The organism is Streptomyces ruber (genome assembly GCF_014648075.1).
Classification (GTDB): Bacteria; Actinomycetota; Actinomycetes; order Streptomycetales; family Streptomycetaceae; genus Streptomyces; species Streptomyces ruber.
On record NZ_BMQK01000027.1, the window covers coordinates 1 to 56,268 of the forward strand.

General features: G+C 72.7%; 52 protein-coding genes, 2 pseudogenes and 1 riboswitch (1 of these 55 only partly in view). Of the genes and pseudogenes, 25 read left to right on the forward strand and 29 right to left on the reverse strand.

Features of this window, described 5'->3' with window-relative positions; translation table 11 throughout:
* Positions 1-4,619: thioester reductase domain-containing protein (locus tag IEZ04_RS32530; protein WP_189220592.1), on the forward strand; the 4,619-nt coding region annotated here is incomplete at its 5' end.
* 75 nt (positions 4,620-4,694) lie between these two features.
* On the opposite strand, the gene IEZ04_RS32535 is transcribed toward IEZ04_RS32530, so the two are convergent.
* Positions 4,695-5,306, reverse strand: a complete 612-nt coding sequence (locus IEZ04_RS32535; protein WP_189220593.1) for a TetR/AcrR family transcriptional regulator — start codon at positions 5,304-5,306, stop codon at positions 4,695-4,697.
* Positions 5,307-5,482: 176 nt separating this feature from the next.
* Between IEZ04_RS32535 and IEZ04_RS32540 the strand changes: the two genes are divergently transcribed.
* Positions 5,483-6,355: an NAD(P)-dependent oxidoreductase gene (locus tag IEZ04_RS32540; RefSeq protein ID WP_189220594.1), complete on the forward strand. Its 873-nt coding sequence runs from the start codon at positions 5,483-5,485 to the stop codon at positions 6,353-6,355.
* A 117-nt stretch (positions 6,356-6,472) separates the two neighbouring features.
* Here the strand turns inward: IEZ04_RS32540 and IEZ04_RS32545 are convergent, their stop codons facing one another.
* Together IEZ04_RS32545 and IEZ04_RS32550 are read right to left on the reverse strand one after the other, a co-directional pair.
* Positions 6,473-7,900: a flavin monoamine oxidase family protein gene (locus IEZ04_RS32545; RefSeq protein WP_189220595.1), complete on the reverse strand. Its 1,428-nt coding sequence runs from the start codon at positions 7,898-7,900 to the stop codon at positions 6,473-6,475.
* Positions 7,901-8,624: 724 nt separating this feature from the next.
* Positions 8,625-9,770: an acyl-CoA dehydrogenase family protein gene (locus IEZ04_RS32550; RefSeq protein ID WP_308429849.1), complete on the reverse strand. Its 1,146-nt coding sequence runs from the start codon at positions 9,768-9,770 to the stop codon at positions 8,625-8,627.
* Between the two features lie 396 nt (positions 9,771-10,166).
* Between IEZ04_RS32550 and IEZ04_RS32555 the strand changes: the two genes are divergently transcribed.
* From IEZ04_RS32555 to IEZ04_RS32565, 3 genes are all read left to right on the forward strand, one after another.
* On the forward strand, positions 10,167-10,730 hold the full coding sequence (locus tag IEZ04_RS32555) for a snapalysin family zinc-dependent metalloprotease (protein ID WP_189220597.1): 564 nt from the start codon (positions 10,167-10,169) through the stop codon (positions 10,728-10,730).
* Between the two features lie 193 nt (positions 10,731-10,923).
* Positions 10,924-11,145: a hypothetical protein gene (locus tag IEZ04_RS32560; RefSeq protein ID WP_189220598.1), complete on the forward strand. Its 222-nt coding sequence runs from the start codon at positions 10,924-10,926 to the stop codon at positions 11,143-11,145.
* A 252-nt stretch (positions 11,146-11,397) separates the two neighbouring features.
* Entirely contained in the window at positions 11,398-12,231 is an 834-nt protein-coding gene (locus tag IEZ04_RS32565; RefSeq protein ID WP_189220599.1) for an ABC transporter ATP-binding protein, read from the forward strand.
* A 117-nt stretch (positions 12,232-12,348) separates the two neighbouring features.
* Here IEZ04_RS32565 and IEZ04_RS32570 read toward each other — a convergent pair whose 3' ends face one another.
* Positions 12,349-12,543, reverse strand: a complete 195-nt coding sequence (locus IEZ04_RS32570) for an antitoxin (protein ID WP_189220600.1) — start codon at positions 12,541-12,543, stop codon at positions 12,349-12,351.
* Positions 12,544-12,661: 118 nt separating this feature from the next.
* Positions 12,662-12,789: riboswitch (cobalamin riboswitch) on the forward strand.
* Positions 12,790-12,851: 62 nt separating this feature from the next.
* Between IEZ04_RS32570 and IEZ04_RS32575 the strand changes: the two genes are divergently transcribed.
* Entirely contained in the window at positions 12,852-13,259 is a 408-nt protein-coding gene (locus IEZ04_RS32575; RefSeq protein ID WP_229821428.1) for a (2Fe-2S) ferredoxin domain-containing protein, read from the forward strand.
* A 463-nt stretch (positions 13,260-13,722) separates the two neighbouring features.
* Here IEZ04_RS32575 and IEZ04_RS32580 read toward each other — a convergent pair whose 3' ends face one another.
* A complete protein-coding gene (locus IEZ04_RS32580; RefSeq protein WP_189220601.1) occupies positions 13,723-14,793 on the reverse strand; it encodes a glycoside hydrolase family 43 protein in 1,071 nt (356 codons plus the stop codon).
* A gap of 436 nt (positions 14,794-15,229) precedes the next feature.
* Here IEZ04_RS32580 and IEZ04_RS36120 point away from each other — a divergent pair.
* A pseudogene (locus tag IEZ04_RS36120) lies at positions 15,230-15,529 on the forward strand (CoA transferase); the annotation flags it as partial.
* Between the two features lie 60 nt (positions 15,530-15,589).
* Here IEZ04_RS36120 and IEZ04_RS32590 read toward each other — a convergent pair.
* A complete protein-coding gene (locus IEZ04_RS32590; protein ID WP_229821429.1) occupies positions 15,590-15,970 on the reverse strand; it encodes an AQJ64_40280 family protein in 381 nt (126 codons plus the stop codon).
* 113 nt (positions 15,971-16,083) lie between these two features.
* Between IEZ04_RS32590 and IEZ04_RS32595 the strand changes: the two genes are divergently transcribed.
* From IEZ04_RS32595 to IEZ04_RS32635, 9 genes are all read left to right on the forward strand, one after another.
* A complete protein-coding gene (locus IEZ04_RS32595) occupies positions 16,084-16,542 on the forward strand; it encodes a PPOX class F420-dependent oxidoreductase (RefSeq protein WP_189220602.1) in 459 nt (152 codons plus the stop codon).
* A 35-nt stretch (positions 16,543-16,577) separates the two neighbouring features.
* Positions 16,578-17,027, forward strand: a complete 450-nt coding sequence (locus IEZ04_RS32600) for a glutaredoxin domain-containing protein (protein WP_189220603.1) — start codon at positions 16,578-16,580, stop codon at positions 17,025-17,027.
* A gap of 128 nt (positions 17,028-17,155) precedes the next feature.
* Positions 17,156-17,962, forward strand: a complete 807-nt coding sequence (locus tag IEZ04_RS32605) for an alpha/beta fold hydrolase (protein WP_189220604.1) — start codon at positions 17,156-17,158, stop codon at positions 17,960-17,962.
* Entirely contained in the window at positions 17,962-19,332 is a 1,371-nt protein-coding gene (locus tag IEZ04_RS32610; protein ID WP_189220639.1) for a PP2C family protein-serine/threonine phosphatase, read from the forward strand. Before IEZ04_RS32605 ends, IEZ04_RS32610 begins: the two co-directional genes overlap by 1 nt.
* Positions 19,329-19,709 carry an STAS domain-containing protein gene (locus IEZ04_RS32615; RefSeq protein WP_308429850.1) on the forward strand — a complete coding sequence of 127 codons (381 nt, stop codon included), beginning with the start codon at positions 19,329-19,331 and terminating at the stop codon, positions 19,707-19,709. Before IEZ04_RS32610 ends, IEZ04_RS32615 begins: the two co-directional genes overlap by 4 nt.
* A 128-nt stretch (positions 19,710-19,837) precedes the next feature.
* On the forward strand, positions 19,838-20,266 hold the full coding sequence (locus IEZ04_RS32620) for a phage holin family protein (RefSeq protein ID WP_373296394.1): 429 nt from the start codon (positions 19,838-19,840) through the stop codon (positions 20,264-20,266).
* Entirely contained in the window at positions 20,263-20,745 is a 483-nt protein-coding gene (locus IEZ04_RS32625; RefSeq protein WP_189220605.1) for a DUF3618 domain-containing protein, read from the forward strand. Before IEZ04_RS32620 ends, IEZ04_RS32625 begins: the two co-directional genes overlap by 4 nt.
* Before the next feature lie 146 nt (positions 20,746-20,891).
* On the forward strand, positions 20,892-21,161 hold the full coding sequence (locus IEZ04_RS35430; RefSeq protein ID WP_229821430.1) for a hypothetical protein: 270 nt from the start codon (positions 20,892-20,894) through the stop codon (positions 21,159-21,161).
* Positions 21,162-21,911: 750 nt separating this feature from the next.
* Positions 21,912-23,081, forward strand: coding sequence for a serine hydrolase domain-containing protein (locus tag IEZ04_RS32635; protein ID WP_189220607.1), 1,170 nt, complete (start codon positions 21,912-21,914; stop codon positions 23,079-23,081).
* A 748-nt stretch (positions 23,082-23,829) separates the two neighbouring features.
* On the opposite strand, the gene mnhG is transcribed toward IEZ04_RS32635, so the two are convergent.
* From mnhG to IEZ04_RS32675, 8 genes are all read right to left on the reverse strand, one after another.
* On the reverse strand, positions 23,830-24,300 hold the full coding sequence (gene mnhG / locus IEZ04_RS32640) for a monovalent cation/H(+) antiporter subunit G (protein WP_189220608.1): 471 nt from the start codon (positions 24,298-24,300) through the stop codon (positions 23,830-23,832).
* Positions 24,297-24,563: an MrpF/PhaF family protein gene (locus tag IEZ04_RS32645; protein WP_189220609.1), complete on the reverse strand. Its 267-nt coding sequence runs from the start codon at positions 24,561-24,563 to the stop codon at positions 24,297-24,299. Before IEZ04_RS32645 ends, mnhG begins: the two co-directional genes overlap by 4 nt.
* Complete coding sequence (locus IEZ04_RS32650) at positions 24,560-25,159, reverse strand: Na+/H+ antiporter subunit E (RefSeq protein ID WP_229821431.1); 600 nt, start codon at positions 25,157-25,159, stop codon at positions 24,560-24,562. The genes IEZ04_RS32645 and IEZ04_RS32650 overlap by 4 nt, the downstream gene beginning before the upstream one ends.
* The gene (locus IEZ04_RS32655; protein WP_189220610.1) at positions 25,156-26,742 is read right to left on the reverse strand and encodes a Na+/H+ antiporter subunit D; all 1,587 of its coding nucleotides are present in this window, start codon (positions 26,740-26,742) and stop codon (positions 25,156-25,158) included. Before IEZ04_RS32655 ends, IEZ04_RS32650 begins: the two co-directional genes overlap by 4 nt.
* On the reverse strand, positions 26,739-27,176 hold the full coding sequence (locus IEZ04_RS32660) for a Na(+)/H(+) antiporter subunit C (protein ID WP_229821432.1): 438 nt from the start codon (positions 27,174-27,176) through the stop codon (positions 26,739-26,741). Before IEZ04_RS32660 ends, IEZ04_RS32655 begins: the two co-directional genes overlap by 4 nt.
* The gene (locus IEZ04_RS32665; RefSeq protein ID WP_189220611.1) at positions 27,173-30,115 is read right to left on the reverse strand and encodes a Na+/H+ antiporter subunit A; all 2,943 of its coding nucleotides are present in this window, start codon (positions 30,113-30,115) and stop codon (positions 27,173-27,175) included. The genes IEZ04_RS32660 and IEZ04_RS32665 overlap by 4 nt, the downstream gene beginning before the upstream one ends.
* A gap of 188 nt (positions 30,116-30,303) precedes the next feature.
* A complete protein-coding gene (locus IEZ04_RS32670; protein WP_189220612.1) occupies positions 30,304-32,130 on the reverse strand; it encodes a CASTOR/POLLUX-related putative ion channel in 1,827 nt (608 codons plus the stop codon).
* Between the two features lie 381 nt (positions 32,131-32,511).
* Positions 32,512-32,685, reverse strand: coding sequence for a hypothetical protein (locus tag IEZ04_RS32675; protein ID WP_189220613.1), 174 nt, complete (start codon positions 32,683-32,685; stop codon positions 32,512-32,514).
* Here IEZ04_RS32675 and IEZ04_RS32680 point away from each other — a divergent pair.
* Positions 32,684-33,154: a DUF308 domain-containing protein gene (locus IEZ04_RS32680; RefSeq protein WP_229821433.1), complete on the forward strand. Its 471-nt coding sequence runs from the start codon at positions 32,684-32,686 to the stop codon at positions 33,152-33,154. The two genes, IEZ04_RS32675 and IEZ04_RS32680, sit on opposite strands and share 2 nt — an antisense overlap.
* A 528-nt stretch (positions 33,155-33,682) precedes the next feature.
* On the opposite strand, the gene IEZ04_RS32685 is transcribed toward IEZ04_RS32680, so the two are convergent.
* Positions 33,683-34,624, reverse strand: a complete 942-nt coding sequence (locus tag IEZ04_RS32685; protein WP_189220614.1) for an SDR family oxidoreductase — start codon at positions 34,622-34,624, stop codon at positions 33,683-33,685.
* A gap of 173 nt (positions 34,625-34,797) precedes the next feature.
* Here IEZ04_RS32685 and IEZ04_RS32690 point away from each other — a divergent pair, with 173 nt between their 5' ends.
* Entirely contained in the window at positions 34,798-35,640 is an 843-nt protein-coding gene (locus IEZ04_RS32690; protein ID WP_189220615.1) for a helix-turn-helix transcriptional regulator, read from the forward strand.
* Between the two features lie 5 nt (positions 35,641-35,645).
* On the opposite strand, the gene IEZ04_RS32695 is transcribed toward IEZ04_RS32690, so the two are convergent.
* Entirely contained in the window at positions 35,646-36,521 is an 876-nt protein-coding gene (locus tag IEZ04_RS32695; protein WP_189220616.1) for an esterase/lipase family protein, read from the reverse strand.
* 429 nt (positions 36,522-36,950) lie between these two features.
* Positions 36,951-37,889: a GlxA family transcriptional regulator gene (locus tag IEZ04_RS32700; RefSeq protein WP_229821434.1), complete on the reverse strand. Its 939-nt coding sequence runs from the start codon at positions 37,887-37,889 to the stop codon at positions 36,951-36,953.
* A 160-nt stretch (positions 37,890-38,049) separates the two neighbouring features.
* Here IEZ04_RS32700 and IEZ04_RS32705 point away from each other — a divergent pair, with 160 nt between their 5' ends.
* On the forward strand, positions 38,050-38,448 hold the full coding sequence (locus tag IEZ04_RS32705; protein WP_189220618.1) for a cupin domain-containing protein: 399 nt from the start codon (positions 38,050-38,052) through the stop codon (positions 38,446-38,448).
* A 157-nt stretch (positions 38,449-38,605) separates the two neighbouring features.
* Here the strand turns inward: IEZ04_RS32705 and rox are convergent, their stop codons facing one another.
* From rox to IEZ04_RS32730, 5 genes are all read right to left on the reverse strand, one after another.
* Positions 38,606-40,030 carry a rifampin monooxygenase gene (gene rox, locus IEZ04_RS32710; protein ID WP_189220619.1) on the reverse strand — a complete coding sequence of 475 codons (1,425 nt, stop codon included), beginning with the start codon at positions 40,028-40,030 and terminating at the stop codon, positions 38,606-38,608.
* Between the two features lie 193 nt (positions 40,031-40,223).
* Positions 40,224-41,057, reverse strand: coding sequence for a carbohydrate ABC transporter permease (locus IEZ04_RS32715; protein ID WP_189220620.1), 834 nt, complete (start codon positions 41,055-41,057; stop codon positions 40,224-40,226).
* A gap of 79 nt (positions 41,058-41,136) precedes the next feature.
* Positions 41,137-42,069, reverse strand: coding sequence for a carbohydrate ABC transporter permease (locus IEZ04_RS32720; protein ID WP_189220621.1), 933 nt, complete (start codon positions 42,067-42,069; stop codon positions 41,137-41,139).
* The gene (locus IEZ04_RS32725) at positions 42,066-43,331 is read right to left on the reverse strand and encodes an ABC transporter substrate-binding protein (RefSeq protein ID WP_189220622.1); all 1,266 of its coding nucleotides are present in this window, start codon (positions 43,329-43,331) and stop codon (positions 42,066-42,068) included. Before IEZ04_RS32725 ends, IEZ04_RS32720 begins: the two co-directional genes overlap by 4 nt.
* Positions 43,332-43,426: 95 nt before the next feature.
* Positions 43,427-44,314, reverse strand: coding sequence for an alpha/beta fold hydrolase (locus IEZ04_RS32730; protein ID WP_189220623.1), 888 nt, complete (start codon positions 44,312-44,314; stop codon positions 43,427-43,429).
* A gap of 201 nt (positions 44,315-44,515) precedes the next feature.
* Here IEZ04_RS32730 and IEZ04_RS32735 point away from each other — a divergent pair.
* Positions 44,516-44,602, forward strand: a pseudogene (locus IEZ04_RS32735) (helix-turn-helix domain-containing protein); the annotation flags it as partial.
* A 48-nt stretch (positions 44,603-44,650) separates the two neighbouring features.
* Here IEZ04_RS32735 and IEZ04_RS32740 read toward each other — a convergent pair.
* The 4 genes from IEZ04_RS32740 to IEZ04_RS32755 all read right to left on the reverse strand — a co-directional run bounded on the left by IEZ04_RS32740 (position 44,651) and on the right by IEZ04_RS32755 (position 49,121).
* Complete coding sequence (locus IEZ04_RS32740) at positions 44,651-45,394, reverse strand: polysaccharide deacetylase family protein (RefSeq protein WP_189220624.1); 744 nt, start codon at positions 45,392-45,394, stop codon at positions 44,651-44,653.
* 220 nt (positions 45,395-45,614) lie between these two features.
* On the reverse strand, positions 45,615-46,751 hold the full coding sequence (locus IEZ04_RS32745) for a DUF418 domain-containing protein (protein WP_229821435.1): 1,137 nt from the start codon (positions 46,749-46,751) through the stop codon (positions 45,615-45,617).
* A 25-nt stretch (positions 46,752-46,776) separates the two neighbouring features.
* Complete coding sequence (locus IEZ04_RS32750; protein WP_189220625.1) at positions 46,777-48,012, reverse strand: 4-hydroxythreonine-4-phosphate dehydrogenase PdxA; 1,236 nt, start codon at positions 48,010-48,012, stop codon at positions 46,777-46,779.
* Positions 48,009-49,121, reverse strand: coding sequence for a tripartite tricarboxylate transporter permease (locus IEZ04_RS32755; RefSeq protein ID WP_229821437.1), 1,113 nt, complete (start codon positions 49,119-49,121; stop codon positions 48,009-48,011). The genes IEZ04_RS32750 and IEZ04_RS32755 overlap by 4 nt, the downstream gene beginning before the upstream one ends.
* Between IEZ04_RS32755 and IEZ04_RS35435 the strand changes: the two genes are divergently transcribed.
* Positions 49,041-49,340 (forward strand): hypothetical protein, encoded by a 300-nt coding sequence (locus tag IEZ04_RS35435; RefSeq protein WP_229821438.1) that lies wholly within the window; start codon positions 49,041-49,043, stop codon positions 49,338-49,340. The genes IEZ04_RS32755 and IEZ04_RS35435 overlap by 81 nt on opposite strands.
* A 150-nt stretch (positions 49,341-49,490) precedes the next feature.
* Here the strand turns inward: IEZ04_RS35435 and IEZ04_RS32760 are convergent, their stop codons facing one another.
* Entirely contained in the window at positions 49,491-50,456 is a 966-nt protein-coding gene (locus tag IEZ04_RS32760; RefSeq protein WP_189220626.1) for a dimethylarginine dimethylaminohydrolase family protein, read from the reverse strand.
* Between the two features lie 246 nt (positions 50,457-50,702).
* Here IEZ04_RS32760 and IEZ04_RS32765 point away from each other — a divergent pair, with 246 nt between their 5' ends.
* The 4 genes from IEZ04_RS32765 (at position 50,703) to IEZ04_RS32780 (ending at position 54,505) form a co-directional block, all read left to right on the forward strand.
* Positions 50,703-51,509: a bestrophin-like domain gene (locus tag IEZ04_RS32765; RefSeq protein WP_229821436.1), complete on the forward strand. Its 807-nt coding sequence runs from the start codon at positions 50,703-50,705 to the stop codon at positions 51,507-51,509.
* Between the two features lie 244 nt (positions 51,510-51,753).
* Positions 51,754-52,959 carry a cytochrome P450 gene (locus IEZ04_RS32770; RefSeq protein ID WP_189220627.1) on the forward strand — a complete coding sequence of 402 codons (1,206 nt, stop codon included), beginning with the start codon at positions 51,754-51,756 and terminating at the stop codon, positions 52,957-52,959.
* Between the two features lie 53 nt (positions 52,960-53,012).
* On the forward strand, positions 53,013-53,600 hold the full coding sequence (locus tag IEZ04_RS32775; protein WP_189220628.1) for a DUF6875 domain-containing protein: 588 nt from the start codon (positions 53,013-53,015) through the stop codon (positions 53,598-53,600).
* A complete protein-coding gene (locus tag IEZ04_RS32780; RefSeq protein WP_189220629.1) occupies positions 53,597-54,505 on the forward strand; it encodes a tryptophan 2,3-dioxygenase in 909 nt (302 codons plus the stop codon). The genes IEZ04_RS32775 and IEZ04_RS32780 overlap by 4 nt, the downstream gene beginning before the upstream one ends.
* On the opposite strand, the gene IEZ04_RS32785 is transcribed toward IEZ04_RS32780, so the two are convergent.
* Both IEZ04_RS32785 and IEZ04_RS32790 read right to left on the reverse strand, forming a co-directional pair.
* On the reverse strand, positions 54,485-55,591 hold the full coding sequence (locus tag IEZ04_RS32785; RefSeq protein WP_189220630.1) for an aminotransferase-like domain-containing protein: 1,107 nt from the start codon (positions 55,589-55,591) through the stop codon (positions 54,485-54,487). The two genes, IEZ04_RS32780 and IEZ04_RS32785, sit on opposite strands and share 21 nt — an antisense overlap.
* Positions 55,592-55,711: 120 nt before the next feature.
* Positions 55,712-56,268 carry the 3' portion of a helix-turn-helix transcriptional regulator gene (locus tag IEZ04_RS32790; RefSeq protein WP_189220631.1) on the reverse strand. It continues 349 nt past the right edge of the window, so only the last 557 of its 906 coding nucleotides appear in the window; its start codon lies off the right edge, out of view — the gene reads right to left on this strand; the stop codon is at positions 55,712-55,714.

Genomic DNA, 56,268 nt, shown 5'->3' on the forward strand with positions numbered 1-56,268 from the left:
CGCAGCCGGCTCTGTTCGCGTTCGAGGTGGCGTTGTTCCGGTTGCTGGAGTCGTTCGGGGTACGGCCCGACCTGCTGGCCGGGCACTCGATCGGCGAACTCGCCGCCGCCCACGTCGCCGGCGTCCTCGACCTCCCCGACGCCGCCTGGCTCGTCTCGCAGCGCGCCCGGCTGATGCAGGCGCTGCCCCGCGGCGGCGCGATGGTGGCCGTCCAGGCGACGGAGTCGGAGGTCGCCCCGCTGCTGGCCGGCCGGGAGCACGAAGCGGGCATCGCGGCCGTCAACGGCCCCTCCTCCGTGGTGCTGTCCGGCGACGAGGCGGCCGTCGAGGAGACCGCCGGGCACTTCCGGGCCCAGGGCCGCCGGACCAGCCGGCTGAGGGTGTCGCACGCGTTCCACTCGCCGCACATGGACGGGATGCTGGAGGAGTTCCGCACGGCGGCCAAGCGGATCACGTACCACGCCCCGGCCCTCCCGGTGGTCTCCACCCTGACCGGCCGGATCGCCACCGGGGACGAGCTGCGCTCCGCCGACTACTGGGCGGAACAGGTGCGGGGCGCCGTCCGGTTCGCCGACGCCGTCCGCACCCTCCACGAGGAGGGCGCCACGACCTTCGTCGAGACCGGGCCCGACGGGGTGCTCACCGCGCTCGTCCAGGGCGTCCTCACGGACCGGCCGGGCACCACCGCCATCGCCCTGCTCCGCCGTGACCGTCCCGAGCCCGGCACCCTGGCGGCCGGACTCGGACGGCTGCACGCGACCCCGGCGCGCCCCGACTGGTCCGCGTACTTCGCCGGGACCGGCGCCCGCCGGGTGCAGCTGCCCACCTACGCCTTCCAGCACCAGCGGTACTGGGTGGACACCCCCGAACCGCGCGCGGACGCCTCCGACCTCGGCCTCAGGCCCGCCGAGCACCCGCTGCTGGGCGCCGCCCTGCTGCTGGACGAGCGCGACGAGGCGGTCTTCACCAGCCGGCTGTCGCTGCGCACCCACCCCTGGCTGGCCGAGCACACCGTGGACGGCACGCCCGTGCTCCCGGCCGCCGCGCTCGTCGAGCTGGCGATCCAGGCGGGCGACGAGTTCGGCTGCACCACCCTGGACGACCTCACCGCCGAAGCGCCCCTGGCCCTCCCCGCCGACGCGGGCGTGCACCTGCGCGTCACGGTCGGGGCGTCCGACGCCTCCGGGCGGCGGCAGCTCGCCGTCCACTCCCGGCCCGACGACACCGGCGCCTCCTGGGTCCGCCACGCCCACGGCCTGCTGAGCGCCGCCCCGCTCGTCGCGCCCCCGGCGCCGGAGACCACGCCGTGGCCGCCGGCGGACGCGCGGGCGCTGCCCGTGGACGACGTCCGTACGCGCCTCGCGGCGGCCGGCACGGTCCACGGCCCGGCGTACGAGGGCCTCACCGGTCTGTGGGAGCGCGACGGCGAACTGTTCGCCGAGATCGCCCTGTCCGGCACGGCGGCGGAGCAGGCCGGCGCGTACGGGCTGCACCCCGCACTGCTGCACACGGCGCTCCAGCCGCTGCTGCCGGCCGACCGCGCGGCGACGGCCGCCCGGTGGCGCGGCGTACGCCTGCACGCCACGCACGCCACCGCCGTCCGCGCGCACCTCGCCCCGGCCGATGACGGGGGCACGTTCGCGGTCCGCCTCCTCGACGCGGCCGGCCGGCCCGTCGCCGAGGCCGACGCCGTGACCGTACGGCCGCTGTCCGCGGGCGAGGTGGCCACCGCGCGCCTCCGCCCCCACGACGCGCTGTTCGCGACGGACTGGACGCCGGCCGCCGTCCCGCCGGACGCCGGCCGGAACACCCGCTGGGCCGTGCTCGACGCCGCCGCCGGACCGGACACGCCCGCCTACGCGACCGTGGCGGAGGCCGCCGCCGCGATCGGCGCGGGAGCGCCCGTCGACGCGGTACGGGTCCGGCTGGCCTCCGCCCGCGCGGACACCGGCAGCCCGGCGTCGGTCCGGGACACCACCGGCCGGGCGCTGGAACTCGCCCGCGAGTGGCTCGCCGAGGACACCCTGTCCGACGTCCCCCTGGTGGTCCTGACCTCCGGCGCCACGACGGCGGCGGACGGCGACGACATCACCGACCTGGGCGCCGCGGCGGCCTGGGGACTGCTCCGCTCGGCACAGTCCGAGGCACCCGGCCGCATCGTCCTGGTCGACCTGCCGTCCGGCACCGGAGACGTCACGGACGCCGCCGCACCGGCACTGCTGTCCGGCCTGCTCGCCACCGGCGAGACCCAGGCGGCCCTGCGCCACGGCACGGCGCTGCTGCCCCGCCTCACCCGCGTCCGCCCCGAGGCCACCGGCCACGACCCGGTCTGGGACCCGGAGGGCACGGTACTGATCACCGGCGGCACCGGTTCGCTCGGCGCCCTGTTCGCACAGCACCTCGTGACCGCGTACGGCGTGCGGCACCTGCTCCTGGTCAGCCGCCGGGGCCGGCAGGCCCCCGGCGTCGACGAGCTGACGGCCGGGCTGACCGCCCTGGGCGCCACCGTCACGGTCGAGGCGTGCGACGTCTCCGACCGCGCGGACCTCGCGGCCGTACTGGCACGGGTACCGCGCGAGCACCCGCTGACCGGCGTCGTCCACACCGCGGGCGTCCTGGACGACGGGCTCGTCACCGCGCAGAACGCCGAGCGGCTGGACGCCGTCCTGCGGCCCAAGGCCGACGCCGCGTGGCACCTGCACGAGCTGACCCGCTTCGAGAACCTGACCGCCTTCGTCCTGTTCTCGTCCGTCGCCGGCGTGATCGGCGGCCCCGGCCAGTCCACCTACGCCGCCGCCAACAGCTTCCTCGACGGCCTCGCCCGGCACCGCGCCGCGCACGGACTGCCCGCGACCTCCCTCGCCTGGGGCCTGTGGGCGCAGACCACCGGCCTGACCGGCGACCTCACCGAGACCGACCTGCGGCGCATCGCCCGCAGCGGCTTCCGCCCCGTACCCACCGAACAGGGCCCCGCCCTGCTCGACCTCGCACTGCGCCTCGGCCAGCCCGCGCCCGTCGCCACCCCGCTGGACGAGGCGGCGCTGCGCGCGCAGCCGCAGGTACCCACGGTGCTGCGCTCCCTGATCCGCACCCCGCAGCGCGCCGTCGCCCGTACCGCGGCCGACGACGGCACCGGTCTCGCCGAACAGCTCACCGGCCTGGAGAAGCCGGAGCAGCGCAAGGTGGTGCTGACCGCGCTCCTGGACGCCATGGGCGACGTGCTCGGCCACGGCGGCGGCCGGGACCTCGACCCCGGACAGCCCTTCGCCCAGCTCGGTTTCGACTCGCTCACCTCGGTGGAGCTGCGCGGCCGCCTCGCCGCCCTGACCGGTCTGCGGCTGCCCGCCACCCTGGTCTTCGACCACCCCACCCCGGGCGACCTGGCCGACCGGCTGCTCACCGACCTCCTGGGCACGGACGGCGGCACCGGCGACGCCACGGCCCCGGCCGGCGTCGACTTCGCGGCGGACATCCGCCTCGCCGACGACATCCGGCCCGCCGCCGAGACCGTCGCCCCCACCGCCGATCCCCGGGAGGTCCTGCTGACGGGAGCGAGCGGCTTCCTCGGCGCGTTCCTGCTGCGCGACCTGATGCGCACCACCACGGCCCGCGTCCACTGCCTGGTGCGGGGAGCGGACGCGGCGGCCGCGTACGACCGGCTGCGCACGAGCCTCACGTGGTACCGCGTCTGGGACGACATCGACCCCGGCCGGCTCACCGTGCTGGCGGGCGACCTCGCCGAGGAGGGACTCGGCCTGGACCCGGACGTCTACGACGCGCTCGCCCGCACCGTCGACGTGGTCTACCACGCGGGCGCGACGGTCCACTGGCTGCACCCGTACACGGCGCTGCGCGCGGCCAACGTCCGCGGCACCGAGGAGATCCTGCGGCTGGCCGCCCGCCACCGCACGGTGCCCGTCCACTACGTGTCGACGGTCGGCGTCTTCAACGGGTCCCGGGAACCCGGCGTCCCGCTGAAGGTGACCGACCCCACCGGCCCGGCCGAGGCGCTGCCCAGCGGCTACCTGCAGAGCAAGTGGGTCGCCGAACAGCTCGTCGGCCTGGCCCGGGAGAGGGGCCTGCCCGTCTCCGTCTACCGGGTGGACGTCATCTCGGGCGACCGGGACAACGGCGCCTGCCAGACCCGCGACTTCGTGTGGCTCAGCCTGAAGGGGCTGCTCCAGGCGGGGGCCGTGCCGGCCGGCGTCGAGGGCCGCTTCCACCTGCTGCCCGTCGACTACGTCAGCGCGGCCATCATCGGGATCGCCGGCCGGCCGGAGGAGATCGGCGGCACGTACCACCTCTTCAACAGGGACTCGCTGAGCCTGGCCGACTGCGTCTCCCAGCTGCGCCGCATGGGCTACTCCCTGCGCGAGGTGGACCGGGAGGAGTGGAGCGACGCCGTACGGGCCGACCGCACCAACGCCCTCCTGCCCCTCCTGCACGCCTTCGAGCTGATGACCTCGGACACGGACGCGTTCTACCCGCCCCTGGACACCGGTGAGACGGAGGCGGCGCTGTCCGGCACGGGCATCGAGTGCCCACCGCTGACCGCGGAACTCTTCGCCCGCTACGTCGACTTCTTCGTCGAGGAGGGCCACTTCCCGCCGGCCGCCTGACGGACCGCGCGTACGGAGCGCATACGGAAGGGGGCGTCCCGCCGGGACGCCCCCTTCGCCGTGTCGTGCGCCGGTCTACGAGCGGGCCCTGATGAGCTGCGCCATGCTGCGTCCCGTGGTCAGCAGCGGCTCCTCGCTGCGGAAGACCTGCGAGCTCACCTCGGCGCCCTCCAGGGCGGACAGCACGGTGCAGGCCAGCTCCTCGGCGTCCTCGTCGCCGAAGCCGCTGTCACGGAACTTGACGGCCAGCACCTCCTGCCAGTTCCGCAGCGCCTCGGAGCAGGCCTGCTGGATGGGGGGAGTGCGGCCGAGGGTCTCCAGGGCCGTCGCCGTCACCGGGCAGCCGTCGGCCCAGTCCGACTCGCGCAGTGCGGTGGCGAGCACACGGGCACAGTTCTCCACCGCGTCGGCGGGGTCGTCGGAGCCGGCCAGCCCGGCGCTCAGCATGTCGGCGAACTCCCGGTCGCCGTACTGGATCGCGGCGACGGCCAGCTCTTCCTTCCCGCCGGGGAAGAAGTGGTAGACGGAGCCGAGGGTCGCCCCGGCCTCCTGGGCGATCAGCTTGATGCCCGTGCCCTCGTACCCCTGGCGCTGGAAGAGCCGCGACGCGGCCCGCACCACGCGCTCACGCGTGCCGATACCGGCCTCCGCGGGTGAGGTGCTCACGTCCTGCGTCTTCGTCTTCATGCGAACAATCTACTCGGTAGAGCGATCGTTCTAAAAGCCTGCTACATTGATTCCTGGATAGAGCGCTCGTTCTAGTGAGGCGAGCCGGTCGCCGTGTCGCTGCTCCTCTTCATTCCCCTGCCTGGAGCGGCGGCGGGGCGGTACCCCACGACGTGGACTACGCAAGGAGAGCTCCAATGAGCAAGAAGTCGTTGACGCTCATCGGTCTGGGCCCGATGGGCCAGGCGATGGTGAACACCTACCTGGACAACGGCTACGACGTGACCGTCTGGAACCGGACCGCCAGCAAGGCCGAGCCGCTGGTCGCCCGCGGTGCCGTACTTGCGCCCACCGTCGAGGAGGCCCTGGCGGCCAACGAGCTGATCGTGCTCAGCCTCACGGACTACGACGCGGTCTACGCGATCCTCGAGCCGGTCGCGGACCACCTGTCCGGCAAGGTCATCGCCAACCTCACCTCCGACACCCCCGAGAAGGCCCGCGAGGCCTTCAAGTGGGCGGCCAAGCACGGTGCGCAGCACATCACCGGTGGTGTGCAGGTCCCGCCGCCGCTGATCGGCAAGCCCGAGTCCTCCACCTACTACAGCGGCCCCAAGGACGCCTTCGACACCCACGAGGAGGCGCTGAAGGTCCTGACCAACGCCGACTACCGCGGTGAGGACGCCGGTCTGGCCGCGATGTACTACCAGGCCCAGATGACCATCTTCTGGACCTCGATGCTCAGCTTCTACCAGGCCCTCGCGCTGGCCCAGGCCAACGGTGTCGCGGCGAAGGACATGGTGCCCTACGCCGAGATGCAGTTCGCGATGATGCCGCACTTCCTGGGGCTGTACGCGCAGCACGTCGACTCCGCCTCCTACCCGGGTGACGTCGACCGCCTGGCGATGGGCGCGGCCAGCATCGACCACGTCACGCACACGCACGCGGACGCCGGTGTGAACACCACCCTGATGGAGGCCGTCTCCAAGATCTTCCACGCGGGCATGGACAAGGGCTTCGCCGAGAACAGCTTCTCGAGCCTCATCGAGATCCTCAAGAAGCAGGCGGGCTGAGACGGCCGGGTCCGGTCCCCGGGGGTGCGGCCCCGGGGACCGGACCCGGTACCCGTGTACGTCTCATCGGCACCGGCGGGTGCCGATGAGACGTGCGGCGTGCTGGCCGACGGAACGTCAGACCAGCTCGGCGGCCTGCCCGGCCGCCCGGAAGCCGGACTCGATCGCACCCTCGATGAAGGCGCCGTGCCAGCCCTTGGCGATGTCGCCGCCCGCGAACAGGATCCGCCCGTGCGGCTCCTCGATCGCGGGGAACAGCCCGAGGAGCTGGTCGGGCCGGCGCAGACCCCAGCCGCCGCCGGTGTACTGCTGCTTGGCCCATTCCATCGCCCGGTACTCCAGGACGGTGGACCCGGGCAGCAGCTGCTGGACCGCCGACTTGAAGGCGCTCGCGTTGCCGACGTTGAGCGACGGGCCGGTGAAGGCGACGTACAGACGGCCCTTCGAGGTCTTCACCTGCGGCACCATCATCAGGATGGGGGAGCCCTCGCCCGCCTGGGCGACCGACGGCGGGGTGTTGCCCTGGACGTGCACCCACACCTTGGTGGCGTGCGGGATGCCGATGCCCTCGGTGGTGGCCCGCTGGTGGGCGGTCGGCAGACCCGGGTTGAAGGTGATGTTCTTCCACACGTTGGTGGGGATGGCGACGACCACCGCGGGCGCCTTGAAGGTGGCTCCCGACGTGGTCTCGACGGTGACGACCCCGCCCGACTCGGTCACCTTCTTGACCGGGGAGTTCAGCCGGATGTCGGCCTTGGACTCGGCGAGCATCTTCTGCAGCACCGCGATCATGCCGCCCTCGGGGCGCAGGCTCATGGTGGTCGTGTAGTCGCCGTACGTACCGCCGGCGAGCTGGATCCACTGGGCCATGGCGGTGAGCGCGCCCAGGCTGCTCGGGCCGCCGGAGTACACCGACGTCTCGCTGTTCAGCCACTGCTTCTCGGTGGGCGACAGCGACAGCTGGCCGAGCCGGTCGGCCAGCGACAGCGGGTCCACCGACTTCAGGAGGTCCGCGCGGTACAGCGGGTCGTAGGGCCGCTCGAAGTAGTTCTCCGAGCCGGAGTAGAACTCACCCCAGAGCTGGTCGAGAGTGGTCACGGCGTCCGAGGGGTTCAGGGTCTGGAAACCCTGGTCGCCGGGGAGGATGAACTGCTCCGGGACGACGTCCTCGTAGAAGCTGATGCCGTAGCGCTGGAGCTCCTTGTGGATCAGGGGCTGCTGCGGTCCCAGCCAGCCGGCGCCGATCTCGACCTCGGCCCCGGCGTAGGTGGAGGTGAACACCCGCCCGCCGATCCGGTTCTGGGCCTCGAGGACGAGTGGCTTCAGGCCCTTGAGGGCGAGCTCTCTCGCCACGGTGCCGCCCGCGTACCCGGCGCCGATGATGATGACGTCCGCCGATTCGGTCGTCGCGGCCGCCCGGGCCGTGCCCGTGGTGGCCGACAGGAGCGTGGCGCCCACCGCCGTCGCGCCGGCGGCCTTGAGCAGGCTGCGGCGGCCGAGACGGCCTTCGGCCGGAAGGCTGGACTGAGTGCGACGGAAAGACATGTGAAGTACTCCACTCACTGTTGATTGTCGGGTCCTCGCCAGTAGGCTGAGGAATGCATGCCGAATTCAGCGGGCACACGGCATCGGCCGGTCACGGCCGGGTTGTGGTCCGCGCACCGGCATATGGCGCAGAAGCACACCGGGACGAACCCCGTCAGTTCGTCGCGTACGGTGCCGACGGCTTGTGTGCCGGCCTTCTGCGGGCAGGGCGGGTGCCAAGTGAGGTCCGCGCGGTCATTCCCCCGGGAAGCGGCGCGGAAGGCGATGGGAAACGGGCGTCACGTCATGTGCGGGAGGCCGCACTGCCTCCGGACGGGACCGCCGCGTGAGAAGCGATCGTCTGCTGTGTCGGGATGCCCCCGCATCATTCTGGTCATGTTCGTTCCCCCCGTGCAGACCTCGGCGTAAAACGTCCTTGTTCTCCTCCGCCGAGGTGTTGTCCAGAACTGTAGGGGGGCCGCGTCACCGGGTGGACTATTTCCGCCCATGGCTCGGTAATTCTCCGCACATTCAGGTTTCGCGCGAATACTCTGCGGGAAGTCGGCCGTACTCTCCGGGGTCGGTGACGGTGAAACCGGCGGCGGCGTGCCCCGAAACGTCCGGCGAAAGCACGAATGCCCCCGGCTGAAGAGCCGGGGGCGCTCATGGGCGTACCGGGGAACCGGGACACGGGCGGAACGCGCCCCGGTGGAACGGAAGAGGGCGGGGCGCGGTCCGCGGCCGGTCAGATGTAATCCGTACCGGGCTCCAGGCCGAGAAGGACCCGGCCGTGCGCCTCGAGCGAGCTGACCGGGGTCAGCAGGCCGTGCAGGGAGAGCGCGACGATGTCCCGGTAGGCGCGCTGGAACGCGTTGCTCCGGGCGATCGTCGAGGCGGAGCTGATGTTGTACAGCGTCTCGACGGCCTCCTTCGTGGTCTGCACGACGTAGCCGACCTGGCCGCGGACGGCCGCCTTGGCCTCGACGGTCATCTTCTCGCCCGCGTCCTCCGCGCCCTGCATGCTCTCCAGCCAGGTCCGCTGGAGCGCCTCGCACGCGGCGATCTTGTTGGCGGCCGTCGCCAGCTGCACCCAGGTGTGGGGGTGCCGGCTCTGGTCCGTCCACTCGGTGTAGGTGATCTTCTTGCCGGGGAGCCGCTCGACGAAGAGGTCGAGGGCGGCCTTCGCCAGCCCGATGTACACCGGCGCGCAGGTCGCCAGGATGTAGCTGGTGAGGTTGTAATTGCGGCCGTTGACGTTCTCGTTCCACCGGTCACCGGTGGATGCGTCGTACACCCTTCCGTCCACCACGCGGTGGGCCGGCACGAATACGTCCTTGACGGTCGACGTGACGCTTCCCGTGCCCGCCGCACCGAAAGTGTCCCAGTCGTCGGCGACGGAGACATCGGAGATCGGGACGATCGCGAAGAGCTCCTCGTGCCCACCGTCCGGCGTTTCCACCATGGCCGCGCATATGTTCCACTCGGCCCCGCGGACACCGGTGTTGAAACGCCAGGTGCCGTTCAGGACGTATCCGCCGTCGGTCGGCGTCAGTGTTCCGGTGGGCGTGAAACCACCGGAGACCCGTACGGACCCGTTGGCGAAGATCTCCTCCTGCGCCTTGTCCGGATACAGGCTCACGATCCAGGCGCTGGACATCCATACGGAGGCGACCCAGCCGGTCGAACCGCAGCTGCGGGCGATCTCGGTCAGCACCTCGGCCTGGTCGGCCGCGGAAAGGTCGAGCCCGCCGAAACGCTCGGGAACCGCGACACGGAAGACACCCGCGTCCTCGAGCAGTTCGATGCTTTCCTTCGGAATCCAGCGCTCGGACTCGGCGGTGGCGCTGTTCTGCCGCAGCTTGGGAGAGATCTTGCCGATGGCATCCAGCACTGCCGAGAGTTTCGACTGGGATTCTTCCAGGGACGCAGTCATACTGCCTTCTCCCATCCTCACCATGTGTCGTCACATGTGTCGTCGATCGAGGTCGGCGATTTCTCGGGAAACAGCCGCGGCCACCTTATCGGCGATACGTACGAGGCCCTTCCGCGTTCCGGTCACGCCACGGTCATCGGGCCTTCACGGGGTGCTGGGGAATTTCCCGTTACCGGATGATGGGTGCAATATGCCTGCGTTTCTCGTGTGCGCGGCGGTCCGTCGGTGTGGCCGGCCGGGCGCCGCCTCGGGACACCGGCCGCGCCGATTGACGGATTGGCGGCCGACGGCCATGGGCAGAGTGCCCCCCAGTACGTGACATGCGCACGCCACCTTCCCCACAGGAGGTCGACCATGTACGCACGCACCATCGCCCATGGCGTCACCGCCGCCCTCGCGGTGGCCTTCACCCTGGCCGGCAGCCAGGCCCACGCGGCCCCGGCAGGCTCCGGCGACCAGCCCCTCGCGGCCCGTGTCGTCACCTACGACGCCAGTGCCTCGGCGGAGTTCAGGTCCGCCGTCGACCGGGGCGCGGCGATCTGGAACGCCAGCGTGACCGGCGTCCAACTGCGTCCGGTCACCACCGGGCAACGCGCCAACATCCGCATCCTGGCCGACAACGGCTGGCCCCGGGCCCTGACCACCTCGCTAGGCAACGGAACCGTCTACATCGGACGGCAGGCGGTCGACCAGGGCTACGACACGGTCCGTATCTCGTCGCACGAACTCGGCCACATCCTGGGCCTGCCGGACCGCAAGCCCGGCCCCTGCACGAGCCTGATGTCGGGTTCCAGCGCGGGCGTGTCGTGCACGAACCCGTACCCGAACACGGCCGAGAAGGCCGAGGTCGAGGGCAACTTCGGCGCCGCGGCCGCCCGTCCGGCGGGCGCTCCGCGCACCGTGCTGACTGTGGACTGAGCCATGGCGGTGTGCGGGGTCGGCCCGGTCCCGCACACCGCCACCGCCCGCAGGGGCCGAAAGGAGCCGCCGGTCCCGTGCACGCCGTTCAGCCGGCGTCGCGCGTGGCGTCGACCCCCTCGCGGTCGGCGCCGGCGGTGCGCAGGCCCGCCGGCAGGGCGCGTCGGCCGGCTCCGACACGCTCGCGCATCACGTGGTCGGCGCTGTCGCCGTCCTCGTGCCCGAGCCGGTGCAGCGGCCCGCCCCGCCCCTGTGGGTCGCCGTCCACCACCCCGGCTCGCGCCACTTCGCGACGGCGGCCCAGGGGCGCAACCTCATGGTCACCCCGTTGACGAAGGGCGACGAGGAAGTGGTCGACCTCACGGGCGAGTCCGACACCGCGGTGGCCGTCCCGAGGCGCCCCGGCCGGAGCTGACGGTGCCGCGGCACACCCGCATCCACCCCCTCCGGGACCCGCCCGACGGCCGGCGTCCGGCCGGGGAGGCCATCGACCGCTTCCGCCGCGCCTTCGACGCCCGGTCGGCACCGGGACCACTCACGAGCCGCCGAGCGGCCGTGGACGCCGATGCCGCCGACGGGAGCCGTCCAGGGGGTGGACACCCGGGGAACAAGGTGCGTATTGCATCTACTCTGCCCGTGTGTCCCGCGTGCGGAAAGGGGTCCGGACATGACCGAGAAGCCGACCGAACCGACGCCGAGCGGCCAGGACGTGGTCGTGGCCCTCCACGACGTCGGTGTGCGCCGCCACACCGGCGACCGGGCCATCCTCTCCGATGTCGACTGGACGGTACGGGCGGGGGAGCACTGGGCCCTGCTCGGAGCCAACGGCGCCGGCAAGACCACCCTGCTCCGGCTGCTGGGCGCCCTGATGCATCCGACGTCCGGGAGCGTGGAGATACTGGGCTGCCGGCTCGGCCGGGTCGACGTACGCGACCTGCGCGCCCGCATCGGCCATGTCACCTCCGCCCAGCGCGTACCGCAGGACGCCGTCGCGCACACCGTCGTCCTGACCGGCCACAGCGGCACGGTGCAACCGCTGTGGCGGACGTACGACGACGAGGTGCGGCAGCGCGCCCACGCGCTCCTCGCGGAGCTGGAGATCAAGGAGTTGGCGGACCGGCCCTACGGGGTGTGCTCCGGCGGGCAGCGGGCGCGCATCCTGATCGCCAGGGCGCTGATGGCCGCACCGTCCCTGCTGCTCCTCGACGAGCCGTTCAACGCGCTGGACCTGCCCTCCCGCGAGGACCTGGTCGAGGCGCTGCAGCGGCTGGCCGGGAGCCGCCCGGAACTGGCCACCGTGACGGTGACACACCATCTGGAGGAACTGTCCCCGGCGGTCGGCCACGCGCTGCTCCTGCGCGAGGGGCGGGTCCTCGCCGGCGGACCGGTCGACGAGGTGCTCACCGGCCCGCGGCTGACGGAGTGTTTCGGCCGTCCTGTCACCGTGGTGCGCCACGAGGGCCGGTGGGCGGCCTACTCCGGCCGCCTCTCGGCCGGCTGAGCCCCCCCTCATGCACCCTTCACCCGGGGCGGGAACACCGCAGGGCCCCTTGGTGCGCGGCACCAAGGGGCCCTGGCTCGGGTATGTGCGAAATACGAGGGACGGGGACTCGGGAGGTCAGCGGTCCGTCGTGGAATTGCTGCCGTAGGAGCGACGTGCCGCGTCGGCGGCCTTGTCCGTCTGGGCGTCGTACTTGTCGCCCGTGCGCTCGTCGACCATCCGCTCCGCGCCCTCGACGCCCTTGTCGGCCTGCTCCGGGTGGCCCTTCGCCATCTCCTTGGCCTTGTTCGCCATGTCTCCGAGCTTGCCCATGGGTTACCTCCCGCACTAGCGCTTACGTTGTACTCCACCGCAGGTACCCCGCACGCCTCGCCCAATTCACCCCGACCTGCGCGGGCTAGGATGGGCGAGGACAAGGCGACGGCGGTCCGAGGAAGCCGGTGTGAATCCGGCGCGGTCCCGCCACTGTGATCGGCGAGCGAGCCCCGTACACGACCACTGCCCGGGCGACCGGGTGGGAAGGCCGGGGTGAGCGTCGACCCGAGAGCCAGGAGACTCACGCGGTCGCCTCCTCGACGAACCCCCGGGGCGGATCTCCCCGGAGAGAGGAACGGTGCGGCATGCCCGCGAGCGCGAGGCCGGCCGACGAGGCATCGGAGGACATCGCCGGCACGACACCCGATCCGGTGCCGTGCCGGGTCGTCGTGTGCCGGGACTGCTGCTGCGGCAGCCCGAAGGTGACCGGCGTCGACCACGCCGCGCAGACCGCCCGGCTGCGGGCCGAGGTGCCCGTACGCGTCTCGGCCTGCCTGGACGTGTGCGAACAGGCCAACGTCATCGTCGTCCAGCCGTCCGCCGCGGGCCGGGCCGCAGGTGCCCGGCCCGTCTGGCTGGGGCTGGTCAACGACCCGGACGCGACGGAGGACATCATCGCCTGGGCGCGCGCCGGCGGGCCCGGCGTCGTGCCCCGGCCGGAGATACTCGACCTGTACGCCATCACCCCACCGCGGCGGAACGCGGCTTCCTGACGACTCACCCTGGTGGATCAAGGACGGCGTGGTGGCGTCCCGGACGGCGGTCCGCGCCCCCGCGGCCCCGCGGACCGCCCGTGAGGGGCCGCCTCCGGCGGCGGTGACGACACGCCGCAGTGCAGCCCGTACCCGGGGCGGGCCCCGGCGCGCTCCGTGCCCGCGCCGGCGGCCGGGGCGTGCGCCGTCGTCCAGGCGACGGCGGCCCCGCCACCAGCAGCCCCGCACAGACCGGCACGGCCGGGCGCAAGGCGGCGGCGAACTCCCCCGGCATGCGGCAGGACTCGGCCCCGTACCGGTCAGCGACGGCAGCGCCGCCACGGCGACGAGGCCCGCCGCGCGGGCGGCCGCGTTGCTGGTGCCGCCGGCCGGTCCGGCCCTGCCGGTCCCCACCGAGGCCGGCACGGTCGAGGTCAGCGGCGCGACCGGGGTGACCATGCCGAGGCCCATGACGACCGTGGGGCTACTCGAAGAACTTGAGGCTCCAGCCGGTGTCCTTGGTGGCGCCCGGGACGTTGGCGCGGCTGTAGGTGGTGTTGCCCCACCAGGTGAACGTGCCGGTGTACCAGTGCCGGTTCTCCCACGTGTACGGCGTGCCCTTCGGAACCGCGTGGAACATCGAGGGGAACCTCGGGCCGGCGGGCGGGCTCGTGCCGATGTCGCCGTCGAGCAGGACGAAGGTGTGGTGGCCGGGGCCGTTGACGTGCAGGGTCGGGTCCCAGCCGGACATCATCGTGTCGCGGTTCGAGCCGAACAGGCAGCCGTTCGACTTGTACCAGTCCCACACGTACGTCGGGTCGCCGCCGGCCCGCAGCCTCAGGTCGGCCAGGCAGTACTGGTCGCTCCAGCTGCCGTTGGCGGAGTACACGATGTGCAGCTGCCCGTTCGGGTCCTTGATGGCCTCGGGGGCCTCGTTGATGTACGGGTTGCCGACCACCCGCTCCCAGCCCTCGCGCGGCTGCGAGATGACGTACCGTGCGCCGGTCGGGGTGGTCGGGCTGCTCATCCGGGCGATGTAGAGGTTCTGCTCCACGTTGGTGTCCCCGGCCCAGCCCGACCAGACGAACCAGCGCTGCCCGTTAAAGGTGAACAGGGTGCCGTCGATGGCCCACTTGTCGTCCGGCAGGGCCAGCTTGGTCTCGGTGGTGTAGCCGCTGTCCGGGCTGGCGGAGCTGATGACGTACATGCGGTGGGCCGCTCCGACGCCGGCCGCGAAGTAGATGTAGTAACGGCCGCCGTCCCGCACGATCTCCGGCGCCCAGACCTCACCGAGCTTCCGGGCGTCCCGCCAGACCTGCCGGGCGGGCGCCGAGGCGAGGGCGGCCGTCGACGGAGCCTGCCGCACGGCGATCCCGTCACCGGTCGACTGCACCGAGATGTAGGTACCGCCGACCCGGAGCACACTCGGGTCCGCGGCCCGCATACCGGTCTGCTCGGCCTGGGCGGGCCCGGCGGACACCAGGGACATCACCGCGGCGAGGACGCCGGACAGCAGGAAGGCGGCGGCGCCGGACAGACAACGAGGTGGCTTCATGTTCCCGTTCCATGGTCGGCCTCCGTTTCGACGCCGGGCCGACGGCGCACCGCCGGTGTGGGAACGGCGTCCGGTCGGGACCGCGTCGGAGGAGGCGGTGGGGCGGTCCCGGCCGTCCAGCATCCCGGCCTTCGACTCCGGCCGAGCGTTACATCGATGGAAACGACGCCCCCAGCATTGCGATGCGTCCTGCACATGTCAACGAGTTCGCCGACGTCGCCGTCACGCCGTCCCCGCAGGTGGACCCAGGTGGACCCAGGTGGACAAGCGGGGGCAGGAGCACTGTCCGCGCCGTGGCCGCCGGTTGACGCCTTCCGATGACGGCGCGGCGCCGTCGGCCGGCTGTTCCGCCTCACGCACCGCAACAAGCGCCCGGTGACCCCGGACCTGCGCACGGACGAAGGCCGCCGGCTCCGCCCCGAACCGGCCCGCACCTGTGACGCGGTGCCGGAGAGCATCCGTCCCGGCGCCCGAACGCCGGGGCCCCGGACCGCGGGAGTCGCGGCGGGCCGATCCGCGGACCCTCCTCGTGCGCGTCTCCGGCCACGGTCGGACGGGGCCGTACCGCGACCGGCCCGGCTTCGGCGGCGTGGCCGAGGCGGTGGGCGGGCTGCGCCGGCTGCCCGGTCACCCGGACCGCCCGCCGACGCGCGTCGGCATCGGCGTCGCCGGCTCGATCGCCGGACCGTACGCCGTGATCGGCGCCCTCACGGCCTCGCGCGGACGGGATGTCACCGGCCGCGGCGACAGCGTGGACGTCGCCCCGTACCGGGCGGCGGTCCGGCGCGCGCCGACCTCAGCGGGCCGCCCCACCGGAACCGTGTGTCTCGTAGGCCAGCCGGAGGGCCGTGCGGGCCTCCGCGCCTCCCACATGGTGGACCGGCATACGGGGGAGGGGCGGCAGGGCGGCCCAGTGGGTGACGTGCTCCTCGCTCGGCCCGCCCGGTGGGTGGCGCACCACACCGTCGGAGTCCACGAAGCAGTCGTGGTGGTGGCTCTCGTCCTCGGCGATGTGATGGGTCATGAAGACCATGGGCATGACCAGCCAGTAGTCCTCACCCGCGACGGGCCGGTCGTGGAAGTCCGGCGGGTAGGTGCCGTAGACCGCGGCGGCCACGGGCGCCCCGCTCTCCGGCAGCCTCTCACGTGCGTCGACCCACTCCACGTTCACCTGCACGGTCGCCCCTTTCGGTGGCCGCTCGTACGGACTGGCCGGGTCCGATCCTCGCATGCCGGACGGACGCCGACGCACGCTGAAATGATTGGGCCGTCGGGAGTGTTGGGCAGGTCATGACTCAGGAACCGGCGCCCCGTCCACTGTCCGACGAAGCTCTCTCCGACCTGCTCGGCGGGCAGCTGTTCGGCACTCTCGCCACCGTCAGGCGCAGTGGCCACCCCCACCTGACCACCATGCTGTACAGCTGGGACCCCGAAGCCCGCGTCGTACGGTTCGCGACGACGGCCGGCCGGGTCAAGGTCGCGCACCTGCGGCGCGACCCGCGTGCGGCGCTGCATGTGCACGGCGGGGACGTGTGGTCGTTCGCCGTCGCCGAGGGCGAGGCCGAGGTGTCCGAGGCCACGACGGTCCCCGGCGACGCGGTCGGACGGGAACTGCTCGGAGTGCTCCGCAGGGCCGCGGAGCCCGAGGACGAGGCCGCCTTCCTCAAGCGGCTGGTCGCCGAGCGCCGGGTGGTCGTCCGGCTGAAGGTGGACCGGCTGTACGGGACAGTCCTCGACGCCGGGGAGTGACACGGCCCGCTCCGGGATCGATAGCCTGCGTCCTCATGACGCGCTCCTGGGTTCTGCCGGTCTCGTTCCTGCTCTGTGGCTCGGTCGTCGCGGCCGCGCTGTTCCACGGGGAGGCGACCGGCGCGGCCGCGGTGGTCCTGTTGCTGTTCGTGGTGCTCGCGGGCGTGCACTCGCCGCTCGCCTTCCCGAAGCCGGTCGGCGCGCTGGAGGCGCGGCGTCGGAGCGCCCTCGACGGCCGGCCGGTCGTCTTCTGGCGGGCGGGCTGCAAGTACTGCCTCCGGCTGCGCTTCCGGCTGGGCCGCGACGCCCGCCGGCTGTACTGGGTCGACATCTGGCGTGACGCTGCCGGAGCGGCGGCGGTGAGGGCGGCCAACGACGGCAACGAGACCGTGCCGACAGTCGTCGTGGCGGGCCGGCCGCACAGCAACCCCGACCCCGCGTGGGTGCGCGGACAGCTTCCCGATCCGAACGATCGGAACGAATGAGGAACCGCGTCGGCGCTTCTCGCCGAGCGGCCCCCGGGAACGGACGTGTCGGCGCCCTGGGGAAGGAGCGTGAAGGTGGCCGTGCACCGCTTCCCGGGGACGTCGGCGCAGATGAGAGGATGGCGGACATGGTCATCCGCCGTAGGAACAACGTGACGGTCACCGGCCCGGCCACCGGGCCGACGGTGGTGCTGGCGCACGGGTTCGGCTGTGACCAGAACATGTGGCGCCTGATCGTGCCGGCGCTCGCGGAGCGGTACCGGGTGGTGTTGTTCGACTACGTCGGCTCCGGCCGCTCGGACCTGTCGGCCTGGAGCCAGGAGCGGTACTCGTCCCTGCAGGGGTACGCCACGGACGTCGTCGAGGTCTGCGAGGAGCTGGACCTCGAGCGGGCGACGTTCGTGGGCCACTCGGTCAGCGCCATGGCGGGTGTGCTGGCGGCGCAGGCGGTGCCGGAGCGGATCGGGGCGCTGGTGATGGTGACGCCCTCGCCCCGCTACATCGACGACGACACCGGCTACCGCGGCGGCTTCACCGCGGAGGACATCGACGAACTCCTGGCGTCGCTGGACTCGAACTACCTCGGCTGGTCCTCCACGATGGCGCCGGTGATCATGGGCAATCCGGAGCGGCCGGAGCTGGGACAGGAACTGACCAACAGTTTCTGCGCCACCGACCCGGACATCGCGCGGGTCTTCGCCCGCACCACGTTCCTGTCCGACAGCCGTGACGACCTGAAGAGCGTGAGCGTGCCGACGCTGGTGCTGGAGTGCGCCCAGGACGCCATCGCGCCGCGCGGGGTCGGCGCCTACGTGCACGCCGCGATCCCCTCCTCGCGCCTGGTCACCCTGGCCGCCACCGGGCACTGTCCGCAGCTCAGCGCCCCGGAGGCCACGGCCGGAGCCATCCTCGACTTCCTGGCGGACCTGCCGTGATGTGCCGCGCCGGCGGTGCTCCGGAGCCGGCCGACCCCGGCGACGAGACGGACGGAGCCCGCATGGACGCAGCCTTCACCTCACTGCTGGAGGACAGCGCCGAGGACCTGTACGACTCGGCGCCCTGCGGCTACCTGTCCACGATGATGGACGGCACCATCGCCAAGGTGAACGCCACGCTGCTGGACTGGCTGGGCCTGGAGCGGGACGCGGTCGTCGGCCGGAAACGGTTCGCCGATCTGCTCACCGTGGGCGGCAGGTTGTACCACGAGACGCACTTCGCGCCGCTGCTGCGCATGCAGGGCGACCTGCGCGGCATCGCCCTGGAGATGAGGACCGCCGGCGGTGGCCGACTGCCCGTCCTGGTCTCCTCCGTCGTCAAGTACGGCAGCGAACGCGAGCCGCTGCTGATCCGCACCACCGTCTTCGACGCCGCGGACCGCCGCGCCTACGAAGAGGAACTGCTGCGCCGCCGCCGGGACGCCGAGCAGGCCCGCACCGAGGCGGAGCGGGCCCGCGCGGAGGCGGAGCGGGCCCGCGCGGAGGCCGAGGAGGCCCGGCGGCAGGCCGAGGCCGACCGGGAGCGGCTCGCCGACGCGCTCGCCGTGCTGCAGCGGTCCCTCCTGCCCGACACCCTGCCCGAGCTGCCCGGGATGGAGGCGGCCGTCTACTACCACACCGCCTCTCCCGACCAGCTCGGCGGCGACTTCTACGACCTGTTCCCCGTCGACGAGCACCGGTGGGCGTTCTTCCTCGGCGACGTGTGCGGCAAGGGCCCCCAGGCCGCCTCCCTCACCTCGCTGACCCGCTACACCCTGCGTGCCGCCGCCCACCACGACCCCGAGCCCGCCGCCGCGCTCACCACGCTGAACACCGTCCTGCACGAGCGGTACGGCCGCAGCGAGGACCCCCGTTACTGCACGGTCGTCTTCGGCATCCTCGAACCCGGCGGGGACGGCGGACCCACGAAGATCCGCATCGCCTCCGGCGGCCATCCGCCCGCGCTCGTCCTGCGCGCCGACGGCCGTGCCGAGTTCCTGCCCACCCCGGGCGGACTGCTCATCGGCGTCCTGCCCTCCGCACTGATCAGCACGGCGGAGGCGGTCCTCGCCCCGGGCGACACGCTCCTGCTCTACACCGACGGCCTGACCGAGGCCCGTACCGGACCGACCCGCGAGAGCCTGTACGGCGAGGACGCACTGCACGCCTTCGCCACCGCCCTGGCCCCCGCCGCACCACAGGAGACGATCACCGCACTGAACCGGCTGCTGGACGGCTTCGGTGACGGCCTCGACGACGACACCGCCCTGCTCGCCCTCGGTGTTCCCGCCACCCGTTCCCATTCTTGCCCGGCGACGGATTCCCCATGATGAACCCGCTGAAGATCACTCGTCGTGACACCGCCACCGGCCCGGTCCTGCACGTGGTCGGCGAGCTCGACTACGACCAGGCCGACGACCTGCGTGCGGAGCTCGACCGGCTGTCCCTCGACGCGGGGCAGTGCCTGGTCGTCGAGCTGGCCGGCCTCGAGTACTGCGACTCCACCGGCATCACGGTTCTGCTCGCCGCCCGCCAGCAGACCCGGGCCGCCCGCGCCGACCTCGTCCTGGCCGCCGCCCCGCCCCACCTGCTGCGCATCCTCGGCCTCCTCGGCCTGGACCAGGTGTTCACCCTCCGCCCCGACGCGACGGCGGCCACTGGTTCCGCCGATGCCACCGGTACCGGTGGATCCACCGGTACCGTCTGACGTCCTCCCTCCGACTCGGTCAGGACAGTTGTCCTGAAACCGTGGTAGCGGGGTACTCCGCGTCTGCAGGAGTGGGTGCCGCGACGCCCACGGCCGGATGAGGCAACGTGTGACGGGAGGTGATCGCCGTGTCGAGTACGCAGCCGCACCAGGCGCCGGATCAGCGGACGCAGAGCGCTGAGCCGGTGGGCGAGCTGGTGCAGCGCGCGTCGCAGCAGCTGACCGAGCTGGTGCGTGGCGAACTGCGGTTGGCGCAGGCGGAGATGAAGGAGAAGGGCAAGCGGTACGGCAAGGGCGGCGGGCTGTTCGGCGGCGCCGGTGTCGTGGGCTACCTGATGCTGCAGGCGCTGGTCGCCACGGTCATAGCGGCCCTGGCCGTGCCGCTGCCGGTGTGGGCGGCGGCGCTGATCGTCACCGTCGTGCTCGGTGTGATCGCCGCGGTGCTGGCCCTCACCGGGAAGAAGCAGGTCGGCCGGGCCGCACCGCCCGCGCCGGAGCAGACGATCGAGAACGTGAAGGCCGACGTGGCCGAGATCAGGGAGAGTGCCCACCGATGACCCAGCCGCCGCACGACAAGCCCACCGCCTCGAGCCCCGAGGAGCTGCGCGAGCAGGTCGAGCAGACCCGTGCCGCCCTCGGCGAGACGGTCGGGGAACTCGCGGCCAGGACCGACCTCAAGGCGCGCGCCCAGGAGAAGGCCGCCGAGGTCCGGGAACAGGCCACCGCCAAGGCGAGCGAGCTGAAGGAGCAGACGGCGAGCACGGCGGAGGAGCTCAGGAGCAAGGCCGCCGGCGTCGCCCAACAGGTCCAGGAGAAGCTGCCCGACCCGCTCAAGGACAAGGCCGCCCAGGCCGCCGGGCAGGCCCGCGTCAGGGCGGCGCAGGCCGGTCGGCTGTGGGAGGACAAGGCTCCCGAACCGGTCCGCAACACGACCACGCAAGGCGCGCGGCTGGCGAAGGACCACCGCCCCCTGCTGCTGGCCGCCGCGGGCGCGGCCACGGTGGTGTGGCTGGCCTGTCGCCGCCGGAAGGGCTAGCCCGGTACCGGCACGGCACGGACGCGAGGACGCGCCGTGCCGCCGACGGCGGGAGGGCCGGCACGCCATGGACACCGGCCCTCCCGCCGCCACCCCGCTCGACCCGGCGCCACCCGCCCCGTACACGCACGAAGGACTTCACCGCAGTGTCCGATCAGCACGCGGCTGTCGCTCTGACAGCGGCCGCAGTCATCACCAGCGTCCTGGTCGCCGGCGCGGCGATCCTCGACCAGGGCAGCCGGCGGCACGGCACAGGCGGTGCCCGCCCGCCCCTCCGTCGCACCACCGCGGACCCGAGCGCACCGCCCGCGGCCGCGCCGCCGCAGGACGCCGCCGTCCGCGCCGTACGAGAAGCCGAACAACACGTCCACCACTGCTGGCGACGACTCCGGACGCCCACCGAACCCCCTGAGTGACCCGGCCCCGGCGTCGAGGGGCTTCCGCGCGCCGAGGGCGGCGACGGTCGGCCCGAGGGGCCGGCAGACGCAGGCTCGGCAGACCGGCGTCGTATGCGTCGGGGGAAGGCCGATGCCGATCGGGACCGACAGCGTCGCCGCCAGCACCTGCTGGACCGGAAGGGCCCGCTCGCTCCACGGGCCGGTACGGGTGCCGAAGGACTCCGTGCCGAAGTCGGTGGAGTCGCCTGCCGTACGGGGCGGCAGGCGCGGCACGAGGCCGTACTGGTACACGTGCCTGAACGTCAGCGCGCCGACGAGCGCCTGGAAGCGGTCCGCGAACGCCCGGTCGCCGACCATGGGCCGGCCGAAGGCGTACAGCACGCGGAACGCCGAACGGCGCTGCGTCCGGTGTTCCCGCGGCCGGTTCCGCGGGCCGGCCCTGCCGCCGTACGGGCCCGCCCCGCCGCCTCTCGGCTTGGCAGGCGACGATGCGGCACTGATGGCGCTTGGGGGTGACTCGCCCGGAAGCGGTACTCGCCCTCCTCCCGCCCGCATACGGCCGGGGCGCGACGCCGTCCGTATGCCGTGGCTCGGCCGACCGGGTTCTCGCGCCGGGGAGCACGGCGGGGTGTCCGGCCGGGCCGGACGCGCCGGATGCTCAATGGAGTGATCGGAGGGGCCGGAGGCACGGAGGGGCGGGCCGACGGTGGCCTGCCGACGGCTGACGGGGCGCCGCAGGCCCCGCAGGGGCGACAGGAGGAGCACTTCATGGCGGCGGGCGCACGGCACCGTACGGCATACGTGGTGTGTGTGCTGCTGGCGACGCTGTTCACCTGCGCCGCCGCGTGGTACACGGCCCCGCCCCGCATCGTCTCCGGGGACGCGGTGCGGCGCGGCATGGAACGGCTGGTGCGGGAGGACCGGTTCCCCGGCGCCCTGGCAGCCGTCACAACGCCCGACGGCACCACCCGTGACGGCACCACACGCGACTACACCGCCGGTGTCGGCGATCTGGCCACCGGCGCTCCGGTGCCGGTGAACGGGAGGGTGCGCGCGGCGAGCAACACCAAGCCCTTCACCGCCGTGCTCGTCCTGCAGCTGGTCGGCGAGAGCGCCGTCCGCCTGGACGCGCCGGTGGAGACCTACCTGCCCGGCCTGGTCCGCGGCCGGGGCCTCGACGGGCGGCGCATCACGGTCCGTCACCTGCTGCAGCACACCAGCGGCCTGCCCGACTACGCCGACTTCCTGGGCGACGACCCCTTCGCCCGCCGCCATCTCCACACCGGGCCCCGTGAGTTGCTCGACGTGGCCCTCGCCCACCCGGCCCGCTTCGCTCCCGGCAGCCGGTGGGAGTACAGCAACACCAACTACATCGTCGCCGGCCTGCTGATCGAGAAGGTCACCGGCCGCCCGCTGGCCGAGAGCGTCGCCCACCGGATCATCCGGCCGGCCGGGCTGCGCCACACCTACTTCCCCCGGGCGGGGGAGCGGACCGTCCACGGCCCCCACCCCAGGGGCTACCACGCCCTCGAACCGGGTGCGCGGCTACGCGACATCACCGTGATGGACCCGTCCTGGGGCTGGGCGGCCGGACAGCTCGTCACCACCCCACGCGACCTCAACCGGTTCTACACCGCCCTGCTGCACGGCGACCTGCTCCACCCCGCACAACTCCGGCAGATGCGCACCACCGTCCCGGCAAGCGGTCTGTGGGCCGGGGCCCGCTACGGGCTCGGCCTGATCAGCACCCCGCTGAGCTGCGGAGGCCTGGCGTGGGGGCACGGCGGTGACATCCCCGGGTACCACACCCGGGGCGGTACGACCGACGACGGACGCTCCGTCACCCTCACCGTGACCGCGCTGCCCGACGCCCTGCCCGACAGCGGGACCGCCACCCGGCACGTCCTGACGCTGGTCGACACCGCCCTGTGCACGTGACCGGCACGGCCGTGCGGCCGGAAGGCGACCGGTGACGCCATGCCGACGGTCCGGCCGGGCCGCCCGGACACCGGCGAGCGGCTGCTGCAGGCGTGATCGGGCGGGGCCGGAAGGCGCGTCACCGGCGGACCGGCCGGGGCGGGACTCCGCATCCGGCCGCCGGGGCAACGCGATGGCCGCCAGATCGCGCACCGCGGCGGCGATCACCGGCCACAGGGCGGTGGGGAGGTCGTGGCCGACGCCGGGGAAAGTCATCGGACGGGCGCCGTCGACGGCGCGGGCGGTCGCGTGTGCCGCCGTGACGCGCGGGATCGGGTCCTGCTCACCGTGCAGTACCAGCAGCGGACGGCCCAACGTGCGCAACGCGGGGCCGTGCCGCTGGGCGCCGATCTGGCGGCTCCGGGCCTTGGTGTCCCGGGGACCGCTGTCGACCTGGGCCTCGATCCAGGTCCGGGCGGCCGCCTCGGCGAAGGGGTGGCCGGGGGAGGCGATGCCCCGCCGGACCGCCGGGCTCGCCTCGACGTCGCCCTCCCGTCCCTCGGGGAATCGCGTGCGCGGGCACCGGCCCGGAGCCGCCGGACCAGCTCTTCGACCGCCTCGTCAGCCGTGTCCTGACAGGACTGCTCGACACGGGAGCACGGTCCGGTCCGCTTACGGGCGGGTGACGCCGCCGGGAGGGGGTGAGTACGCGATCACGTCGTGCGACGTGTGTGCGACGTACGACTGCGGCGGCAGCGGCGGCAAAACTTCATCGTTCGGCGTCCTCGGCGTCCTCGGCGTCCTCGGCGTCCTCGGCGTCCTCGGCGTCCTCGGTGTCCTCGGTGTCCTCGTCGTCACGCTCGCGCCGGTCCGAGTGGTCGGTCCGGCGGTGGACGGGGCTCCCCTCGTGCTCGAGGCGGTCCGCGAGTTCGTCGCGGAGCAGCAGGTGGCGTTCGAGGCCATGGGTGCGGTAGGCGGTGCGGCCGATGATCTGGCTGGTTATCGGGGCGGTGAGCAGCTGGAACAGGGCGACGAGCAGCAGGACCGGGGCCAGATTCGGCGACATCTGCACGGCCGCCCCGACGAGGATGAGCAACAGGCCCAGTGTCTGCGCCTTGGCGGCTGCGTGGAGACGGCTCATGGTGTCCGGGAAGCGGAGCAGCCCGAGGGCGCCGAGCAGGCAGAAGGACGCGCCGCCGAGGAACAGCACGGCGGTGATCACGTCGAGGACGACCGTCATCGCATGCCTTCCCGCTTCTCGATCAGGTGGGCCGCCGTCACCGACCCGATGAAGGCCAGCAGGGCGAGGACGACGAGCACCGGTACGGCGGTGGTGTCGTCGCGTGCCGTCATCCCCACCGCGGTCGCGGCGATGACCATGGTCACGAGGACGTCGAGCGCCATGATGCGGTCGAGGGCGCGCGGGCCGCGCAGCAGCCGCACCAGGGTGAGCAGGGCGGCCGCCACGATCATGGCGAGCGTGATGCCGTACAGGAGGGTCATGGGTTCCTTCCTCGGTCGTCGGCTTCCCCGCCGGTGTCCCCGCCGGTGTCTTCGGAGCGGCGGCCGAGCGCCTGGACGACCCGGCGTTCCACGGCCTTCACCTCGCTGCGCCGACGGGCGATGTCCTGCGGGCCGCCGGCGGGCAGGGCGTGCACGTACAGGCGTCTGCGGCGCCGGTCGATCTCCGTCACCAGGTTCCCGGGGCCGACGTTGGTGAGTTCGGCGACGGCGGTGATCAGCAGGTCGCCGTCGACGTCCAGGGGGACCTCGATGATCGCGGAGGTGGTCCTGCCGCCGTGGCGGACGACCTGCCACGCGACGGTGAGCGCCGACGTGACGAGGTCCGTGAGCAGATGGATCAGCAGTCGTACGACGCCCAGCGGCCTCGGTACGGTGCCCGGCCGCACGGCGGGCAGGCGGAAGGCCAGCACCACGGCGACCGCGACGAGCAGACCGCCGGTGAGGACGAGCGCGCTGGTGGACCCCCACAGCAGCAGCCACAGCAGCCACAGCCAGGCGACCATCGGCAGGTGCGGGAAGACGCGGCGGGCCCGCCCGTGTCCACGACGGTTCGGGAGACCGTCGGTTCGGGTCACCGGTCCTCCTTCCCCAGTACGGCGGACCGGTAGGCGTCCGGGCGCAGCAGGTCGCCGGCGGCCCGTTCGCCGACGCGGGCCAGCGGGCCCGCGCACAGGGCGATCACCACTCCGGTCGCGGTCATGCCGGCCGCGGCGGCGAGCATGGAGCGGGACCCGCGCGGACGGCCGTGCCGGGTGTCCGGCGGCGCCGAGGACGGCTCCTGTGCCTCCTCGTGCCCCGCTCGCCGGCCCGGCCGGTGGTCCGCCCGCCGGTCCGCCGGCCCGTCCGTCTGCCGTCCGGTGAACGCCGACGTCGCCACGCGCGTCATCGCGTACAGGGTCAGCAGGCTGGTGAGCAGGGCGGCCGCGGCGAGGGCCCAGGCGGCCGGTGAGCCCTCGGCGGCACCGGCCCGCAGCAGGGCCAGCTTGGCCACGAAACCGGAGAACGGCGGGATGCCGGACAGGCTCAGGGCCGGGAGCGCGAAGAGCACGACGACCAGCGGGCCGGGGGACGGCCGCTCCGCCATGCGGTGCAGAGCGGCCGTCCCCGTGCGGCCCACGACCAGGCCGGCCACGAGGAACAGGGCCGCCTGGACGACGATGTGGTGGACGACGTAGAGGATGGTGCCGGTCAGTCCGGCGGTGTCGAACAGCGCGAGCCCGAACAGCATGAAGCCGATGTGGCTGACGAGCGTGAAGGACAGCAGCCGGTTGATGTCGTCCTGGGCGATGGCGCCGAGGATACCGACGATCATGGTGATGATCGCCACGCAGGCCAGCAGCGTCCACACACCGGAGCGCGGGAAGAGCAGCGTCTGCGTGCGGAGCAGCACGTAGACACCCACCTTGGTCAGCAGGGCGGCGAGCACCGCGGTGATCGGCGCGGGCGCGGTGGGATAACTGTCGGGCAGCCAGAAGTGGAACGGGACGATGGCCGCCTTGATGCCGATCACGGCCAGGAGCAGCAGGGCGAAGGCCGAGCGGAGACCGTCCGGCAGTTCCGCCAGCCGCGGGCCGAGCTGCGCCAGGGTGACGGTGCCGGTGGCCGCGTAGACCAGGGCGATCAGGGAGACGAACAGCAGCGACGACGTCAGACTGACGATCGTGTACGTCATTCCGGCGCGGATGCGGTTCTCGTCCGCGTTCAGGGTGATCAGGACGTACGACGCGGCGAGCATCACCTCGAAGGCGACGAAGAGGTTGAACAGGTCGCCGGCGAGGAAGGCCAGGCCGACACCCATGACGAGCACCAGGTAGGCGGGGTGGAAGACCGCGGGGGAGCGGTGGCGCTCCTCCGCCGTGCCCTGGCCGATGGCGAACACCAGCACCGCCAGCGCCACCAGCGCGGACACGGTCAGCAGCAGGGCCGACAGCCGGTCGGCCACGAGGGTGATGCCCAGGGGCGCGGGCCAGCCGCCGGCGTGCAGGGCCTGGGGTCCGTCCCGGTCGGCCAGCACCAGCAGCGCCGCGCCGCAGGCGACCACGCCCGCGAGGACGCCGGTGCTGAGCGCGCGCGTCAGCGTGCGGCGCATGCCGAGCAGGGACAGACCGGCGCCGAGGGCCGGCAGCAGGACGGGCAGGGACAGCAGTGCCGTCGTCATCGGTCACCTCCGGGCGTGGTGACGCGCGTACTCCGGTCCGGCTCCGGGGCGGGTTCGGTGTCGTCGCGTTCGCGGACGGTGCCGATGCGCCGGTCCTCCACGTCGTCACGTACCTCGTCGTGCCCGGACAGGCGCCAGGACCGGTAGGCCAGGGCCACCAGGAAGGCGGTCAGACCGAAGGTGATGACGATGGACGTCAGGGCCATGGCCTGGGGCAGCGGGTCGGCCGTGCCCGTGGCGTCGCCGTGCTCCCCGTCCAGTACGGGGGACCGGCCGGGCGTGCCCCCGGCGACCAGGAGCAGCAGGTTGGTGCCGTGGCCGAGGAGGACGAACCCGAGGACGATCCGCATCAGGGACCGCTGCAGCATGAGGTGGAAGCCGATGGCGAACAGACCGCCGACCACCAGGGACATCGTCACGTCGATGCGGTTCACCGCGGACTGCCTTCCTTCTTCGCGTCCTCCTCCTCGTCGTCGCCCGCGGCCGTGGGCCCGTCCGACGCGGTTCCGTCCAGGCTGAGCGAGACGCCCACGGCGGACAGCAGTTGGAGGGTGGCGCCGATGACGAGCAGGTAGACCCCGATGTCGAAGAACAGGCTGGTCGCGAGTTTCACCTCGCCCAGCACCGGCGGACGGAACGTCAGCACCGTGCCCTCCAGCGGCGCGCCGCCGAGGAGGAGCGGCAACAGAGCGACGCCGGCGGCGAGCAGCAGCCCCGCACCCGCGACGGCGCTCGCGGACACCCGTACGGCGGCTCCGAGATCGGCGCGACCGCCCACCAGGTACCTGAGCACGAACGCCTGGCCCGCCACCAGACCGCCGGCGAACCCGCCGCCGGGACGGTAGTGCCCGGAGAACAGCAGGAACAGCGACAGCACCAGGATCGAGGGGAACAGCAGACGGGTGGCCACCTCCAGCAGGACCGAGCGCTCACCGCCGGGCCGCTCACCCGCGCCGGGCAGCCAGGTCTGCACCGGTTCGTCCCAGCGCGCCGTCGGGAACCTGCCCCGCGGGCGGCCACCGCCGGCGTCCGTCTCGCCGGTGTTCCCGGCCCCGCTGGGATCACCGGCAGCGCCGGAGTCCTCGGCCCCGCCGGAGGCCTTCGCCCCGTCGCGGCCGCCCACCCGGACCAGGCTGACCGTCCCGACCGCCGCCACCAGCACCACCGCGATCTCGCCCAGGGTGTCCAGCGCGCGGAAGTCGACGACGATCGCGTTGACGATGTTGTAGGCGCCCGTCTCGGACGTGTGGTGCGCGTACCCCTCCGAGACCGGGGGCTCCGTCCGGGCGGCGGACGCCACCAGGGTGAAACAGGTGACGAGGACACCGGCCGCGCCGGCCACCACGAGCCGTACCGAACGCATCCGGTTCACCGTCCGGCCGGGGCTGAACCGGGCCGGCATCCGGCGCAGCACCAGCGCCACCACGACCAGCGTCATCGTCTCCACGAGGAACTGTGTCAGCGCCAGGTCCGGCGCGCCCCGCACCAGGAACACCCCGGCCACGGCGTAGCCCACCGCGCCGGCCAGCAGGATGCCCGTCAGACGGTGCCGGGTGAAGACGACCGCGGCGGCCGCCGTCAGCACCACCACGGCCAGGAACGGCTCGACCGGCGACCACCACGGCTGCGGCGATCCCAGCGAGGGCACCTCGGACACCAGTGCCGCACCGGGCACCACCACCACGGTCGCCAGCAGCACCGTCAGATAGAGCGGCAACGAGCCGGCCTGTGTGCGCCGGGCCACGGTCACGGCCAGCCGGTTCACGGACGCGACGACGCGGTCGAAGACGCGCTGCACCTCCGGCAGCCGCGGCACGGCCCGCACGCGGCGCCCCAGCAGCACGTGGAGGACGCAGCCGAGGACGAGGGTGAGCGCCGACAGACCGAGCACGGCCGTGAAACCGTGCCACAGGGACAGCTCGTACGGTCCGTGCGGCCCCGGCGGATAGACGCCGGCGTAGGCGTTCGCGACCGCCGCGGTGGCCCCGTACCCGAGGCCCAGGACCAGACCCGCACCGGCCAGTACGGCCACGGGCGCGACGAACCCGGGTTCGGGACGCTCCGCCCGCTCCGCCACCTCGCCCGGGCGTCCGCCGAAGGCCCCGTGCAGGAACCGGACGGCGTACGCCACGGTCAGCGCGGAGCCGGTCAGGAGCACCACGGTCAGCAGCCCGTGCACGGGCAGTTCGGTGCCGTGCAGGAACGCCTCGGCGTAGGCCTCCTTGCCGAGGTAGCCGACGAGCGGCGGCAGGCCGGCCATCGAGGCCGTGGCGAGCGCGGCGGCGGCGAACAGGGCGGGCATGCGGCGCCCCATGCCCGACAGCTCCCGGATGTCCCGGGTCCCCGCCTGGTGGTCCAGGATCCCGACGGTCAGGAACAGCGCGGCCTTGAACGCGGCGTGCGCGAGCAGCATCACCGTCCCGGCGATCGCGGTGGTCCGCGTCCCGGCGCCCAGCAGGGCGACCAGCAGGCCCAGTTCACTGACGGTGCCGTAGGCCAGCAGCAGTTTCAGGTCGGTCGCGCGCAGCGCGCGCCACGCGGCCAGCACCATCGTGGTGAGGCCCACGCCGAGCACCATGGGCCGCCACGGGCCCGTCTCGGCGAGGGCGGGGGCCAGGCGGGCGACCAGGTAGACGCCGGCCTTGACCATGGCGGCCGCGTGCAGATAGGCGCTCACCGGAGTGGGGGCCACCATGGCCGCGGGCAGCCAGCCGTGCAGCGGCATCTGCGCGGACTTGGCGAAGGCCCCGATCAGGACGAGCACCACGGCGGCGGGCACCGCGCCGCCCCGGGGCGGGTCGGCGAGGATCTCCGAGATCCGGTACGTTCCGGCCGCCTCACCGAGCACGACGAAGCCCAGCAGCATGACCAGACCGCCGGCGGCGGTCACCAGCAGCGCCTGCCGGGCCGCCCGCCGCTCCTCGTCCTTCTCCCCGCGCCCCTGGATCAGCAGGAAGGACGCGACCGTGGTCAACTCCCAGAAGACGTACAGGACGAACAGGTTGTCGGCCAGGACCAGCCCCGCCATCGCCCCGGCGAAGGCCACCAGCAGGGCGGCCCGGCTGCCGGCGTCCCGCTCGACGTAGTACCGGCAGTACAGCAGCACCAGGCCTCCGACCCCGGCGACGATCCAGAGCATGAGCAGCGACAGGGCGTCCAGCCGCAGGTCGACCGTCAGGCCGAGCGACGGAGCCCAGGAGAGGGACTCGCGGTACTCACCGCCCTCCAGCACCCGCGCCGCCCGCGTGCTCGCCCAGGCCACCACGGCCAGCGGGACCAGGGCCGCCACGATCCACACGGTGCGGCCGATCCGCCGCTGCCACCGGGGAAGCACCGCCGCGAACCCCGCATGGGCGGCCAGCAGGAACAGCACCGCACCAACTCCTCGCCCCCAGGCCCACCGACATTCGATCGACCGGCCCACGCCGCCCTGTCCTGCGGGCTCCGCCCCGATCAACGACCCTGGTGCCCGGCGACGGGGCGATCAATCCTCACACGCGGTGTGACCAGCGAATCTGAGGGTTGCCACCCATTCGCGCGCAGCCCGGGGTGACCGTCTGCTCATTGCTCGGCCAGTACGACGACCGCGTCGTCCCCGGTGAGCACGAGCGGAGCGGTCTTGGACGGGTTGAGGAAGACCCCGTACGCGGGCGGTTCGTCGCCGTGGCGGGCCAGGCGGTAGCCGATGGCCGTCTCCCCGCGTCTGCGTGCCGCCTCGATGACCGTGGCGAAGTTGGCCTTGGCTCCCGCCACGAGGTAGTTGGACGCCGGCTTGAGGTAGATCTCCGAGTCCTCGGGGTCGAACAGGTCGGTGAAGACGGCGTCGAGGTGGTGGTTCTCGGTGAGCTGGGTCAGGATGAGGCTGATCACCTTGGTGCTGACGATGAAGTCGTCGGCCTTGGTGACCTGGGCGACCTCGCGGTTGCTGTCGTCGTTCATCTCGGTGACGATCGAGTACGGGTCCCCGAGCCGGTCCTCGATGTCGCGCAGGTGCAGCAGCGTCACCAGCGTCCGGTCGTCGGCCGGCCCGGGGGCGATGCTGTCGTCGGCCAGGACCACGATGTTCTGGTACTCGCCGAGGTTCAGGGCCTCCAGCGAGGACCTGCGGGTGGGCTCGCAGTGCTTGTACCCCACCGAGAGGTTGTCCAGGTCGTGTTCGAGCAGCTCCTCCCGCGGCGGCCGGGGCGCCGCGACGTCCAGGGTCGAGCCCGGCTGGACGAAGCTGTCCAGGAGCGCGATGAGCTTCGCCGCACGGGAGTTGTTGCCGATCAGCAGCGTGGCGTCGGGCTTCGGCGACCGGCTCGGGGCCGATGTGATGGCCGACTCGACGACGGCCGGCCGGGTCTCGGCCAGCCGTATCAGCAGGTCGTCGTCGGCGATCAGGAGCACTTGGTCGCCGGGTTCCACGACGGTGTCCATCGCCGGGTTGAGCAGTACCTCGCCGTGACTCCTGCGGAGTCCGGCCGGGATGCCGAGCTCGTACGCGTTGAGCGTCTCGCCGTAGGTCGACCCGACCAGCGCGGGCTCCTCCCGGAAGTAGAACTCGTTGCCCATGAAGCTCAGCAACTCGTTGAACACGCTGGACAGCCCGGTCTGCCGGTGCGACTGGGCGACCAGGCGGACGGCTATGTCCTCGGCGTCGACGACCAGGGCCGAGTCCCCGGCGGCCAGCCGCGCGGCGGCGACATTGTCCGAGTCCTGCACGGCGGCCACCACCGTGGGCCGGGGACCGCTCCACTTCCGGCTGTTCAGCAGGAGCAGCACCTTGATGACGTCGATGTCGATGTCGTCGCCGACCGGGGGCAGCACCATGATGGCCTTGGCCGTGTCGGGGCTGACCAGCTCCAGATCCGCCCGGACGAGCGGGTTGCCCGACCGGCAGATGATGCGGGTACGGCCGGTCGCGGGGATCCGGGAGCGGATCGCGTCCTCCATGTCGACCTTGTCCCGGTCGGCGAGGATGACCACGCAGGAGCGGCGCTCGCCCTGGTTCGCCTCGACCAGCTCCTCGACCACGGTGAAGACCTGGTCGGACCAGCCCAGCACGATGGTGTGCCCATGCTCGATCAGACGCGACCGGCCTTTGCGCAACTCCTGTATGCGGTAGTTCAGGCCGGTGGTCAGGACACCGATGAGCGCGCTGACGATGAAGATCCCGCCGACGGTCACCATCAGCATGAGGAGAAGGAAGACCGGCCCTCCGGTGTCCCCTCCCATGGTGCCGGGGTCCAGGGTGCGCAGCAGACTCATCCACGCCACGCCGAGCCAGCCGCCGTGTCGCTCCGTGTCGCTCGTGGTGAACGCCATGGCCAGCGTGGTGATCACCGTGATGAGCGCCACCGAGGCCAGTGCGAGCCAGCTGATCAGCGCCGGCGTTCCCCTGTCCATCGTGCCGTCGAACCAGTAGCGAAACCGGTTCCGCAGCCTACCGAGCACTGATCGAGCCTCCTGCCGTCCCCCTCGCCGAACCCGTCATGGCCCGGAATCCACGTACACCCGCGTATCCGGCCGACGGGCAACACACTTGATCATTTTCTCAGGCCGCGACGGTTCGTTGGCGGGATACGCGGGTTCAGCGCCGGGGCACCGCCGGGCCGGGAGGCTCCGCGGCCGGTCGTCGTCCCCGGGCGTCGCGGGAACACGTGGCCGAGTGCCGCACCGTGGGGGCGGGCGACGCACCGGTGTCGCCCGTCGACGTGGCGCCCTGGCCGGTTCCCGCCCTTGACCCGCCGAGACGGTTCGCGGAGATCCCGCGCGCCAGACGTCCCGTCAGTCGAGCGGTTGCCGGATCACGGCCCGGCAGCCGCGCAGGAAGGAGGCGGCCGCGGCCCCGGCCTCGCCGAGGTGACCGGCGACCATGGCGCCGTCGCGCAGCACCATCAGGTCGTCGGCGACGGCGGACTGCGACGGCAGCCGGAGCGGCGCGACGAGCTGCTCGAACATGCCCCTCCACCTGTTCGCCACCGCATCGGACCTCGGCCCGATCGCCGTGACCCTGCTCGTGCCGAACCCCCTCTCCGACGTGGCCGCAGCCGTCACCGACGCCCGGACGTCCCGGGCGGGCGGCCGGGTTCCGGGCCTGTACGCGAACATCGTGATCAGCTCACTCGCCGCCGTCGCCCTGGCCTACGCCGCCTCGTCCGGCGTCCCGGCGGCCCTGCGCGTCTGGGGCGCCTGGGCCATCGCCTCCGGCCTCGTCCAGCTCGTCGTCGGTGTCGGCCGCCGGAAGCTGGGCGGCCAGTGGGCGATGATCGTGAGCGGTGCCCTCTCGGTGCTCGCGGGAACGTCCTTCTGCCTGCAGGCATCGACGGACGGCGCCTCGCTCACCGGCCTCGCCGGGTACGCCACCCTCGGCGGCGTGTTCTTCCTCGTCTCCGCGCTGCGCCTGGGCCGTACGGCCAGGAAGAACTGACACCGCGACCGCCACGGCGCGGCCCGGGCGGCGGCACACGTCGCTGCCCCGGGTGCGGCGTGCCACGGTGTCCGGCCGGAAGGCGGGCAGGACCGGGCCGCGCCCGCCGGAGCGCGAGGCGTACGCGCGACTGCCGGACAAGCTCGCGGAGCTCTGCCCCGCGCCCGCCCCGGCGGGACGGACGGCTGCGAGCAGCGCGATCCGGAGCCGGCCGGCGAGGTCTCGGCGCGATCGCGGCGACGGCCAAGGGCGGCCTGGGCAAGCTGGGCGAGCGCCCGTGTGACGAGGGGCGGCGGCCGGGCGAGCCGTGGCGGGCCCCGCCCCGGCCCGTCCGGCGGCCTGACCTGCGCGTGCGGCGGCTTCACGGACGTCGGGCACCCGGACCCGGCCGGCAGGCCGCCCCGGCGCCCCCGCGGGTTCCGGACCGGTGGCCCCGGGCCCGGTCACGTCCGTGGGGCCGTCGCGCCCGACGCGGCACGCGCGGCCGGCGCGCCCGACGCGGCACGCGCGGCCGGCGCGCCCGCCGCGCTACCCCCGGGACGGCACCTTCACCAGCTCTTCGGAGACCTCCCAGACGCGCCGGGCCTCGTCGGCGCTGCGCAACCGGCTGTACAGCTTCTGCTCCCCGGGAGCGCCGCCCATGTGCCCGGGGCCGGTGGGCCCGTAGAACCCGCCGCGCCTGGCGTCGGGGGAGGTGGCGGCGTAGAGGGCGGGCAGCTGCGCGGTCCGGACCGTGCCGGCGAGGATGCCGCGCGCCGACAGGGCACGGATCATGCGCACACCCATGGTGTCCCTCTCGCGGTTGATCTCGGGACGGGCGGCGAGCAGGTTCGTCGGGGCGATCCCGGGATGGGACAGGTTGCTCGTGATGCCCCAGCCGCCCGCTTGACTGCGCCGGTCGAGCTCGAGACCGAAGAGCCCGAACGCGATCTTCGACTGGCTGTAGGCGCGCATGCCGTCGTACGACCGCTCCCAGTTCAGGTCGTCCCAGTTGATGGCGTTGCTGTTCGCCGCGACGCTGATCTGCGAGGTGACCCGCGCGCGGCCGGCGCGCAGGAGCGGCAGCAGGCGGGTGACGAGGGCGAAGTGGCCGAGGTGGTTGGTGCCGAACTGCAGCTCGAACCCGTCGGCGGTCGTCTGCCGGCCGGGCGGAGTCATGACCCCCGCGTTGTTGACGAGGAGGTGGATGGGCCGGTCCTCGCCCAGCAGGGTCTCGCAGAGCGCCGCCACGGAGGCGAGCGAGCTCAGGTCGAGTGCGCGCAGTGACACGTCGGCGTCGGGTACCTGCCGACGGATCCCGGCGAGGGCCGTCTCCCCCTTGCGCGGGTTGCGGACCGGCATGAGGACCTCCGCGCCCGCGGCGGCGAGGCGCGTCGCGATGCCCAGCCCTATGCCGTCGCTCGCTCCGGTGACGACGGCACGCCTGCCGGACAGGTCGGGAACGGAGATGTCGATGGTTCCGCGTGGCATGTGTTCACTCCCAGAAGGTGTCGTTGGCTCCACAGTGGCGGGGACGGCGGGAGTTGTTCAGGACCTGTCGGTCCACTGATGCGCGGGACGAGGCCGCGAAGGGGGGATCAGCGAGCCGTGGTTACGCGCGTGTGCGGGCGATACAAAGGAGGCAGCGCCGAGGGAGGAGACGTATGGAGATCGACCGGACCGGACTGGCGGCATTTCTGCGGCGCCGCCGGGAACTGCTGCAGCCCGAGGACGTCGGCCTCCCGCGCGGACGGCGCCGCAGGACCCGCGGGCTGCGCCGCGAGGAGGTCGCCGCGCTCTGTCACATGTCGACCGACTACTACGCCCGGCTGGAGCGGGAGCGCGGCCCCCAGCCGTCCGAGCAGATGATCGCCTCGATCGCCCAGGGCCTGCATCTCTCCCTCGCCGAGCGTGACCACCTGTTCCGTCTCGCCGGACACAACCCGCCCGACCGGCGCGCGGCCGGCGAGCACATCAACCCCGGCCTGCTCCGCATCCTCGACCGCCTGGGCGACACCCCCGCCGAGATCGTCACCGAACTCGGGGAGACGCTGCGCCAGAGCCCGCTCGGTGTCGCGCTCACCGGCGACACGACCCGGTACACCGGTCCGGCGCGCAGCATCGGCTACCGCTGGTTCACCGATCCCGCCAGCCGCGGGCTGTACGCGCGCGCGGACCACCCGTTGCTCTCGCGGATGTTCGCATCCGGCCTGCGTGAGATCGCCACGCTACGGGGCGTCGGCAGCCGGGCAGCTCACTACGCCGACCTCCTCCTCGCGCAGAGCGACGAGTTCCGGACCCTCTGGGACGAACACGAAGTCGGCATCCGCCCCCATCAGATGAAACGCTTCGTCCACCCCGAGATCGGCGAGCTGGAGCTCAACTGCCAGACCCTGCTCGACCCCGACCAGTCGCACTGGCTGCTCGTCTACACCGCCGCCCCGGGCACCGAGAGCCACGAGAAACTGCAGCTCCTGTCCGCGATCGGCACGCAGACGCTCCGCTGACCGCGCTAGGTGAGAGCCGAGGCACAGGTGGTGGGGGTGGCGTGGGCCGGATCGAGGATGTTGCGGATCTCGTGATGGGCGATGCGGTCGGTGATGCCGAGGGTCTCGTGGATGGCGAGGTCGGTGGGGCAGAGGTCCTGGACGAGGAGGTTTCGGACGTTCGGGCCGTCGAGGAAGGACGACCAGTAGGGGGTGACGGCCTGGTCGTAGCGGGTGGCGATGACGGTGTAGTGGACTCCGGGGACGGTCTCGCGGCCGTGGTTGAGGCCGGTGAGGAAGGCGGATCCGGCGTACTGCTGGGGGACGGCGGGGAAGAGGTGCGCCTGCACGCCGTCCAGGCCGGTGGCGCGTACGAGGTTGACCTCGCCGTTGCGGGTGGTGCCGTGGTTGGGCGGGGCGATGCCGATGAACTCGCGGACCTCGTCGGCGCCGCCGAGGTGCCGGAGGTAGTAACGGGGCATCAGCCCGCCCTGGGAGTGGCCGACGATGTCGACCTCGCGGGCGCCGGTCGCGACCCGGACCCGGTCCACGTAGTCCTCGAGCTGGCGGGCGGACTCCTCGATCGGCCCCAGGCCGTGCACCAGGGGCAGGCCGATCTGGCCGTAGTCGAGGGCGAAGACGCAGTAGCCGTGCCGTACCAGGTCGGGGCCGAGGACCGGCCAGTTGGCGATCGAGTTCGCGAAGGTGCCGTGGACCAGGACGACCGGCCGCGGATGGGCGGCGGAGGGCCGGCAGGTGAAGTCGTTGAAACCGCGGCTCGGGGCCACGGGCGGGGCGGCGTGGGCCGCGCCCGTGAGGGACGCGCCGGCCAGCACGCTCGTGGCGAGCAGCGTGCGCAGAACACGCAGAGCAGTGGATGTTCTCCGGCGGGCGGCGGCCATCGGAACTCCTCACGGCGGCGACGGAAAGGGGGGCGGGCTGTGCTTCGCGTCAGATGCTTGCCGTCCGGCGGCGACCGGTGCGGCAGCGGCTGCATCCGCATCAACGGCGTACGGGGGCCGTCGGTCACTGGGCGGCGCCGAAACGGCCGCGGCTCGGCCGACGCACCGCCGCCACGCGGTGTGCCCGGACCTCGCCACCGGATGCCCGGCCCGCCGGTGGTGGCGGCCGGTTCGCGTGAGTGGAGGGATCGTTCGCCGGCCAGGACGTCGAAGCAGCGGCCGGTCAGAAGCATCGAGAGGACGCACTCGCTGCACCGGACACCTCGGACAACCGGGCGAACATCACGCCGTGGGCCGGCGACCGTCCCCCTGTCCCGCGACGACGGCTCGGACCAGGTCTCCGTTCACCCGCAGGCCCGTGCGCGGGCGTCAGTTCGCCCGCGGTCCGAACCGGCGCCTGTACTCCAGGGGACCGAGCCCGGTCTCACGACGCATCAGTGTGCGCAGGTTGGCGGCGGTGCCGAGTCCGGTGCGTCGCGCCACCACGTCGAAACGTGACTCGCCCCGTTCGATCAGCCGGCAGGCCAGCGCGACCCGTTCCCCCGTGAGCCACGCCAGCGGTGTCGTGCCCAGCTGCGCCCGGAAGCGGCGGTGCAGTGTCGCCGGACTGACCGCCGCCCGTGCCGCGAGAGCCGGCACGGTGAGGACCGAGTCCAGCCGTTCCTGGGCCCAGGCCAGGACGGGCGCCAAGGACTCGTCCGGCAGGTCGGGCACGGGCCGCTCGATGAACTGCCGCTGCCCGCCGTCGCGGTGGGCGGCGAAGACCAGCCGCCGGCTCACGGCGCCCGCGATCTCCGCACCGTGGTCGCGGCGGACGATGTGCAGCCCGAGGTCGAGCGCGGCCGCGCTGCCCGCGGCGGTGAGGATGTCACCGTCGTCCACGAACAGCACGTCCGCTTCCAGCCGCACGGCCGGGCAACGGTGACGGAAGGAGTCCGCCCACTGCCAGTGCGCGGTGGCCCGGCGCCCGTCGAGGACGCCTGCCTCGGCCAGGGTGAACGCGCCACTGCAGAGACCGACCAGGCGCGCGCCGCGGGCGTGGGCACGCCGGACGGCATCGAGCACGGCAGGGCGGCGGGGTACCTCGACGTCGGGCCGGTTGGGGACGATCAAGGTGTCGGCCGAGTCGGCCGCTTCGAGATCCGCGACTCCCGTGAGCGTGAAGAACCCGTCCCGCATCGGTGTGCGGGGCTCGGGCGAACAGAGCTCGAAGTCGTAGAGGTCACGGCCGATCTCGGGCCTCCGCAGACCGAAGATCTCGCTCGCGCAACCGAGTTCGAACGGGTTGGAGTTCTCATCCACGATCACGACGACACGGTGCGGGCCGGCTGCACGAACCGTGTGCACTGCTTCGACACCTCCAACTGCCCGGTCCGCGTGGACGGTGTGGACTGCGTGCGAGGATCCTTGCGCCATATGCGATTTCTAGCACTCACGCCGACCGCGCGGCAGAAGGAACGATGAGCCCGTGAGCAACGAACCCATTGCCCTCGACAGGGCCCTGGCCTCCTTCGACGCCATGTGGAGCCCTCGCATCGTCACGCGCGTCAACGACTACGACGTCCGCGTCGCCAAGGCGGAGGGCGAACACCTCTGGCACGTCCATGAGAACACCGACGAGTTCTTCCTCGTGCTCGACGGCGAACTGCACATCTCACTCCGTGAGCCCGCGGGGGAGCGCACGGTCGTGCTCGCCCGGGGCGCGGTCTTCACCGTCCCCCGGGGTACGGAGCACAAGCCGTACGCCCCGTCCGGTGCCGCCTTCCTCATGTTCGAGCCCACCGGAACGGCCACGGTGGGGGATCGCCACGACGAGATCCCGGCCCACGTGGACGCGACGACAGGGCACGCACTCCGCCCTGCATGACGTCATGGGGGCACTGGCCAACATCCGACCGGACCGGCCTGTGCCCCGGAGCCGGGCCTCGCCCGCTGACCGGACCGCGAGCGGCGGTCCCTTCCGCCGCGCTGCCGGCCATGACGGATCTCGTTCCGCCCGGGCGGAACGGGTACGCCTCCGAGGTCTACGCGGCGGCCCCGAACCACATCGGCAGCCGGTCGAGCAGCTCCTGCTGGTCCTCGCCGACCCAGGCCACGTGGCCGTCCGGCCGCAGCAGCGCCGCGGGCACGGGCAGTTCCTCGCCGACGTCGACGACGTGGTCGACCCGGTCCGCCCAGCCCGCTGCCGAGAGCCGGCCGGTCCGGTCGAGCAGCAGTCCGCGGCCGCGGTGCATCAGCCCGTACAGGCGCCCCCTCTTCAGCTCCACGTCGCGCATCCGCCGGCCGAGCAGTTCATGTCCCTCGCCGAAGTCGTAGCGGATGCCGATCGCGATGATCTTCTCGATCAGGTACCGGTTGACTTCCTCGAAGTCCGCCAGTTCCGACACCAGCCGGCGCACCGCCCGGGCGCCCGGCTCGGTGGACATCAGTTCCATCTGTGCGCGGGTGTTGTCCAGTACGTCGGCGGCCACCGGGTGCCGTTCGGTGTGGTAGCTGTCCAGCAGCCCCTCCGGCGCCCGGCCGCCGATCTCGGCGGCCAGTTTCCAGCCGAGGTTGAACGCGTCCTGGATGCCGAGGTTGAGCCCCTGTCCGCCGACCGGCGGGTGGATGTGCGCCGCGTCGCCGGCCAGCAGCACACGGCCGGTCCGGTAGCGCTCGGCCTGCCGGGTGGCGTCGCCGAAGCGGGAGAGCCAGCGTGGGGAGTGCACGCCGAAGTCGGTACCGGCGACCACCCGCAGCTCCCGCCTGAACTCCTCCAGCGTCGGCGGGACCGTGCGGTCCCGGGTCACCCCCTGGGCTGGCACGACGACACGGTACGCCCCGTCCTCGAGGGGCCCGAGGCCGAACCGCAACTGGGTCCTGCGGACTTCGGCCACCACGGCGGCCACGGTCTCCGGCGGATCGGCCACCTCCATCTCGCCCAGCAGCGTCTCGGTCCTGGTGGGCTCGCCGGGGAAGCCGACGCCGAGCAGCTTGCGCACCGTGCTGCGGCCACCGTCGCAGCCGACGAGGTAGCGCGAACGCAACGACGTGCCGTCGCCCAGCTCGGCGGTCACCCCGTGCGCGTCCTGGCTCAGCCCGACCAGTTCGCTGCCGCGCCGGATCCCGGCGCCGAGTTCGGCGGCGCGCTCGGCCAGCAGACGGTCGGTGACGGGCTGCGGGATACCGAGGACGTACCCGTGTGCGGTGTCCAACTGCTCGGGAGACGGCTTGCCGAGGCCGGCGAAGAAACCGCCGACCGGATACTTCTTGCCGTGCGCGAGAAAGCGCTCCAGCAGACCGCGCTGGTCGAGCACCTCGATGCTGCGCACGTGCAGACCGAGCGCACGAACGTACGGGACCGGTTCCGCCTCCCTCTCCAGCACGACCACACGCACGCCGTGCAGCCGCAGCTCGCAGGCCAGCATCATGCCGGTCGGCCCGCCGCCGACCACGATGACATCGATCATGAGAACTTCCCCCTCGCTCACCTGACGAGCTCCCGTCCGGCCGGCCGCCACGCGCGGTCGCACAGCACGCACACGTGTCTTCGGGCACCCGGCTTCGGGCGACGATTCTGCGCCACGGACCGGGCCTTGCGGCAAGGCCCCCCTCGCGCTATAAGTTGAAAGTGGCAAGGAGTGGGTGACTTCCTCCGCCGTCTCAGTCGATCCCCGAGCGTTCCACGCCGGCCACGATCCACCGCTGGAAAGCCAGGAACAGGGCCAGCAGCGGCAGGATCGACACGGCCGCCGCGACGAACAGCTCGTGCAGCCGGACGACCTGGGACGTGGTGAACGACGACAGCGCGACCTGCACCGTCCACGCGTTCCGGTCCTGACCGATCACCAGCGGCCAGAGGAACGAGTTCCACGCGCCGATGAAGACGATCGTGCCGACGGCCGCGAACACGGGCCGCGCGTTGGGGACGACGACGAGCCAGTACGTCCGCCAGTACCCGAGCCCGTCCACGGCCGCCGCGTCCTCCAGCTCCCGCGGGAACCCGAGGAAGTACTGGCGGAAGACGAAGCAGGCGAACGCCGAGAAGAGAGTGGGGACGATCAGTCCCCGCAGGGTGGAGATCCAGCCCAGCGACGACACCAGCACGAAGCTGGGCACGAAGGTGACGGCGGCCGGGACCGTCAGGGTGCCGAGGACGCCGTAGAACACCTTGTCGGCGTGCCGGTAGGGGATGCGGGCGAGGCCGTAGCCGGCGAGGGAGGCCGGCAGGACCGTGCCGAGGGTGGTGGCGACGGCGATCAGCGCGGAGTTGAGCAGGGAGCGGGCGAAGGGGACGGAGCCGTCCCGGAAGAGCTCCGTGACGTTCGACCAGCGCACCTCCGTGGGGAAGAAGGTCCACTCGGGCGAGGTGATGTCCCGCTCGCTCGCCGAACCGTTGCGGACCAGCAGGTAGAACGGGATCAGGAAGAGCAGGGAGAGGGCGGTCAGCAGGACCAGCCGCAGGGCTCGTCCCGCTCGTACCAGCGCGTCGTCCATACCCGTCCTCCGCTCCCTCGTCGTGGCCGTTCGCATGCTGCCCGTCCCGGCGTCCTGCTCGCTCGTCGTCACTCCTGGCTCACTCGTCCTTCGCGCCGAGCCGGAACCAGCGGGCCTGCCCGACCGTCACCACCGCGATGACCAGGGCCAGGACGACCGCGCCCGCGCTGCCCACGCCGAGGTTCTGCCCCTGCCCGAGGGCGGTGTAGTAGAGGTACACGAGCGGCGGGCGGGCGTAGGGCGGGTAACCGCGGGCGTCCGACAGGAGGTTGTAGAACTCGTCGAAGGCCTGGAAGGCGTTGATGACGAGGAGCAGGACGACCGCCACCGACGTGGCCCGCAGCTGGGGCAGCGTGATGTGCCGCAGCACCGGCCAGCCGGGCCGGGCCCCGTCCACGGCCGCCGCCTCGTACAGCACAGGGTCGATCCGCTGGAGTCCCGCCAGGAAGAGGACCATGTAGAAGCCGACCTGGAGCCAGAGCCGTACGGTCACGATCACCAGCCAGTACCAGGGCGGGTCGGTGGTGGACAGCCAGGCGACGGGCTCGGCACCGAACCAGTCGAGCACCGTGTTGGCCAGACCGAACCGCACCCCGTTGAAGACCGACATCTTCCAGATCAGTGCGGCGACGACGTACGAGCAGGCGACCGGCAGGAAGAAGACCGACCGGAAGAAAGCCTGTGCCCGCCGGACGCGGTTCACCATCAGGGCGAGGGCCAGCGAGAGGACGTAGGTGGTGGGCACGATGAAGGCGGTGAAGACGAGGAAGGTCCACAGACTGTCGGTGAACGCGTCGTCCCGCAGCACCTGGACGTAGTTGTCCAGGCCCACGAAGTCCGTCGGTGCCACTGTGTTGCGCGCGTCGAAGAAGCTCAGCGCCAGGCTCCACAGCAGTGGCACGTAGGTAAACAGTGCGAGCCCGCACGCGAAGGGCCCGACGAAGACCCAGAACCACAGGGTCCGCCGACGGACCGTGCCCGCCGTACCGGACGCACCGGTCGTGCCGGTCACGGCTTCTTCTTCGCGTTCTTCACACGGTCGAGCTCGGACGACACCTTCCGTACGACCGTCCGCAGCTCGCCCTCCGGGTGCGCACCGTCCTTGATGATCCTGTTGAGCGCGTCCTGGTAGAGCGTCCGGATCGCAGGTGTCCACAACAGCGGCTGTGCGTGGCCGTGCTCGGTGGCGAAGCGCACGGCGTCGGCGGCCGCGCCGGTCTTCAGCCTGTCCGCCTTCTCCGCGAGGGAGAGACGGGCGGGGATGTGGAAACCGTAGGAGAGTGCGAAGTCCTCCTGGTAGTCGGTGCGTTCGACCCACAGCCACTTCACGTACGCCTTGGCCGCCTCCTGGTGTGCGCTGCGGGCGCTGACGACCGCCCCGTACGCGCCCACGGGCACCGCAGGGCGGCCGGACGTCCCGTCCGCGGGGAAGGGCAGGACGCCGAAGTCGTCGCCGAGCTCCTTCTGCACCTGGGGCAGCGCCCACAGCCCGGACCACTGCATCGCGGTCAGGCCCTGGAGGAGGGCGGACGGATCCGGCCAGTCGGCGGGCGCGCCGAGGAGGAGCGACTTGTCGGCGTACAGCCGGTGGAGTTTGGCGAGGGTGCGGGCGGCGACCGGGTCGTCGAAGCCGACCTCGCCGCCGGCGGTGACCAGTTCGAGTCCGGCCGCGTGCAGCGGGGTTCCGCCGAGTACGCCCGCGCCGCCGTCGTTGCCGAGGAAGAGTCCCTTGACCTTGCTGTCGGTCAGCTCCTTCGCCGCGTCGACGAGTTCGTCGAGGGTGGCCGGCGGCCGCACGCCGGCGTCCTCCAGCAGGCTCTTGCGGTAGTACAGCATCTGCATGTCGATGACCTGCGGGACGCCCCAGACCCTCCCGTCGTACGTCTTCGGGGCGAGTACCGCCGGGTTGAAGTCGTGCTTCACCCCGTCCAGCAGGTCGGTGAGGTCGACGACCTGGCCGCCCTGGATCTGGTCGAGATCGGGGCTGCCCTCGAAGACGTCCGGACCCGCGTCGGTGAGCAGGGCGGCGGCGGTCTGCTGGTCGTAGTTGCCCGGCCGCCACTGCACGCTCACGTCCGCCTCGCCGTAGGCGGCGGCGTACCGCTTCACCGCCTGCTCGGTGCCCGCCTCGCCGTACTGGTGGTACCAGTGCGACAGCGCCGGCCCCGCACCCCCGCCGCCGTCACCGCGTCCGGTGGCGGATCCGCAGGCGGCCGACAGCCCGGCACAGGCTCCCGCTCCCGCGGCGAACAACGCCCTGCGCTTCATCGCCATGGTGTTCCCTCACCTCTCCACCCGCATGTCGCCCTGCGCGTAGTCCAACGGTCCATCCTGCGCCGGAAACACGGAACAGGCGTTGCGGTGATGTGTCACGGGCTCCGGGGATCCAGGTCGAGGACCTGCCCGAGGAAGGTGCGCATCGCGTCGGCGACCGTGTCGAGGTGGCTCTCGAGGAGGAAGTGCCCTCCGCCCGGCACCAGCTGGATCCGGGCGTCCTTCAGGTCCTTCGCGAAGGCCCGGGCTCCGTCGGGACCGAAGATCCTGTCTTCCGCGCCCCAGATGGCCAGCAGGGGTACCTGGGTGGCGCGGAAGTACTCGTGGAGCTGAGGGTAGAGGGGTGGGTTGGTGGCGTAGTCACGGAACAGGTCGAGCTGGATCCGGTCGAGGCCGGGGCGTGAGATCTCCCGGTGATCAGTGGCCCAGGTGTCCGGGTCGATCAGCTCCGGCTCGGCGACGCCGTGCAGGTACTGCCACCGCATGGCCTCCTCGCTCAGCGCCTCACGCAGGGCTGCTTCCGTGGACGGGTCCGGCGACTGGGCGTACGCCCAGATCGGCGCCCAGAAGTCGGGCACGAACCCCTCGTCGTAGGCATTGCCGTTCTGCGTGACGAGGGCGGTGACGGCGTGCGGGTGTCGCAGTGCGAGACGCCACCCTATGGGAGCACCGTAGTCCTGTACGTAGAGCGCGTACCGCTCCAGTCCCAGTGTGGCGAGGAGCCCTTCGGTCACCTCGGTGAGAGCGTCGAAAGTGTAGGCGAACTCGTCGGCCGGCGGGGTGGCGGACTGTCCGAACCCCAGGTGATCGGGGGCGATGACATGGAACCGGTCCGCCAGCGCGGGGATCAGATGCCGGAACATGCGGGAGCTGGTGGGGTATCCGTGCAGCAGGACGACGGCGGGAGCATCGGCGGGGCCGGCTTCCCGGTAGAACACGCGGTGTCCGCGTACGGAGGTGTAGCGGTGCCGCACCTCGGCCATGGTTGTCCCCTTGAGTGTTTTCGGGTGGTTGTCGTAGTCGTCAGTAGACTCCCCGATGTGTAACCTGTCAAGTGCGGTTCAAGGGTTAGGGATGGCGGTCGGCCGTCGGCGGCAGGCCCACGCCGACCGGGCAGCCGCCAAAGGGCTGACCATTTCCCTGTCGCCTCCGGCACTGTGGTGCCGGCCCGGTTCGGCCGCGCGCTGGGCGTCTCCCGTACCCGGCTGTCGCACCACCTGGCGTGCCTGCGTGACTGCGGGCTGGTCGTCACCGTGTCCGGCGGCCGCCGACCGCCGTCGAGGAGGGCCGCGACGCCTGGCGGCGCAGGCACTCGCGGTTCAGTCCGCGGCCGGTGGGGGACGGTCCGGGGGCGTGAGAAGGGTGCGCAGGTCGATGGCGCGGTAACCCCGGGCGGCGGTCGCGTCGAGGATGCGTGGCAGGGCCTGGGCGTCGATCACCTCGGTGCGGCCTTCGGAGGCGCCGACGTGCATCTGCAGGATCGCCCCCGGGCGCAGGGCGTCCAGGGCCCTGCGCACCGCGCGGTCCACGCTCATGCCGCCCTCGGTGCCCATCCACCCGTTGGTGTCGGTGGTGAACTCGATGTCCGCGAATCCCAGCCGGTTGACCTCCTCGATGTGGGCGGGGCTGGTCTCGCTGTAGGGGAAGCGGAAGAACGGGGTCAGGGCCCTCCCGGCACCGGCCGCGCGCAGGGCCCGGTCCGCGGCCCGGACCTCGTGGCGTCTCGCGGCCGCGCTCACGTCGGCGAAGCGGGGGTGGCTGTGGGAGTGGTTGCCCAGTCCGTGTCCCACGGCCGTGATCGCCCGCACCGTTTCGGGGAGCCGGTCGGCGAAGTCGCCGGTGAGGAAGAACGTGGCGGGCGCGCGTCGGCGGGCGAGCTCGGTGAGGACGTGTTCCAGTCCCGCGTCGTTCCAGGCCGCGTTGAAGGTCACCGCGATCACCCTCTCGCGGGTACGGATCACACGGTTCTCCGAGCCGAACAGCGCCCGCAGGCCCTCGCCGTCCACGGTCGGGAGCGGGATTCCGGCGATCGTCCACCGGGCGGCGAGCAGTCCGGCAGCCATTCCGAACCGGCGGCGCGACAGGTGACGGCGGGGCGTGACAGGACGTGTTCCCATACCGTCGCCATCGGCCGGCCGGTGTCGGCGCTTGAGCTCGTACGACGGCGTCGTCCGCGCGCCGCGTACACGCTGTGCCGCCGTACGCCCCGGTGTCCTCCAGCGCCACTGGAACCACCGCGATGCCTAGGCCGGTGCCCGATCCCCTCCTGCTGTCCCCCTGAGCTCAAGGTCTGCGGGCCAGGGTCGCCGTACGCAGCAGCCACTCGGCCGGACCGTACCGGTAACGCGCCGTCAGCCAGGCGCTGAGGGCGAGTTGACCCGCGTACAGGACGAGGCACCCGGCGAGCACGGCCGCCGCCCCGTGGTGGCCGTACCGGGCGAGGCCGTGGCCGGTGAAGACGAGGGCGAGGATCAGGGACTGGCCGAGATAGTTGGTCAGGGCCGTGCGTCCGGCCGGGGCCAGGGCCCGGCCCACCCGGCGGCCGGGTCCCGTGCGCAGCAGGAGCAGCAGCCCGCACACGTACGCGGCGGACAGCGCCGGGGCGGTGAGGACGCCGACGGCCGACCCCACGTGGTACCAGCGGGCGTCCAGCGGGCCGTTGCGGCAGACGGCCATGACGATGCCGCCGGCCAGACCCACCGGCAGGCAGCGGGTGACGGTCCTGACCAGCGTCGCCCGGTGCCGCCCGGTGTCGGCGAGCAGCCCGCGCCGTCCGGCGACGAGCCCGGCCAGGAAGGCGGCGAGCATGCCGGCGCCGTAGACGACGCTCCACATCAACGAGGCACGCAGTTCCCGCAGATGGGCCCCGATGACCGTGCCCGAGTCACCCCGGTAGGCGGTGGTCCACGGCTCCAGCGCGGCCTCGACCTCGCTCCGGCTCGGCGGCTCGGCGACGGCGAGGGTGAGCGCGCCGTAGGCCAGCAGGCAGACGACGGTGAGGACGACGAGCCCGGCGGCGGCCTGCAGCAGTCTGCGCGGAGCGATGTCCTGCACCGCGAACAGGGCGAGGCCCAGCACCGCGTACGACATCAGTACGTCCCCGGGGAAGAGCAGTGTCCCGTGGGCGAGGCCGAGCGCGAACAGGCAGCCGAGGCGGCGCAGGTGCCGGGACACGAAGGGGTGCCCGGCACGATCGGCGGACTGTCGCTGGAGGACGAAGCTGTAGCCGAACAGGAACGAGAACAGCAGGTGGAACTTCCCGGCGGCCAGGGCGGTGATCAGCCACTCCACACCCTCGTCGACCGGGCTGGGGACCGGTTCGCCGCCGCCCGCTCCGACGTGCGGTCCGGCGATCAGCAGGGCGTTGACCGCCAGGATGCCGGACAGCGCGAACCCGCGCAGCACGTCGACCTCGTGCACCCGGGCCGTCCGTGACGGGTCCGCGTCATCGGGGTCGTCGGGTCGTGCGTGCGCTCGGCGCAGGGCACGCCCGGGCGACGGCGACGAGCTGCTCACAAGGGGCCTCCGGAACCACGGGAACCACGGCGCGGACCGCCGACGGACTCACCACCTCACCACGTGCCCCTCCCGGCAACAACTCACCCCGGCAGGGGGGAACGGGCGCTGGGCCGGGGGCGCTGTCCCCCCGGCCCTGCGCCCGTGTGCCGTACGGTGTCAGACCGCCGCCGCGCGACTGGCCCCCGATGCGGACCGCCAGGTCGTAGGCGTTCTGCACCGAGCCCGTGTTGGCCTTGGCCTGGCCCACGATCTCGAAGGCGGTGCCGTGGGCCGGGGTGCAGATCGGCACCGGGAGGCCGCCGGCCATGGTGACGCCGCCGTCGAAGCAGATCAGCTTCATCGCGATCTGGCCCTGGTCGTGGTACATCGTCAGGATGCCGTCGAAGTCGCCGGCGCGGGCCCGCAGGAAGATGGTGTCCGAGGGGAACGGTCCCGTGAAGTCCGGCCCCCGCGCCGTCAGGTCGCCGACGGCAGGGGTGATGACGTCCAGCTCGTGGCGGCCGAACTTGCCGTTCTCCCCGGCGTGCGGGTTGAGCGCGCAGACGCCGATGCGGGGCGCCTCGACGCCGGACTCGCGCAGCACCTGGTGCAGCAGCTCACCGGCCTCGACCACGTTCTCCCGGGTGATGCCCGCGTCCACCTCGGCGATGGAGACGTGCGAGGTGACCCGGGCGGTCCACAGGCCGGGCAGGATGTTCAGCTCGGAGGTGAAGGCGTCGACGCCCAGCACCTTCTCGAACCAGCGCAGTTCGTCGTTCTCCGTCATCCCGGCCAGGTGCAGCGAGGTCTTGTTGAGCGGCGCGAACAGGATGGCGTGCACCTCGCCCCGGCCCGCCATGTCCAGCGCGGTACGGAGGTTGGCGAGGGCCCAGCGGCCGCCGGCCTCGGTGGCGGTGCGCCGCTCGAACTCCCCGGCGGGGCGGTGCGCGCTGTTGTCGTGCAGCAGCGGGACGCCCGGGGTGTACTCGGTGGCGTATTCGACGGTCAGGCCCGCGTCGTCACCGGCGCTCTTCAGTTCGGCCTCGTCGGAGATCAGCACGATGTCCGCGGCGGCGGTGTTCCCGGGGACGGACAGCAGCTTGGCGATCAGCTCGGGGCCGGTGCCGGCGGGGTCGCCGAGGGTGACCGCGACGCGGGGACGGCGGGAGGTGGTGGTGCTCATGACTGCCTTTCCTGGGCGGATGCGGTGGAGGAGGGGTGCCGTGACGGTTGGCGGGGCACGGGCTCGTCGGACGGGGGTGGGGTGTTGTCGCCGGGCGGGGCGTCATCGGGGGTGGCGCCGTCGTCGGCCGGTGTGGTGCCGGGCGCGGGGGAGCCGGGGTCCGGGGTGCCCGTACCGGGGCCTCCCGTGCCGGAACCGGGGGTATCCGGCGCCGCGTCCCGGTCGCGGCGCAGGGCCTTGACGGCCACCGGACCCGCGACCAGGACGGCGGCGAGCACCAGGATGACGATGGCGGCCGGGCTGGCGAGGACGGTCGGCAGGACCGTGCCCTCGCCGAGCGCGGACGTCTGCACCAGCGCCTTCTCGAACAGCGGGCCGATGACCAGGCCGAGGACCAGCGGCGCGACGGGGAGGTTCAGCCGCTTCATGGCGTAGCCGACCAGACCGATGACGATCACGATCCACACGCTCAGCATGCTGTTCTTGACCGAGTAGGCCCCGACCAGGCTGGTCACGATGATCAGCGGGTACATGATCGCGTACCGCACGCGCAGCAGCTGCGCGAGGACCGGCGCGAGGGGCAGGTTCAGCGCCGGCAGGATGAAGATGCCGATGAAGAACGAGGCGAGCAGGCCCCATACCAGCGTGGGCTGGTTCTCGAACAGCAGCGGGCCGGGCTGGATGCCGTAGATGAGGGAGGCGCCGAGCAGTACGGCGGTGGTGGCGCCGCCGGGCACGCCGAGCACCAGGGTGGGCACGAAGTTGGCGTTGGAGGCGGAGTTGGTGGCCGCGTCCGGGGCGACGACGCCCTCGATCGCGCCGGTGCCCAGCTTGTGCCGGTTCTTCGAGAAGCGCTTCTCCGCGCCGTACGCCATGAAGGACGCCAGCGTCGTACCGGCGCCGGGCAGGCAGCCGAGGAGGAAGCCGACGACGGTGCCGCGGACGGTCGCCGGAGCGGCCCGCTTCAGGTCCTCCTTCTTCAGCAGCAGGTCGCGGAAGCGGGCCCGGATGGGCTCGGCCATGCCGGTGTGCAGCTGGTTGAGCAGCTCGCCGATGGCGAAGAGGCCGATCATCACCTCGACGTAGGGGAAGCCGCCGAACAGGTCGATCTGGCCGAAGGTGTAGCGCGGGGTGCCGCTGCCGACGTCGACGCCGATGCAGGCGATATCGAGGCGACGACGGCGCGGCTGTCGGACCCGGCCCCGGTCTTCGCGGGCGGCCGCGGCTGCCGGGCCTGCTTCCTCACCACGGCGCCGACGGGGCTGCGGGTGGAACTGGTGCAGCCCCGGGAGCCCGGCACGGCGGCGGAGGCGCTCCGGTACCGGTGACGGGGGTGCCGGGGCGTAGAGCGGGCGTCCTGCTGTCGAGGACGCCCCCGGGCCGCGCGGAAGATCCCGCCCCCGCGCGGCCCGGCCGGCCGTGCGGTGCCCATGCGTGGGCACGGTTCACCTTCTCCCGGGCGGCCGGCCGCCGGAGGATCACGTGGCCGGTGATTGTGCCTGTGCGTAGACCGGGCGGGACATGCAGCGGGGTCCCCCGGTCCCTTTGACCAGTTCGCTCCCGGGCACGGTGGTGAGGTGGACGCCGTGCGCGCGGAGGGTGCGCACCACGGGCCGGCACAGGTCGTAGCCGATGGCGGTGCCCGGGCCGAGGCAGAGGTGGTTGCAGGCCTCCTGCAGCCGGGCGGCGCGCTGCTCGGTGCGCACGACCGTCATGCCCGCTTCCTCGAACGATCGCAGGAGATCGAGAGGCCGGGGGCCGGTGCTGTCCCAGTGGGTGGCGGACACGATGTTGTCCGGCGCGGCGACGACGAGGGTGTCGCTGAGGGGCAGGAGGGTGCCGTCGAGGTTGAGGCTGCCGGGGGCGAGCTCGACGGCGATCACTTCGTCGGCGTGGCCGGGCAGCAGCGCCTCGCACAGACGCGGCACGGTGGCGAGGGTGGTGCGGGGGCCGTGGCCGAGCAGGACGCAGCGGCGCCCGTCGCGGACGAAGGGGATGAGATCGCCGCCCTCCAGCACGGTGCCGGGCCGCTGCTCCCAGTCCAGGCGGGTCAGACCGAGCCGCTCGAGTGCGGCGGCCATGGTGGCCTCCTCCGGGCGGCGCAACGGCTCGGCCATGCGGGCGGGCAGGTACCGGGTGGGGGCCCAGGGCAGGGTGATCGCCGCGTCCCGGACGTACATCTGGTTGGGGTTGGTGCAGGCCTGGGCGAACCACGGCGTGTCCCCGACCAGCGACTGCAGCGTGATCACCGTGACACCCGCACGGGCGATGGCCCGGACGAAGGCGTCGTGCTCCTCCCCGGCCCGGCGCGGATTCACCCGCTCACGGAACAGGTGGCGGTGCTGCGTCCGGCGCGGCGGGGCGGTGCTCAGCTCGTCGAACGCCCCCAGCGGCGCCGGATTGTGCACGATCACCGCCCAGGGGCGGGCGGAATGCTCAGCCACCGGCATGTTCCCCGGCCCCGGAGCACCCGGTGAGCGGCTGTTCCTCTGCTCCGTCATACGGGGAGCATCGCCGGAGCACCAGGCAGGCGAACCTCCGCCGGGCGGGGCCCGGGGTCACTCATGCGGGTTCTCGGACGGGCGCGAGCGCTTGGGAGCGCGCGGCATACGAAAAAAAGCACATGAAGCGGGGGATATCGGTCATCGGACAGCGGCCCATCGGCCCCGGAATCCAGGGGAGACACACTCATGCTGATCGTCACGGTCGTGGTGGCTGCGGCCGCCCTGCTGGTGGGCATCGCCCTCCAACGCGTTCTGCGCCGGCGGGAGAGCACCGCGGACGACGCCGGGCTGTCGGTGAAGGATCTGGTGGGGCCGGTCCAGACGCTCACCGTGCTGATCCTGGCCTTCGTGCTGGCCACCGCCGCCTCCTCCTACGGCAAGGCGGAGGAGGCCGTCCGCTCCGAGGCCAACGCCGTGGACAAGCTGGCGGAGGTGACCGACTACGTGCCCGCCGCCGCGCAGCGCAGCCGGCTGCTGGGCGACATCGTCTGCTACACCCGTGCGGTGCGGCACTTCGAATGGCCCGCCATGGCCGACGGCACCGACTCCGCCGTCCCGAGTGTCTGGAGCACCGACCTGCGCCGCGTCTTCAAGGAGGTGGGGACCGACCAGCCGGCCTTCGGCATGCTGGTGTCGGCCGACGACGACCGTTCCCGGGCGCGGCAGGCCCGGCTGTCGGAGGCGACCGCGTCGGTGCCGCCCGCGGTGTACTGGTTCATGCTCCTGCTGCTGGCCGTCACCATCGTCTCCCTGGCGCTGTGCATTCCCCGGCGCAACAACCGGCCGCAGATCGCGGCCCTGGCCGTGGCGACCGTGCTGCTGACGGCCACCCTCGCGCTCGTCCACGACACCGAGCGCCCGTTCGGTGGCCTGGTCGGCGTCGACGCCACCGCCATCACCGACGTCCAGCGGCAGGCCACCCGCGACTACCAGGCCGACAACCCGGACGGCACCCTGCCCTGCACCACCGACGGGGACAAGACCGACAGCTGAGGACCGGGACCTGGCCGTCCGGCCGCCCGGTCCTCGGGCGGACGGGCTTCGCGCTGGAGCTCGGGGCACTGCCTTGCGTGGGCGGTGTGCGCGGTGTCGCGTGGTGGGCGGGGTGTGCGTGGGGTGTGCGGTGGTGCCGGAGTGTCCCCCGAACGGCCCGTTTCGGCTGGGCGGCGACCGGCCTCCCTCTCATGATGGGCGAGAGGGCGCCGGAGCGTTCGTACCTGGCTGGGAGGTGGGCGCTGTGTCCGAGGACGTGAGGGTCTGGCCCCGGGTCGAGCTTCGTGGCGTCGATCTGGATCCCATGATGACCGAGCTGCTCGGGGAGAAACGGGCGTCGAAGGTCCGGTTCGCGTACGGCTCCGTGCCCGCCTGGGTGCTCACCCGGTACGAGGACGTGAGGTCGGTGACGTCCGACGCCCGGTTCAGCCGGGCGGCCGCCTGGCACGTGGACAGCACGCGCATCACCGAGCTGAGGGCCCCCATCAAGGGCGACATGACGTACCAGGACGGGGCTGCGCATGCCCGGGTCCGGCGGCAGATGGCGAAGGCCTTCACCCCCGCCCGTACCGAGGCGCTGGCCCTGGCCGCGGAGCGGGTGTGCGAGACGCTGGTGGACTCCCTCCTCCGCCAGGGGCCACCGGCCGACCTGGTGGACGATCTGGCCTCGCCGTTCGCCCTGGAGACCGCCTGGGGCATGGTCGGGGTGCCCGCCGCCGACCGGGAGGGACCTCTGCGCGACTGCTTCGAGACGGTGTTCTCCTCGGGAGCCGATCCGCAGCGGGTGCACGACGCCCAGGAGGCGCTGCGGCGGCTGTTCCAGGGGCTGGTGTCCGCCGCGCGCGGGAGAGGGGCCGCCGGCGGGTCCGGTGAGGATCTGATCACGGTCCTGACGGAGCCCGCGGGCGGGCTGAGCGACGAGGAGATCGTGGCCAACGCCTACAAGAGCATGCAGTCGGCGTGGCGCGGCATCCGCAACCACAGCGCCAACCTGCTCTACGTCCTCCTCACACACCCTGCCGAGACCGCCTGGCTGCGGGCGCACCCGGAGGCGTGGCCGGCGGCCGTCGACGAGCTGGTGCGCTTCGTGCCCCGGCTGGCGGGATGCGGCGTCGAGCGGATCGCCACCGAGGACGTCGACATCGCGGGGGTCACCGTCCGGCGGGGCGAGCCGGTGTACGTCTCCTACGCGTCGGCCAACCGGGACGAGCGTGCCTTCCCCGACCCCCACCGGCTCGATCTGCGGCGCGCGGGCAACCCCCACCTCGCCTACGGCCACGGCCCGCATCGCTGCCCCGCGTCCTCGATCGCGCACCGGGAACTGGGCACGCTCGTCGGGGCGTTCGTCAGCCGCCTGCCCACGGCTCGTCCGGCGGTTCCGGAGGACCGGCTCGAGTGGCGGACCACGGACATCCTGCGCGGGCCCCGGCATCTGCCGGTGACGTGGTGAACCGGGCGAGCGGTACATCCCCCGGCGTCCCGGCGGACGCGGATACGGGCGAAGTGCTGGCCTGGATCGACGGTTACCTCGTCCAGCCGCACTCCGGGGTCGGACGGGAGGGCTCGATCTGTCCGTTCGTCGGGCCTTCCCTCAAGGCGCACTCCCTGCGGCTGGAGGTCTGGCCGGTCGCCGCGCACGCCACCGAGGACGAGTTGCGGTCGGTCGTGGACCGGATGGCCGGGGTGCTGACACACGAGGAGTGGGGGAGCCACAACCCCGCGCTGCGCTCCCTCGTGGTCGTGCTCGGCGGGCTCGCCCCCGAGCGGCACACGCTGCTCGACCGGGCACAGGCCGCGGCGAAACCGGGGCTGGCCGCTCGGGGACTGATGCTGGGCCAGTTCCATCCACGCTGTGACGAGCGCGCCGCGCGCAATCCGGTGTTCCGGGTGTCCCGCTGCCCGGTCGCCCTGCTGGCGATCCGCCACATGTCCCTCCACGACATTCTTTTCCTGCACCAGGAGCCCCACCTGTTCGCCTGCTACCGCGACCGGTTCGGAACGAGTCACGCGAAGAACACGGTGGCCGACCCCGTCTTCACACAGCTCTTCGACGACGCCGCACGGCGCTGGCCGACGGGTGGGGAGGAGTGAGGACGCGGCCGGGGAACGGCCCCGCCGCCGGTCCGGAGCCGCGGGACACCGGCAGGTCGAGCGATGCCGAGCGCGCGGCACGCGCCGCCTCCACCGGCGGCTGCCCGGCCCTGGACGGGGACAGCACCCCCTACATCGGCTACCAGAGCGTCGACGTGCTGCTCTCCTTGCAGCAGCCACGCTCCGGCTCTCCCGCCGAACTGCCCTTCTACGTCATGGGCCAGGTCGAGGAACTGCTGTTCAAGCTGGTGTACGAGGAGCTGTGCGTGGTCCGCGGCCTGCTGGACAGGGACCAGGTCGGCGATGCGGTGTGGACCCTGCACCGTGTCCGCAGGGTCGTGGACGTGATGGCGCACGCCTGGGACGTACTGGGCGCGCTGGCACCCACCGAGTTCGCCGCCTTCCGGGACCATCTGAACGACGCCTCGGGTCTTCAGTCCTACATGTACCGCATGGTCGAGTTCGTCCTCGGCAACAAGAAGCCCGCGCTGGCCGCGCTGCACGCCGGCGTGCCACAGGTGCACGAGCAGGTCGAGCGGGCCCTGCGCGAGCCCAGCGTGTACGACGCCGCCGTCGCCCTGCTCGCCCGGCAGGGCGCGCCGATCGCGTCCCGCACGCTGCGGCGCGACCCGGCGCGACCGTACCCGGAGTGCCCCTCCGTCCAGGAGGCGTGGGCGAACGTGTACCGGGAGCACACACCTGCCGACCCGGTCCTCCAGCTGGCCGAGGCGCTGGTCGACCTGGCCGAGGGGATGTCGCGCTGGCGCGCGCTGCACCTGCTCACGGTGGAACGGATGATCGGTGCCAAGCCCGGAACCGGCGGCAGCAGCGGAGTCGCCTGGCTCCGTACCGTCAACGAGCACCGCTTCTTCCCCGAGCTGTGGTCAGCACGGTCCCTGCTGTGACGTCGCTCCGGCCGCCGCGTCCTCGACGGCCGCCGCGAGCCGGTCCACGCCCTCCGCCATGCGCTCCTGCGGCTCGGCCGCGAAACAGAGCCGCAGGTACTGCTCGCCCCCGGTGAGGAAGAAGCCGGTTCCCGCGGCCACGTCCACGTCACGCCGCCGGGCTGCCCGTACGACATCCGCCGCGGTCACCGGCTCCGGCAGCCGCAGCCAGAGGAAGTAACCGCCCTCCGGGCGGGTGAACGCGGCCTGCGGAAGCCGGTCCCGGAGCAGACCGCACAACCGGTCGGCGCGCGCCGCCAGCGCCGTACGCATCCGCTCCACAGCACGGTCGAGCCCACCGGGCCCACCGGGTTCGCCCACGACGTAGTGGTGGGCGACGGCCTGCGCGAACATGCTCGGCGTGAGATAGGTGCGGTTCGCCGCCGCGGTCAGCAGACCGATCCGCCGCGCGTCGGTGATGACGTACCCCACGCGCAGCCCCGGACAGACGGTCTTGGAGAACGACGACACGTGCACCACCCGGTCGAGCCCGCCGAGCCGCCGGAACGACGGCAGCGGGGACCCGCTGAACCGCAGTTCCCGGTAGGGATCGTCCTCGATGACCACGACCCGTCCGGACGCCGCTTGCTCCAGCAGCCGCTCGCGCTCCGGCAGGGGCATGGTCGCCCCGTCCGGGTTGCGGAACGTGGGCACCGCGTACACACAGCGCCGCTCGGCAGCGGGAACCGGCCCCGGCCACCGGGCGCCCAGGTCGAGCTGGCGTACGGTCACCCCGCGCGCCGCGACGGCCCGCAGGGCCATGTCGTACGTCGGCCGGTCCACCAGCAGCTCACTGCCCGATCCGGTGCCGATCAGCGTCTCCAGGGCCAGCGCGACAGCCTGCATCGCCCCCGGAGTGATCATGACGCGGGAGGCGTCCACCCCGTGACGCTCCGCCACCCACTCCCGCAGCGGCGGGTGGCCGCCGGGGAAGCCGTACCCGAACATCCCGTCCGAGTCGTCGGCCAGGGCCCTCCGCGTGGCGTGGGCCAGCCCAGCGGCATCGATGAGATCAGGAGAGGGGACACCTCTTCCAAAAGCGAACATGAGGCACATGATGAACGCGTCCTGTGGCCGTTCGCGGCACCGGCGGCCGCGCGTCCCCGGGACCGACGGAACGTCGGCGGCCGGACGGCCCGACGACCGGGCGGCTCCACGGGCCGGGAGTCATGTGGGCGGGGTGACGCTGTTCCGGGAGCGGGACGGTCCGGTCATCCGCTGGGTGCCGAGGACGTCGAGCAGTCCGAGACGGCTGGCGGTGTCGCTGCCCGGCGGGGCGGTGAGGATGACGATGCGCAGGTCGCCGCCGGGTTCGGTGAGGATGTCGCAGTCGAGGTCGAGCGGGCCGACCTCGGGGTGGTGGACGCTTTTGCCGTGCAGCGTGTGACCGCTCACCTCGTGGGCGTCCCACAGCGTGGCGAAGCGCGGGCTCGCACTCCGGAGGTCCGTGACGAGGCGGCGCAGGACCGGGTCCGTCGGGTAGCGGGCGGACGCGGACCGCAGGTCGAAGACCACGGCGGTCTCGAAGCGGGTCCGCTGCCCGGGGGTGTGGCGCACCGGGCCGGGCGGACCGGTGAAGTGCTGCCAGACCAGGTTGCGTTCCCGGTCCGGCAGCGGGGACGGATCGCCCAGCAGGGCGGCGTGCAGCCGGTTCCAGGCGAGGAGGGTCCACGCCGCGTCGTACACGCCGACGGGTGTGCCCGGCATCTGGTCGAGCAGCCGCT

What these genes read in the sequence shown, in the direction of transcription:
- IEZ04_RS32625 (WP_189220605.1), top strand. Translation starts at nt 20,263, where the DNA reads ATGACCCAGCCGCCGCACGACAAGCCCACCGCCTCGAGCCCCGAGGAG.
- IEZ04_RS32765 (WP_229821436.1), top strand. Translation starts at nt 50,703, where the DNA reads ATGCTGATCGTCACGGTCGTGGTGGCTGCGGCCGCCCTGCTGGTGGGC.
- IEZ04_RS32595 (WP_189220602.1), top strand. Translation starts at nt 16,084, where the DNA reads ATGACTCAGGAACCGGCGCCCCGTCCACTGTCCGACGAAGCTCTCTCC.
- IEZ04_RS32615 (WP_308429850.1), top strand. Translation starts at nt 19,329, where the DNA reads ATGATGAACCCGCTGAAGATCACTCGTCGTGACACCGCCACCGGCCCG.
- IEZ04_RS32680 (WP_229821433.1), top strand. Translation starts at nt 32,684, where the DNA reads ATGCCCCTCCACCTGTTCGCCACCGCATCGGACCTCGGCCCGATCGCC.
- mnhG (WP_189220608.1), bottom strand. Translation starts at nt 24,300, where the DNA reads ATGACGGTCGTCCTCGACGTGATCACCGCCGTGCTGTTCCTCGGCGGC.
- IEZ04_RS32565 (WP_189220599.1), top strand. Translation starts at nt 11,398, where the DNA reads ATGACCGAGAAGCCGACCGAACCGACGCCGAGCGGCCAGGACGTGGTC.
- IEZ04_RS32555 (WP_189220597.1), top strand. Translation starts at nt 10,167, where the DNA reads ATGTACGCACGCACCATCGCCCATGGCGTCACCGCCGCCCTCGCGGTG.
- IEZ04_RS32610 (WP_189220639.1), top strand. Translation starts at nt 17,962, where the DNA reads ATGTGCCGCGCCGGCGGTGCTCCGGAGCCGGCCGACCCCGGCGACGAG.
- IEZ04_RS32715 (WP_189220620.1), bottom strand. Translation starts at nt 41,057, where the DNA reads ATGGACGACGCGCTGGTACGAGCGGGACGAGCCCTGCGGCTGGTCCTG.
- IEZ04_RS32785 (WP_189220630.1), bottom strand. Translation starts at nt 55,591, where the DNA reads ATGTTCGCTTTTGGAAGAGGTGTCCCCTCTCCTGATCTCATCGATGCC.
- IEZ04_RS32635 (WP_189220607.1), top strand. Translation starts at nt 21,912, where the DNA reads ATGGCGGCGGGCGCACGGCACCGTACGGCATACGTGGTGTGTGTGCTG.
- IEZ04_RS32535 (WP_189220593.1), bottom strand. Translation starts at nt 5,306, where the DNA reads ATGAAGACGAAGACGCAGGACGTGAGCACCTCACCCGCGGAGGCCGGT.
- IEZ04_RS32655 (WP_189220610.1), bottom strand. Translation starts at nt 26,742, where the DNA reads ATGACGACGGCACTGCTGTCCCTGCCCGTCCTGCTGCCGGCCCTCGGC.
- IEZ04_RS32695 (WP_189220616.1), bottom strand. Translation starts at nt 36,521, where the DNA reads ATGGCCGCCGCCCGCCGGAGAACATCCACTGCTCTGCGTGTTCTGCGC.
- IEZ04_RS32740 (WP_189220624.1), bottom strand. Translation starts at nt 45,394, where the DNA reads ATGGCTGCCGGACTGCTCGCCGCCCGGTGGACGATCGCCGGAATCCCG.
- rox (WP_189220619.1), bottom strand. Translation starts at nt 40,030, where the DNA reads ATGATCGATGTCATCGTGGTCGGCGGCGGGCCGACCGGCATGATGCTG.
- IEZ04_RS32685 (WP_189220614.1), bottom strand. Translation starts at nt 34,624, where the DNA reads ATGCCACGCGGAACCATCGACATCTCCGTTCCCGACCTGTCCGGCAGG.
- IEZ04_RS32540 (WP_189220594.1), top strand. Translation starts at nt 5,483, where the DNA reads ATGAGCAAGAAGTCGTTGACGCTCATCGGTCTGGGCCCGATGGGCCAG.
- IEZ04_RS32645 (WP_189220609.1), bottom strand. Translation starts at nt 24,563, where the DNA reads ATGACCCTCCTGTACGGCATCACGCTCGCCATGATCGTGGCGGCCGCC.
- IEZ04_RS32670 (WP_189220612.1), bottom strand. Translation starts at nt 32,130, where the DNA reads ATGGACAGGGGAACGCCGGCGCTGATCAGCTGGCTCGCACTGGCCTCG.
- IEZ04_RS32675 (WP_189220613.1), bottom strand. Translation starts at nt 32,685, where the DNA reads ATGTTCGAGCAGCTCGTCGCGCCGCTCCGGCTGCCGTCGCAGTCCGCC.
- IEZ04_RS32570 (WP_189220600.1), bottom strand. Translation starts at nt 12,543, where the DNA reads ATGGGCAAGCTCGGAGACATGGCGAACAAGGCCAAGGAGATGGCGAAG.
- IEZ04_RS32580 (WP_189220601.1), bottom strand. Translation starts at nt 14,793, where the DNA reads ATGAAGCCACCTCGTTGTCTGTCCGGCGCCGCCGCCTTCCTGCTGTCC.
- IEZ04_RS32730 (WP_189220623.1), bottom strand. Translation starts at nt 44,314, where the DNA reads ATGGCCGAGGTGCGGCACCGCTACACCTCCGTACGCGGACACCGCGTG.
- IEZ04_RS32600 (WP_189220603.1), top strand. Translation starts at nt 16,578, where the DNA reads ATGACGCGCTCCTGGGTTCTGCCGGTCTCGTTCCTGCTCTGTGGCTCG.
- IEZ04_RS32545 (WP_189220595.1), bottom strand. Translation starts at nt 7,900, where the DNA reads ATGTCTTTCCGTCGCACTCAGTCCAGCCTTCCGGCCGAAGGCCGTCTC.
- IEZ04_RS32725 (WP_189220622.1), bottom strand. Translation starts at nt 43,331, where the DNA reads ATGGCGATGAAGCGCAGGGCGTTGTTCGCCGCGGGAGCGGGAGCCTGT.
- IEZ04_RS32750 (WP_189220625.1), bottom strand. Translation starts at nt 48,012, where the DNA reads ATGAGCACCACCACCTCCCGCCGTCCCCGCGTCGCGGTCACCCTCGGC.
- IEZ04_RS32575 (WP_229821428.1), top strand. Translation starts at nt 12,852, where the DNA reads ATGCCCGCGAGCGCGAGGCCGGCCGACGAGGCATCGGAGGACATCGCC.
- IEZ04_RS32690 (WP_189220615.1), top strand. Translation starts at nt 34,798, where the DNA reads ATGGAGATCGACCGGACCGGACTGGCGGCATTTCTGCGGCGCCGCCGG.
- IEZ04_RS32605 (WP_189220604.1), top strand. Translation starts at nt 17,156, where the DNA reads ATGGTCATCCGCCGTAGGAACAACGTGACGGTCACCGGCCCGGCCACC.